This window comes from Lactobacillus paragasseri (genome assembly GCF_003584685.1).
Classification (GTDB): domain Bacteria; phylum Bacillota; class Bacilli; order Lactobacillales; family Lactobacillaceae; genus Lactobacillus; species Lactobacillus paragasseri.
Window position 1 is genome coordinate 1 of record NZ_AP018549.1, and the last position, 57671, is coordinate 57671.

Here is a 57671-nt window from a genome sequence, read left to right on the forward strand (position 1 = left end):
ATTTGTTAGTTATTTTTGTTCCTTGTGGAAAACTTTTAAAATTCATGCTAAACTTATTTTGACTTAATCTGTGGATAATACAGTATTTGGAGGAATTTTTTTGTTTGATTTAGATAAATTTTGGCAATTTTTCAATGCTGAGATGAAAAAAAGCTACAGCACTGTTGCCTATAACGCTTGGTTTAAAAATACTAAACCTATTTCCTTTAACAAAAAGACAAAAGAAATGATAATTGCTGTTGAATCTCCAGTTGCAAAAGGGTATTGGGAAAAGAACTTGGCTTCTCAACTAATTCAAGAGGCGTATGCTTATGCAGACATGGAAATTCAGCCAAAATTTGAAGTAGCAGGTAAAGAAGGACCCGAACGTCTAGTTACGCCAAAGCCAAGAATTAAAACTAATCAAGAAATATTAGAGGATCGCCGTGACGAATTTGCTCAAGATCTTCAATTAAATAGTAAGTACACTTTTGATACCTTTGTTCAAGGTGAAGGAAATAAGCTGGCAGCTGGAGCTGCTTTAGCAGTTGCCGATAATCCAGGAAGTTTTTATAATCCTTTATTTATCTTTGGTGGTGTCGGTTTAGGTAAGACGCACTTAATGCAAGCTATCGGTCATCAGATGCTAGCTGAAAAGCCCCATGCAAAAGTGGTCTACATTCAAAGTGAAACTTTTGTAAATGACTTTATTAATTCGATAAAAAACAAAACTCAAGCTGAATTTCGCAATAAATATCGAAATTGTGATCTCCTATTAGTAGATGATATTCAATTCTTCTCTAAAAAAGAGGGGATTCAAGAGGAATTTTTCCATACTTTTGAAACTCTTTATAATGATCAAAAACAGATTGTTATGACTAGTGATCGGTTGCCAACTGAAATTCCTGAATTATCAGAGCGACTGGTTTCTCGATTTGCCTGGGGCTTACAAGTTGAGATTACGCCTCCTGATTTAGAAACTAGAATTGCAATCCTACGTAAAAAAGCTGAAACAGATGGCTTGGCGATCGATGACAGTACTCTTGACTACATTGCTTCGCAAGTTGATACCAATATTCGAGAACTCGAAGGTGCTTTAGTTAAAGTTCAAGCACATGCAACAATTGAGCGGGAAGATATTAATGTTGATTTAGCAAAAGAAGCTTTAGCAGACCTAAAACTTGTCCAAAAGAATAGAGGACTTCAAATTTCAAAAATCCAAGAAGTCGTCGCAAATTACTTCCAAACTTCAACTACAGAACTAAAAGGAAAAAAACGGGTAAAACAAATCGTAGTTCCACGTCAAATAGCAATGTATCTATCGCGTGAATTAACCGATTCTAGCTTGCCTAAAATCGGACAGGAATTTGGTGGTAAAGACCATACCACAGTTATGCATGCCTGCGATAAAATTTCTCGTGCCTTAAAAACCGATGCCGAAATTAAAGCAGCTGTATATGATTTAAAAGCAATGCTTGAACACTAAAAGTTAATAACATGTGGATAAGTTTTCACTTTGTCCACATTTATTGAACACACAAAAGTCCGTTTTATTCAGGTATTTGCCTACTTTCCCACAGATTCCACTGGCCCTACTACTACTTCTAAGTATTTAAATATATAATTAAATAAATAAGACAAAGTACATATAACTTCACAGGAGGTAAACGATGCAGTTTACAATTAATCGTAATTTATTCCTCGAAAATTTAAATAATGTAATGCGTGCAATTTCTTCACGTGCAACTATTCCCATTTTAAGTGGTATAAAACTTAACCTTACTGACGAAATGCTAACTTTAACAGGTAGCGATACTGATATTTCAATCGAAATTCAGATTCCTGTAAATGATGACTTAATTGTCCAATCTACAGGTTCAATTGTTTTACCTGCACGTTTCTTTAGTGAGATCGTTAAAAAATTGCCTGGTAAAGATTTTTCATTTGAAGTAAAGGAAAGCTTCCAAACAAAAATCGTTTCTGAAAATACCGAATTTATGATCAATGGATTAGATGCCAATAACTATCCTCATTTACCTGAAATTTCTACTGATGCATCATTTAAGATTTCAGGTAAAACCTTTAGAGAAATTATTAACGAAACTGTTTTTGCTGTTGCTACTCAAGAAAGTCGACCTACTTTAACGGGTGTTAACTTCATTTTTAATAATTCTTCAATTAAGGCAGTTGCTACTGACAGTCATCGCTTATCTCAACGTCAAATTTCTTTAGAAAATGGGCCACAAACTAGTACTGATTTGATCATTCCAGGAAAAAGCTTAGTAGAATTAGCGAGAATTATTGGTGAAAGCGATCCTGAAATTAAAGTAAATCCAGGTGAAAACCAAGTTCTATTTGAAGTTGGAAATATTGCCTTTTATTCCCGCTTACTTGATGGTCAATATCCAGATACTGATCGCTTAATTCCAACTGAATCTACTACTTCTGTTGAATTTGAATTGCCAGTTTTAGCTAGATCTTTAGAACGTGCCAGTCTTCTTACTCATGAAAGTCGAAACAATGTAGTAAAAATGACTCTTGATGTTCAAAATCAATTAGTTAAGCTTCAAGGTGATTCTCCAGAAATAGGTAATGTGGAAGAAGAAATTGGATTTAAGAACCTTGAAGGTGAAGGCTTGACAATTTCATTTAACCCCGACTATTTAAGAGAAGCTTTACGCGCATCAATTACTGATTCCATTATTATGAACTTTACGCAGCCACTGAGACCATTTACAGTTGTGCCTGCAAAGCAAGATGTCAACTTTACTCAATTGATTACACCAGTGAGAACATTTTAAATTACTGAAAAAGAGCTACGGAAGTAGCTCTTTTTTTCTTGTTGTACTTAAAAGCTAAATTTAGCCTGGTTAAACGAATTTTTCTCTAGTTAAGTATAGTCATATTAAATTAGAATAAAATGGCTTAAAAAAGGCTACAATACGTCATAAAATTGAATTTCACATAAAAAAACGGTATAATAACATGGTATGACAAGGTAAATGGGGTGATATTATCCAAAAATTCACAATTAAGGGAGAATATATTACGCTTGCTCAATTTTTAAAAGAAGAGAGCGTGATATCTTCTGGTGGTCAAGCTAAATGGTATCTAAAAGAAAATCCTGTTAAGTTAAATGGCGAGCTTGAAGATCGTCGCGGAAAGAAAATACATGCAGGGGATGTATTGAACTTAGCTGGAGAAGAGTATGAATTTGTTTCAGAGTAGCCAATGTATCTTGCAAACTTTGAATTGAAAGACTTTAGAAATTTTAAAGAATTAAAAACAAATTTTGATCCTCATGTAAATATTTTCATTGGTCCAAATGCCCAAGGAAAAACTAATTTACTTGAGGCAATTTATTTTTTAGCCCTTACTCGATCCCATCGCACTAATAGCGATAAAGAATTAATTCGTTTTGGCAGCAAATTTGCCGGTTTACAAGGTAGGGTTCATAAAAGCCAACTTCAAGTAGAGCTTAAACTACGTTTAACGGCTAATGGAAAAAAGGTCTGGGTAAATCGCTTGGAGCAAAAGAGGCTTTCTGCCTATGTGGGGCAAATGAATGCAATCTTGTTTTCTCCAGAAGATTTAGCTCTAGTTAAGGGAGCACCATCTGTTAGACGGAGATTTATGGATTTAGAATTTGGGCAGATTAATTCAGAATATCTATATTTTTCAAGTCAGTATCGTCAGGTACTGCAGCAGAGAAACAATTATTTAAAGCAATTAAGCATCAAAAAAGCAAATGATCAAGTTTTTTTAGATGTTTTATCCGATCAGCTGGCAGGAATTGCAGCAGAGATAATATCGCGAAGAATAAAATACATTAAAAAACTCAATTCCTACGCTCAAGCTGCTCATCGTGAGATTAGTGGTCAAGCTGAAAAATTGCAGATTTTTTACCGTCCATCAGTTAAGGAAATTATTCCAGAGGATGATGTAGAGACCATTTATCAAAAAGTTATTACTAGTTATAAGAAAAATCGTTCTAATGAAATTCGAAAGGGTACTACTCTCAGTGGCCCTCATCGAGATGACTTGGAGTTTTTAATTAATGATAAAAATGCCCATGATTTTGCATCTCAGGGACAGCAGCGAACGATTTCTTTAAGCGTTAAGTTAGCTGAGATTCAATTAGTGCATGAATTGACGCAAGAATATCCGATTCTGCTGTTAGATGATGTGATGAGTGAGTTAGATCATCGAAGACAGAGTCGTTTATTGAACTATATTCATGGTAAAACGCAAACATTTATAACAACGACAGATTTAGAAGGTATTTCTTGGGAAATTGTGAAGGAACCTAAGGTTTATCACATTTCTGCTGGAACGATCAGTGCAAAGGAGAGTTAAATGGCAGAAGATAAGAGCAAAGCAGCATTAAATAAAGCTAAAGACTTTGAAAAACGTGCTGATACTTACAATGCAAGTCAAATTCAAGTTTTAGGTGGACTTGAAGCAGTTAGAAAACGCCCAGGTATGTACATTGGCTCAACTAGTAGCCAGGGTTTACACCACCTTGTTTGGGAAATTATCGATAATAGTATTGATGAACGATTAGCAGGTTTTGCTACTAAAATTGAAATTACTGTCAATGAAGATGGTAGTGTAACCGTTCAAGACGATGGACGTGGTATTCCTGTTGACATTCAAGCTAAAACCGGTCGTCCAGCTTTAGAAACTGTATTTACTGTTTTGCATGCTGGTGGTAAATTCGGCGGTGGCGGATACAAAGTATCTGGTGGTCTTCACGGTGTTGGTGCTTCTGTAGTAAATGCTCTTTCAACTAAGCTTGATGTTACAGTTATGAGAGATGGTAAGAAATATGCGATTTCCTTTGATCATGGCCGTGTAGTAGGAGAAATGAAGCAGATTGGAACAGTTCCTCTTGAAGAACATGGAACAATTGTGCATTTTTATCCTGATCCAGATATTTTTACTGAAACTACAACTTTTGACGACAAAATTTTAAAGAACAGAATTCGTGAACTTGCTTTCTTAAACAAAGGCTTAAAGTTAACCTTTACTGATAAGCGTAAAGAAAGCGCTGAAACCGATGTTTACCACTTTGAGGGTGGTATCAAGGAATATGTTGCCTTTTTAAATAAGGGACAAGAAGTCTTATTTGATGAACCAATTTACGTTGAAGATAATTACGAAGGAATTGATGTTGAAGTTGCCTTGCAATATACCAATGGTTATAAGACAACTTTAATGACTTTTGCTAACAACATTCACACCTATGAAGGCGGAATGCATGAAGCTGGATTTAAGACAGCTTTAACTCGTGTAGTTAATGATTATGCTCATAAGGCTAAGATCCTGAAAGACAAGGACGATAACCTATCTGGTGAGGATATTCGTGAAGGAATCACAGCTGTTGTTTCTGTTAAGCACCCTAACCCTCAATTCGAAGGTCAGACGAAGACAAAACTAGGAAATTCAGATGCAAGAACTGCAGTGGATCGAGCATTTTCAGAAACATTTAGTCGCTTCTTAATGGAAAATCCTTCTGTCGGTCGTAAGATTGTTGAAAAAGGTCAACTTGCTGAAAGAGCAAGAACTGCTGCCAAACGTGCTCGTGAAGTTACACGTAAGAAATCTGGTCTTGAAATTGCGAACTTGCCAGGAAAATTAGCCGACAATACTAGTAATGATCCAAGTATTTCTGAATTATTCATTGTCGAGGGTAACTCAGCTGGTGGATCAGCAAAACAGGGACGTTCACGTTTAACTCAAGCGATTTTGCCAATTAGAGGTAAAATTTTGAACGTTGAAAAAGCTTCAATGGATCGAATTCTTGCCAATCAAGAAATTAGATCGCTCTTTACAGCTTTAGGTACTGGATTTGGTGCTGATTTTGACGTGTCAAAGGCAAGATATCACAAGTTAATTATTATGACGGATGCCGATGTTGACGGTGCCCACATTAGAACTCTTCTTTTGACTCTCTTCTACAATTACATGCGTCCAATGATTGAAAAAGGCTATGTTTATATTGCTCGTCCACCTCTATACCAAGTTCGTCAAGGTAAGATAGAGAAGTATTTAGATACAGATGAAGAGTTACATGATTATCTAGGTACGCTTCAGCCAAGTCCTAAGCCTGTTGTTCAACGTTATAAGGGATTGGGAGAAATGGATCCAGAACAGTTATGGGAAACGACTATGAACCCAGAAAATCGTCGTTTAGACAGAGTAAGTCCAGAATACGCTGAAGACGCTGATAAGATCTTTGATCTTTTGATGGGGAATGAAGTAGGTCCAAGACGAGAATTTATTGAAAAGAACGCTAAATACGTTGAGAATTTAGATGCTTAGGAGGCTTTAGATGGCTAACGAAAATCAACCTCAAGATCACAGAATACGTAATGTTGATTTGACCCATACGATGCGTAGCTCTTTCTTAGATTATGCTATGTCAGTTATTGTGGCACGTGCCTTACCTGACGTTCGGGATGGTCTAAAGCCTGTACAACGTCGTATTCTTTACGGAATGCATGAATTAGGGGTTACACCAGACAAACAGTACAAAAAGAGTGCCAGAATTGTTGGAGAAGTTATGGGTAAGTTTCACCCACATGGTGACTCCTCAATTTATTTAGCTATGGCTCACATGGCTCAAGACTTTTCATATCGTTATATGCTAGTTGATGGACACGGAAACTTCGGTTCTGTCGATGGGGATGAACCAGCCGCAATGCGTTATACCGAGGCAAAAATGAGTAAAATTGCGGTTGAAATGCTTCGTGATATCAATAAAGAAACGATTGACTGGCAACGTAACTATGATGATACGGAAAATGAACCGGTAGTTTTACCTGCCAGAATTCCTAATTTACTTGTAAACGGTGCTAGTGGTATTGCAGTTGGTATGACAACTAATATTCCGCCACATAATTTGGCGGAAGTAATTAGTGGGATTCATATGTTGATGGATAATCCTGATGTTACTACCAAAGACTTGATGAAGGTTATTCCTGGTCCTGATTTTCCAACTGGTGGTATTGTAATGGGCCGTGGCGGTATCTACCGCGCTTATGAAACAGGTAAGGGTAATATCGTCGTTCGTGCTAAGACCAATATTGAAACAGAGAAGAGTGGCCGTGAACGAATCGTAGTTAGTGAATTACCATACTTAGTAAATAAGGCTGAACTAGTTAAGAAAATTGCAGATTTAGCTCGTGAAAAAACAATTGATGGTATTACCGGAGTTCGTGATGAATCAGACCAGACTGGTATGAGAATTACGATTGATATTCGCCGAGATGCAAGTGCGAGTGTGGTTTTGAATAACTTATTTAAAGAAACCCAATTGCAGGCAAACTTCGGAATGAATATGGTTGCAATTGTAAACGGCGCTCCACACTTCTTAACTTTGAAGCAAATGCTTGAATACTATCTTCACCATCAAGAAGATGTTATTACTCGCAGAACTAAGTTTGAATTAAAGAAGGCTGAAGCTAGAGCACATATTTTAGCTGGATTGAGAATTGCACTAGATCACATTGATGAAATCATTAGGATTATTCGTGGCTCCCAAAACAGCGATATTGCTAAGGCACAGTTGATTCAAAACTTTGGATTAGATGATCGTCAATCTCAAGCTATTTTAGATATGCGTCTGGTTCGTTTAACAGGTTTAGAGCGAGACAAGATTGAAGCTGAATATCAAGATTTACAAGCAAAAATTGCAGATTACAAAGATATTCTTGCTAAGCCAGAACGAATCGATGAAATTATCTACAATGAGTTGCTTGATATTCAAAAGCGTTTTGGTGATGATAGACGGACTAAGATTGCAGAAGGCGAAGCAGTTTCAATTGAAGATGAAGATTTAATTGAACAAAAAGATGTACTTTTAACCCTTACCCATAATGGCTACATTAAGCGGATGCCAGCTGATGAATTCAAGGTACAAAACCGTGGTGGACGCGGAATAAAGGGAATGGGAGTTCAAGATGATGACTTTATCAATCACTTGATTTTCTCAAGTACCCATGACTTTTTGCTATTCTTTACTAACTTAGGTAAGGTTTACTCAAAGAAAGCTTATGAAATTCCAGAATTTGGTAGGAACGCCAAAGGACTGCCAATTGTTAACTTGCTAGAACTTGATAAGGGTGAAAAGATTCAAGCGGTTATTAACGTTCCTGAAGGTGCAGATGATAACTACCTCTTCTTTGTTACTAAGATGGGAACAGTCAAGAGAACAAAAGTTAGTGAATTTCAAAATATCCGTCGTAGTGGCTTGATTGCCTTAACCCTTCGCGATGGGGATGAACTGAATAATGTTTTAACTACTGACGGTAAACAAAATATCCTTATTGGAACCCATTTAGGCTATGCAGTTACCTTTAATGAAAATGATGTTCGTTCAATGGGAAGAACCGCAGCAGGTGTACGCGGAATTAATCTAAGAGACAACGATTATGTAGTTGGATCTGATATTTTAGAACCTAATTCAGAAGTGTTAGTAATTTCTGAAAAAGGTTACGGAAAACGGACTGCAGCTTCTGAATATCCAGTTAAAGGACGTGGTGGTAAAGGAATTAAGACTGCTAACATTACTGAAAAGAATGGTCCTTTAGCAGGTGTAACAGTAGTTAATGGTGATGAAGATATCATGTTAATTACTAGTGCTGGCGTTATGATTCGTTTCGACGTTGATGATGTTTCTCAAACTGGTCGAGCTACTTTAGGTGTACGTTTAATCAAGGTTGATGATGGTGCTCAAGTTGCAAGTATTACTGCAGTACCAAAGGCTAATGATGAAGACGAAAAATCAACTGATGAAGAAGAGCCAGTAGAAGAAAATTAATAAATAAAAAAATTACCAAATTTTTGCGTAATAATAATTGAGTAATGTAACTCAGGATCGCGTGAAAAATATTTGGTAATTTTTTTGTTTCTGTGATAAAATCAAACATTGTGAGTAATATTATTCATTACTCCTTGTTCTTGATTTTAACAAGAACCATTTAGTCCAAGAGGAGGTGCAATTATTATGGCAAAAACTAAGTACGAAGTTACTTACATCATCAAGCCTGATATTGACGAAGATTCAAAGAAAGCATTGATCGATCGCTTCGATAAAGTTGTTACTGACAACGGTGCTGAAGAACTTGAATCTAAAGATTGGGGTAAGAGACGTTTCGCATACGAAATTGAAAAATACCGTGAAGGTACTTATCACATTATGACTTTCGTTGCAGAAAACTCTGAACCAGTTGATGAATTTGGTCGTCTTTCTCGTATTGATAACCAAGTTTTACGTTCAATGACTGTAAAATTAGATAAATAATTTGTTTTCGTGAATTAGGAAGGGGACAAAAGTATGATTAATAATGTTGTACTTGTTGGCCGTTTAACACGTGATCCTGATTTACGTACAACCGGGAGTGGAATCTCAGTTGCTACGTTTACTCTAGCTGTTGACCGTCAATACACCAATAGTCAAGGTGAACGTGGTGCTGATTTCGTCAGCTGTGTAATTTGGCGTAAAGCCGCAGAGAATTTTGCTAACTTTACTTCAAAGGGTTCACTAGTTGGTATTCAAGGTCGGATTCAAACTAGAACGTATGATGATAAAGATGGTAAGAGAGTCTACGTGACTGAAGTCATCGTTGATAATTTCTCTTTATTAGAATCACGTCGTGACCGTGAGAATCGTCAGACTAATGGTGGTAATTTTGCTCCGCAAGGAGGAAATGCTCCAAGTACCAATAACTTTGGTGGATCAAGTGCACCAAGCACTAATAATGCTCCTGCTGGTGGAGAAAGCAATAAACCGCAGGATCCATTTGCAGATTCAGGTAGCACTATTGATATTTCGGATGATGATCTCCCATTTTAAATTTAATTAGAAAGGATCTTTGATATGGCTCAACAAAGAAGAGGTGGCCGTCGTCGTCGTAAGGTTGACTTCATTGCAGCTAACCACATTGACTACATCGACTACAAGGATGTTGATTTGTTGAAACGTTTTATCTCTGAAAGAGGTAAGATCTTACCACGTCGTGTCACTGGCACTAGCGCAAAGAATCAACGTAAGTTGACTGTTGCTATTAAGAGAGCTCGGGTTATGGGCTTATTGCCATTTGTCGCAGAAGACTAATAAAACAGATCAAAAATAATAAAAGAGTAGCATATGCTACTCTTTTTATTTTATTTTTTGCGGTATCATAAAAGAAGTAAATGGAGGGATTGTCATGATTATTAAGCAAAAACTAGCCGGAAATATTGATTTTGACTATAAATGGTACGATATCTATAACTGTGATGATCATGATATAAGATTATTAAAGGATGACTTTGATTTAACTTCAGAAATTATTTCTTATATCACCGACCTTCACGAACGTCCCCACTTTGATCATGACTACATTACTAATAGTGATTTGTTAGTTTATGATGTGCCAGTTTGGCCAACAGCAGATGCAGACCATTTCACTACTTTACCAATTAAATTTTTGATGGTTGGGCATACTCTTTTTACAGTTCACTCTCCTGACACAACTTATATGATTGAAGAATTTAGGCAGAAGCCAGATGAACATATTCATAGTGAAAAAGAACTGATTTTTGCAATTTTATTCGCAGTTACTAAGTATTTTCAAAGAGCCTTGAGTCAGCTGAACAGTCAAAGACTAGTGTTAGATAATCACTTGAGTGAAAGAATTCATAATAAAGACCTGCAAGAGCTATCACAAGTTGAAAAAAGTTTGGTTTATTTGTCTAGCTCAATTAGGACTAATCTAATGATGCTTGAAAGCTTAAAAAATAAAAAATCAGGTCTTCATATGAATGCATCTGAAGAAGAAATGTGTGATGACATTATCATTGAAGTTCAGCAGTCCTTGCAAATGATCAAGATTTATAGCGAAGTTACTGAAGAAATATCTAAAACGTCTAATAACATTTTGAATAATAACTTGAACAACACGATGCAGTTTTTGACTGTCTGGTCACTTCTTTTAACAATTCCAACGATCGTAACAGGATTTTTTGGGATGAATGTGGACTTACCTATTTTTCATAATCCATTTGATTGGGTAATAATTACTGTTGGTTCAGTTATCGTAATGGCAATTTTACTTTGGTATTTGCGTCGACACAACATGCTATAATGCTTGCTTAGCTTAGATGATGAGCAAGCATTTTTTGATGTATAATATAAAATGATGTAGTATATATTTTTTATGATATTAATGCTATAACAGGAAGGAATTTCAATGAAAGGCTTTTTACGCAAATTAGAATTGCCTGAATTTGTTAAAGATACGCGTTTAACAGCATCATTGGTTATTGTCCTAGTTTTATCCTTATTGGGAGCTATTATTGGGATGTTAATTAGTCCGTTGTTTGGATTAGCAATGGTGCTACTGTTTATCTTGACGGTTATTTTTGCAGTCTATGGCATTTATGTTCTAGCTGGTAATACAAACAACTATGCTGCTAATCTTTCATATCGCATCAAGCGTGGTGAACAAGAGGCAATGATCAAAATGCCACTTGGAATTATGCTTTATGATAAGGACCGACAGATTCAATGGATTAATCCATATCTACAGATGTATCTGCATGATAAAGATATTATTGGCTCTTCGATCTCTTCAGTTGATAAAGAGTTAGCTAAATATATTGATGATGCTATTAAGTCTAATAGTAAGCAAAATAAAATTATTAAATGGGGCGATCGCAAGTTTGAGATGGTGGTCCAGGATGATCTGGGTGTGGTTTACTTACTTGATATTACGCGTTACGCAAATATTGAAGAGAAGTATAAACAAGAAAGATTGGCAATTGGCTTAATATTTATTGATAACTATGACGAATTAAGCCAAGCAATGGGCGATCAAAACTTAACAAATATGAGTTCATATGTTCAAACTACTCTGAGCAAGTATGCTGGTCAATTTAACTCATATCTTAAGCGTATAGATGAAGATCACTTTATTTTGTTAACGCATATGCACGATTTAGCCAAAATGGAAGATAATAAGTTTTCTATTTTGGACAAGGTTAGAACTGAATCAAGTAGAAAGAATATGCCGCTGACCCTATCGATTGGGATTGCGTTTGGATCTGAAAGTTTAAATGAGATTGCCGACCAAGCACAATCTAATCTAGATCTAGCCTTAGGACGTGGAGGCGACCAAGTTGTTGTAAAACAATCAGGCCATGAAGCCCGCTTTTACGGTGGAAAATCTAATCCAATGGAAAAACGTACGCGAGTGAGAGCTCGAATGGTTTCTCAAGCTTTGGTAGAATTATTTAAAGGCGTTGATCACGTCTTTGTTCAAGGACATCGAAATCCAGACTTAGATGCTATCGGTTCAGCGATTGGAATTGTTAAGATTGCTAGAATTCATGGCGTGAAAGCTAGCGTCGTACTAGATGTTGACCACGTTAATTATGATGTAGGACGGTTAATTGCTAAAATGCAAGCTGCTGGAATTGATAAGGATGTATTTATTTCACCTAAAGATGCTCTTGAAGCAGCAACGGATGAGTCGCTTTTAGTTTTAACAGATCACTCTAAGTATAGTATTACTTATGATCCAGAACTTTATAAGCGCTTGAAGAATCGTTTAATCATTATTGACCATCACCGTCGAGGGGAAGAATTCCCAGAAAACCCAATGCTCGTATATATTGAACCATATGCATCTTCGACGTGTGAATTAGTAACAGAAATGATTGAATATCAACCGCAAGGCGGCGAGGGAGTCTTAACTGATTTAGAAGCTTCAGCAATGCTAGCTGGTATTACAGTTGACTCTAAAGAATTCTCCTTGAGAACTGGGACTAGAACTTTTGATGCTGCAAGCTACTTGCGATCAATTGGAGCAGATACTCAAGTCGTATCTGAGCTTTTGAAGGAAAATATTGATAATTACTTGCAAAGAAGTCATTTAGTTTCTACTATTGACATGATTGAACCAAATATGGCTCTCTTAATGGGAGAAGATAATAAGATCTATGATCCAATTATTACTGCCCAAGCTGCAGATACGGCTTTATCTCTTGAGCATGTAGATGCTAGTTTTGCATTAACTAGACGTAGTAAAGATGTAATTGGAATTTCGGCTCGCTCAATGGGAAATGTTAACGTTCAAGTAATTATGGAGAAATTAGGTGGCGGTGGTCACTTATCTAATGCAGCAACTCAAATTAAGGGCGTAACAGTTGAAGAAGCTAAAGATAAGTTGCTCGCTGCAATCAATGAATATCTTAAGGAAAATGAATAGGAGTGAAATTCATGAAGGTTATTTTTATTAAAGACATGAAGGGTAAAGGTAAGCGCGGAGAAGTTAAGAACGTACCAGATGGTTATGCTCAAAACTTCTTGATTAAGAATGGTTATGCAAAAGAAGCTACTAGCTCCAACTTAAATACCTTAAAGCGGGTTCAAAAAGCGGAAAAAGATGCTTATGAAGCAGAAAAAGCAGCAGCTGAAGACATTAAGCAGAAGCTTGAAGATGACAAGACAATTGTGAACTTCAAGTCAAAGGCCGGTACTGATTCTCGTTTATTTGGTTCTATTTCAGGTAAAAAGATCGTTGAAGGTCTTGAAAAGCAATACGGTATTAAGGTTGATAAGCGTAAATTAGAGCTCCCAGAGCCAATTAAATCTTTAGGATACACAAACGTACCTGTTAAACTATTTAAAGGCGTAGAAGCTGTAATTCGCGTTCACATTATGGAGCAAGACTAATAATGGATAATGTTGTTTCTCAACAAATTCCCCATGATAGTGAAGCAGAAAAGGCGGTCCTAGGGGCCGTCTTTTTAGATCCAGAAGCCATTATTGATGCTTCAGATATATTGCAACCTGATGATTTCTATGAGCATGCAAATAGAATTGTCTTTCAGGCAATGCTTAATATTTCTGATCGTGAGGAAGTAATTGACCCAGTAACTCTGCAAGATGAGTTAAAGAAAAATAATCAGGTAGATGATATTGGTGGGATTGCATATGTAACGGAGTTGTCAATGGCAACGCCAACGGCAGCCCATGTTACTTATTACGCTAAGATTGTAAAACGTAAGGCAATTCTCAGAAATTTAATTTCTACTAGTCAAAGAATTATTCAAAATGCCATTGAGGGTTCAGATGATGTAACTGATATCTTAGATGACGCTGAAAGCCAAATAATGGGTGTCTCACAGGATAATGCTAGTGGCGGGTTTAAGTCTATCCATGATGTCTTAAACACAACCATGGAGGAAATTAACTCTATTCCTGATGATGGAAATACAGTTACGGGTTTGCCATCAGGATTTTCTGAATTAGATAAGATGACGACTGGTTTTCACGATGATGAGTTGATTATATTGGCTGCTCGTCCTGGTGTTGGTAAGACTGCCTTTGCTTTGAATGTAGCGCAATTTGTTGGTTTAAAAACTGATAAAACTGTTGCTATGTTTTCACTAGAAATGGGAGCTGAGCAACTAGTTCAAAGAATGCTGGCTTCAGAAGGATTGATTGATTCACAGCACCTTAGAACTGGTCAATTAACTGATGAAGAATGGCGTAAATTAGTTGTTGCGGCAGGCTCTTTAGACAATACGAGTATCTATATAGATGACACGCCTGGAATTAAAATGAGCGAGATTCGCGCTAAAGCACGTAGGTTAGCTAAAGAAAAGGGAAACTTAGGATTAATTGTAATCGACTACTTGCAGTTAATTGAAGGACCACGTAGTGAATCACGTCAGCAAGAAGTTTCTGCAATTTCACGGCAATTAAAGAAATTAGCCAAAGAGCTACATATTCCAGTTATCGCTCTATCGCAGCTCTCTCGTTCGGTTGAACAACGTCAAGATAAGCGACCAGTCTTATCTGATATTCGTGAATCTGGTTCGATTGAACAGGATGCTGATATTGTTGCCTTTCTTTATCGTGATGATTATTATCGCGATGAACGGGATGAAGATGATGAAGGTGAAGTTGAGGCGGAAGAAGATAATGGTGAAGTAGAAGTAATTATTGAAAAGAACCGTTCTGGTACGCGCGGAACAGTTAAATTGATGTTCTCCAAGCCATATAACCGTTTTTCAAACCTTGACTATACTCATAATGAGGCTTAAGAAAATAATTTGTAAGCGTTTCATTAATTAGCTATACTTGAAGAGTTAAAAGTCTATTTTTTTAAATAATTGAATGAGAAGGTGTAAGTTGAATGGTAGAAAATAAATATGTAGGTAGTATCGAAGCTGGTGGTACTAAGTTTATCTTGGCAGTTCAAGATACAGAAAGCGGCGAAGTGGTAGCAAAGAAGAGAATTCCGACAACTGATGCAAAAGAAACTTTAGCAAAGAGCATTGAGTTCTTTAAAGAACATCCAGTATCTGCTTTGGGAATCGGAACTTTTGGCCCAATTGATATCAATCCAAATTCAAGAACATTTGGTTACATCTTAGATACGCCTAAGCGTGGCTGGTCTGGAACAAATGTTAAAGGTACTTTTGAAAAAGAATTGGACATTCCAGTTGTAATGACTACTGATGTTAATGCATCTTGTTACGGTGAATATATTGCGCGTGGTCGAGATAATTCTAAGACTTACTTTTATGTAACAATTGGAACGGGAATTGGTGCTGGTGCAGTTCAAGCTGGGAAGTTTATTGGCCTAAATAATCACCCAGAAATGGGACATATGTTAGTAACTCCTTATCCAGGTGATAATTACACCGGAAAATGTCCATTCCACGGTAATAAGTGTGTTGAAGGAATGGCAGCTGGACCTTCACTAGAAGGCAGAACCGGTATTCCTGGTGAAAAATTACCTCGAGACCATAAAGTATTTACTTACGTGTCTTACTATGTAGCACAATTATTGTTTAATGCTTATATGACTATGCGTCCTGATGTAATGGTTGTTGGTGGATCAGTTTTAAATGATCAAGATTTGGTACAAGTGCGTGGTTTCTTTAAAGAATTCAACAATAACTATGTTGCAACTCCAGACGTGGATGAATTAATTGTTCGTCCAGCTGTTGCAGATAATGGTTCTGCAACTTTAGGTGATTTTGAATTAGCTAAAGAAGCTTTAAAGAATAAATAAGTAATTTATATTAATGTTTATACTAAAAAAGCAACTTCAGTTTTGAAGTTGCTTTTTGTTTCACATGAAACATATGATTAACTACCATCGTAAGAGTCATCAACAATTGGACCTTTGCTTGAGTCATTGCCTAGTGGTTCTAAGTGTTCATTATGGCTAAGAAAAGGAAGATTGATGTACTGACGAGCGGTTGCCGTAATGTCAGAGATAATCTCATTAGCAATTAAACGTGCGTCAGGATCAAGAGCAAGATAGGCATGGCTAAATTGAATTGCACCACGAATTTTATTAGTTGTTAGTTGACTAGCTTCAGTAATTTTTTGTGACTCTAAAGCAGTAAAGAAGGCTAACCAGAAAGCTTCACGTTTTTCACGTGGAATCTTGGTATTCCAAGAGATAAAAGTACTTCTAATAATTCTGCTTGCATTGCTTAAACCTGGCGCCATTACAAAACTATTTCGTGCTACTTCCCAATGTAAAGGATTATGTTGCTTCATTAAATGTTTCATTCTACTTTTAACTACGATAACGCGTTCTGGATGGTCAAGCATCATTCCAAAAATTGATCCTTCAGGAACATAAGTCATCATTTTTGGAATTACGCGTTGAAATTCAATCTGGTTATACATTTCTTTCATGAAACCAGGACCATCGAAGCTATAAGCCTTAATTACTCTGTCTTGAAGGCTAGGAGAAGCTGCATAAAGTGCATAAGCGGCAAAATTTCCACCTTTTGAATGGCCTACTGTGTAGATTTTCTTATCAGGATAGGCTTGGGCCATTTTATCTAGATAATCTGCTGCTACGCTTTGACCAAAGATTTCTGGTTGATAACTCATATCGACGTCTTCATTTAGACCTACCATCGAACCATCAGTTCCGCGGTAAGCCACTAGAATAGTTTCTGAATCTAGCTCAATTGTCATTGCAGTGAACTGGACGGGTGGCTTTTTCTGAGAAAGGTGTGACCAATCGAGAAAACGCATATTTTTATAGCGGTCACTTAAGTTTACTAGTTCTGCCTCTAATTTATCTGAGTGAATTAAGGTTTTCTTTTGTATTAAGCGTTTTGTAGCTGCCTCAAGCGTATGACCTTTAACACTGGAATCAAAAGGAAGATAAGCAAAAGCAGCAAAAAGACCTGCATCTAAACTATTAAATGGTTCCCGATCTAATGTTAGATCACCCCGCCAGCGAACATAATCAAGTATTTTACCCAAGATAAAAGTCCTTTCGTTAACGGATATAGTACTTTCATTTTAATGCTTTTTTGATTAAAGACAAAAGAGGACGCTTAGTGCTAATTAGAAGCAACAAAAAAGAAGAGCTAAGTTGCTCTTCTTAGTGATTAAAATATTAATTGGATAGTTTCAAGAGGAGATAAAGGAGCCTTAATTGAAGCGACATTATCTGTTACCTCAATTTTTACTGCTTCTTTTTCAACACTATTATCGCGTCGTCGAATTAAAGTAGCTGTATTAGAAGGTAGAGGTTTACTTAAATGCCAGTTGATCTCTTGGTAACCATCTAAGTTGAAATTGGCTAGCCAGACAATTTTACCGTTTTCTTGAATGTTTAATTTGACGTGAGGCATATTGATTAAATAGTCAATTGGTTCAACGCTAGCCATAATTTGTTGCATTAATCCTTGTTTATAAGATGAAAATTGTGATTCCCAACCGTGTTTTGGATCTTGATCCATTGGTAATACAATTATGTGATCATCAATAACAGCCATGAAGTTTCCGAGCTTTTGGTCGATCGAATTATAGGCTGAACTCCAAATCTTAACATTGCTATCTGTTTGATAGTCTAACTGTAGATAGTTGCCTGTATGTTGCAGCATCGTAATACGAGGGTTCTTAACGCCTTGAACAGTTGTGCCATCAGCTTGTTCAAATGATTGATAGCCACTCTTGCATGGATGCCATTTAGCACTTTGAATATGAAGTAGATTACCTAGCTTTCTGTCTAGTAAAACCTGGATACTTTCACCGTCAAGTAGAACTGTATTTTTAGTGATTAGATTAGTGATTTGTTCATTTGAAAGGTTGCGTAATAATTGACCAGCAATTGCAATAGTTTGATTTTCAATTGCAAGGTCATTTTGAACGGGAAGAATAGTTGTCGCAAAACCGAAACTTGCTAATAAGCTAGCCCAATTCTTTTCATGTGGAAGTAGCTCTTCTGGTTCTTTTCCAAAAGTTGTGTGAGCAGTATAAGCAGAGTCTTGATCTACTAAAACTTTAATACCACGTAATTTTTGCATATTAAGGCGATGGCTAGCTAGGGCAGAGGCAAAAGGCTTAATGTCAGCTAACATTTTGTCATAGCCCCAATCTTCATTTACGCCATTGCCCATCATGTCAAAGATATTAAGCATAATGCCTTTGGCTCCGAGGAGTGCTGTGGTAATAATTTGAAATGCGATAAAGGTATTAGATTTTACTTGCGGGGTCCACATTGAATTTTCCAATTCTGGGTAAAGCTCAGCCCGAGGTCCTAAGAAGGCAGCCGTAGTTCGACTATATTCTTCAAATTTACGACCATAAATTAAAGGAGCAACTTCGTTATAGGACGGTAAGTGTGGACGTGCTACGCGAGGATGTCCAGGACCTGCTTGGGCGTCAAATAAACTAGGCCAGTCTCTACCTTCAATAGCATGCCAATCAGGAAACGAAGTCATTTGTCCTAAATCAGTATTAGGGCTCACTTTGTGAACTGCTTGTTCAATTAAGTGTTCGTTTTCGATCATTTCCTTACGTGCTTGATCAAGATAAATTTTTCGTTCAATAGTAGGTTCGCCAGGCTTAAGCATATTTTTAACAAATCCTGCACGGCTTTCTGTTTTACCCAATTTTTCTTGATATAGCTTCATATGGTAGTCACAAAAACACATTAACTTTAATGGAGTATGGTTATAGTGCCGAAAGTCATCTTCCATCCATAAACGACGTGGATGAATCGAAGCATATTGAGCATACCTATCAGCTAAATACTTACGCCAAGTTGGATCTGCGGGACAAGCCATATCTTTAGCTTGATTGCCATTAATATCGACAAAAGTATTAAAGCCAATCTCAGGATTAACGCTAAATCCGCGATCGGAGTGCATAATAGTTGTCCATGGATTTAGACTCGTAGTAACATCAAGCTTAGCTAATTGCTTTTGTAGGGGGATAATCGCATCAAGCCAGACTTGTGTTTCTTCCTTAGTTAGATGACTGTGGTTTAATTCTTCGCCATTAATAATAAAAGCCACGTCATCAATTTTGGCTTTTTGTACAAAATCTAAAAGTTTTCTATCTTTTTCAGGCGTATTAGTACGTGGATCGAAAACATAACGTAAAGTATAAATGTAGCTCATAATAAATCCTCAATATTCTATACAATTAATATTCAAAAAAGTGTGTAACTTAGTATATTAAGTCACACACATATCTTAGCATATTTTGAAAACGGTTTCTATAATTTTATTTTGCGCCGTGAGTAGAATTAATTCGGCGAATATTTTGGTCTTTTTCAAGAGCTAGAATAATATCATTTTCGTCTTTTCTATTTCTAATTACTCCGTCGACATTAACAACAATATGTTCAGAAGTTACGTCAATAATTTTGATAGAAATTTGTTCAACTTCGTTTAAGGATAGTTCTTTTTTCAATTCATTAAGAATATCTGGATGATTATTAGCTTCAATTTGAACATTGAAACGAACATGAAGAATAATAAAGTTAATGAATGTATCATCGTGAAAAATAATTTGGATAATGAATAAAAAGACTGTGCTGACAATTCCGATGACATACATTCCAGCACCAACTGCCATACCGATTGCAGCAGTTGCCCAAACACCAGCTGCAGTAGTTAAACCAGAAATTTGTTCTCGTCTAACTAGGATTGTACCGGCACCAATAAAGGAAATCCCAGTTACAATTTGAGCCGCAATTCTTGATGGATCAAGCGAAATATCATGTAACGATAATAGGTCAAAGAAACCATATTTAGAAACCAGCATAAATAGAGCAGAGGCGACAGCAACAACCATATGAGTTCTGATACCTGCACTTTTTCTTTGAGTGGCACGTTCATAGCCGATTGCTGTTCCACAAAGAGCGGCAACTAAAATTCGTAGTAACCAATCTAATTCAGTTGAAAGTGATGTTAAACTTACCATAATTAATCCCTTCTATATAACAGATACGTCTTTATTGTAGCCCAGATTTAGTTGGATAATCATTTAAGTAAAAAGTAAAAAAATATCTTGTACAGAAACAGATAATATGGTTAAATACATAATTGTCATATAAACAGGCTGACTTAGCTCAGTTGGCAGAGCACGTCACTAGTAATGATGAGGTCGAAGGTTCGAATCCTTTAGTCAGCATTTTTTATGCTCATATTTAATTAAAAGCTATCAAATCATTTCTTAAAATACTGATTTGATAGCTTTTTCTTTGCTTTGAACTAGAATAAAAAGGTTTGGGAGCAAGCGTTAAGCCTGTTTTTTTGTGTTTAGGGTATTTGAAAAGGATTATCTTCAGTATTAGAGATAATCCTTTTTTGTTTGAGCTATTATATTTTTTGACACGTTCAAGATGAGATAAAGTAATTAATTTATTAGCCAATTGTAGTACTAAATAATTATCCTTTAACTATTTCTTCTAAATTAATTGGGTTATTTAATTGATAATCTGCTTCAGGAAGTTCTTCATGTGCTCCCCAATTGGCTAAAGCAAATTTCACTTTAGCAGCGTTAGCAGTTAACATATCATATTTGGTATCACCTACATAAAGCGTTTCAGTACGATCTACACCAAGTTTACTTATTGCGAAATTTAATGGTTCAGGATTAGGTTTATGATTCTTAGTATCACTTGCAGTAACAATTACATCGAAATAATCATCTAGTCCAAAGTGACTGACTTCATTAATATACTCTTGTTTAGTTTTTGAAGTAACAATTCCTAAAGTAATTCCCTCTTGAGATAGAGATTTGATAGTTTCGGGGATATTATTAAATAATGTATCTTCATTAACTCGGTTACTAGCTTTTTCAGACCAACTTTTAGCCATTTTATTGATCAATACTTTATTATTAGTAAAATGCTTAATGGCATCTCTTCCAGGAATTCCCAATGCAAAGGCTAAATCGTTAATATTAACATTTGCATTTAAATATTCTTTAATAACCTCTTTGAATGTGGAAAGAACAACCTTTTGTGTATCAACAATAGTGCCATCTACATCGAATAAAATTGTCTTAATCATAATTTACTCCTTACTTTTAAAGCGGTTACAGCAATTATATCAAAAGCATAATTATCTGAATATGAAAAAACTACTAATTTCCTTAATAGCAATAGCGTTTATAATTGGCATCATTTTTAATTAATACACTAGAGAACTGAAATAAGTTTACGTAATACGCCTTGTTTTAGTTTTTTATTGCTGTGGTTCAATACGTAATTGGATGGTCAATGATTTAACTAATGGAGTATCAGAATAAAGCTTAGTATTTATAGATCTACCTGTTTGTTAACAAAATATGTCATATATAATTGACAATTTGAAAATAAATATTATACTTAAAGTATAAAAAGTCACATATATATGACTTATAAGAATGATAGGGAGAATTGCCATGAATAGAGTTAAAGAATATCGAAAGCAAAAAGGCTTATCACAGATGGCATTAGCTAAAAGGATAGATGTTGCTAGGCAAACAATAAATTTAATTGAAAATGATAAATATAATCCTTCATTAGATTTATGTTTGAAGTTAGCGCATGAGTTAGATACAGATTTAAATACATTATTCTGGGATGGAGATGTTTAAAAATGAAAGCTAAAGAAACTAGATTCGAAAAATATATGAAATTTTGGTACGGAATTTCTGGTCCACTTGATGAGCAGAAACGTCAAGTTATGAATCAAATTGGAAATAGGGCATTTTTTATTTTCTTTTTAGGGATGGATGTAGCATTTTTAATTTCTCTGGTTTTGTTTTCGATGTATAAAGCTGATGTGGCATATCTTTTCCTTTCTGGTAGCTTTTTTGTAATGCTAATGGCAGTTAACTTATACATAATGCAGCAATCTAGAAAGGCGAGATTGACAGATAATGAAGTAGAGAAAGACGAATTACCTGAGGCTAAAAAAGCTGCATGGACAAAAGGAATGATATCGGGAGCAATCTTTGGCATATTGATGTTAATCTTAGAATTCTTAACTAGTTATAGCGATGGTTCGTGGACCTGGATAATGATTCCTACATGTTTGATTTCAGGTGTTTTCTTCGGTATCTTTATGTCGCTAATTGCAGTTCATAGAATCAAAGTAGTAAAAGACGAAGATTAAAGAATTAGCCATTTTTAATGTTACATTGTTGCATTAAAAATGGCTTTTTTTGTTGAAAAAACTTCACGTAGCTTATAAATATTTGTATCATTTAAATGTAATCGTTTGCATAAAAATAGAAAAGATAAAGAAAATGAAAACAACAAAATTAGGAAAAACAAGTTTAGATATTCCAGCTATTGCTTTAGGCGTTATGCGGATGGGGACTAGAACTCCAGAAGAAGGAGCTGCTGCAATTAACGCAGCTTATAAAGCTGGTGTAAATTTTATTGATTCTGCGGATATTTATGGACGCGGAAATTCAGAAAAGGTTTTTGGTAAGGCGTTAAAATTAGCCGATGTTAACCGTGAAGATTTATTTATTCAATCAAAGACTGGAATTGTTGTAGGATCAAGTGGAAGCCATGGATCATTAGCTTATGGCTCACGCTATGAATTTACTAAAGAACATATTTTGGATGCTGTTGATGGTATTTTGAAGAGAATGGATATTAATTACTTAGACTGCCTAGTCTTACACAGACCAGATATTTTGATGGATCTAGAGGGAATTAAACAAGCCTTTGATATTTTACAAGCTACCGGTAAAGTTAGATTCTTTGGTGTATCTAACTTTAATCCTGCTCAATTTAAGATGCTTCAAAATGCAGTAAGTCAGCCTTTAATGTTTGATCAAGTGCAATTTGGATTAATGCACACAGGAATGGTTGACTTTGGCTTGCATACTAATATGACTGATGATGCTTCTATTAACCACGATGGTAGCTTACTGGAGTTTTTACGGATGAATCATATTACTTTGCAAGCGTGGTCACCATTTCAATATGGAACTTTTGCTGGTACATTTATCAATAATCCAGCCTTTCCTGAATTAAATAAGAAATTGCAGGAAATTGGAGATAAATATAGCGTTGGTAAAAATGCAGTTGCGGCAGCTTGGATTCTTAAATGGCCTGGTCAGGTTCAGGTTATCATGGGAACTATGACTCCGGCTCATATTGTCGATTCTGCTAAGGGTGCAGATATTGAGCTGACTAATCAAGAATGGTATGATTTATATTTTGCTGCGGGACACGATTTACCGTAAAAAAGTTTTGCTTTTTATAAAATCATCTGATATACTAGTAGACGTTGTGAGAAATGCTGACTTAGCTCAGTTGGCAGAGCACGTCATTAGTAATGATGAGGTCGAAGGTTCGAATCCTTTAGTCAGCACATGTGAAAAGTCCTAACCTGTCGGTTAGGACTTTTTTTATTGCCTTTTTTAACTTGATATAATAAGAGGTAGAAATATATTACGAAAGATAAATGCTAGAAAAGGTAAAAGCAGATGAAATTAAGTCAAAATAAAGAAACTTTAGATCAAATAGCACCATTAGTGGAATATGCTTTTTTAAAAAATAATGATATACGTGAGGATCCCAACTTTTTAAGTCGTTATAACCATAGTATGGGTTTTGGTGAATATAAGGATAACCATCTTGCTAGCTATATTATGGTAAATGAATTTAAGAGTAGAATTTTTGCTAAAAAAGTTAAAATGGGCGGAGTTGGTTATGTTGCTTCCTATCCCGAAAACCGTGGTCAGGGCGATATTAATCGCTTGATGAAGGAGATTATTTTAGAATTACACGATCAAAATTACGCAATTTCTGACTTAGCTCCATTTTCAGAAACTTTTTATCGTCGTTATGGCTATGAAAATGCTATTTATGAAAAAATGTATCAAATTCGGCCTGAATATCTGCGTTTCTTTAAGCCTATCAAAGAGGGAAAATTGATGCGCGGAAATTGGAGCGACTCATCCCTAAAAGAAGCAGTAATCAAGTTATATCAAGCTAAACTCAATCAAGGTGAACAAAGAAATACAGTTGACCGTGCAGACTGGTGGTGGGATAGATTAGATACGTATTATCCCGGTAGATCAATTTGTGTTTATTTTGATAAATTCCAACAACCACAGGGGTATATGTTTTACCGAATTGTTGAGCGCAATTTCCGAGCAGAAGAAATGTACTATCAAACTCCGCAAGCAGCTCAGGCCCTGTTAAGCATTATTGCAAGTCATAGCTCAAGCGACTTGAAATACTATGTGAAAATGCCTGAGGAAAGTTTGTTAGGAGAATTCTTCCCGGAACAAGAAGGAATCACTATAAAGACAATACCTTACATGATGACTAGAATCATTGATATGAAACAAGTGTTAGAAGCATTGCCTTTAGTTAATAATAAGAAACTGACTATTGAGGTCACTGACGATGATATTATTGTTGAAAATAATGGTATCTGGTTAGTTAACGATGCTGCTGAAGAAACTAGGGTAAGAAAAGTCGAAACAGATCCAGACTATACAGCTTCTCTAACTAACTGGACCAAAGTTTTATTAGGCCACTTAACTTTAAAACGGGCAGTTCAATTAGGTTTTGTTAAAGAAAATCATCCAGTTAATACTGATTTTGTTAAAGGCGAAGTTTCATTTTACGATTACTTTTAATTAAAAATAGTTTTTTGCTGTTTTACGGCAGTACCTCTTATAAGTTGGTTTCTTTTATTGATTTTAAATTTTTAAAACCAAATATTATCCTACTTTTCTTTTTTCATGCTAAGCTAAGGTAACAGATAAAACACAGAGAGGAGAAATTATAATGAAAGTAGGTATTATTGGAGCTTCAGGCATGGCAGGAAGTGCAATTTATAAGTTGGCTAGTCAAAATAAAGACTTAGAAGTAACAGGTATTGTTAGAGATAAAGATAAAGCTAAAAGAGTCTTAGGTAAGGATGCTAAGCTTTTAATTGGCGACGTCCTAACAATGGATGATAGTTTGCTTCAAGAATTTAATGTGATTGTTGACGCTTTTGGTACCACACCAGAGAGGGCAAGAGATCAAGTAAAACTTGCTACCAAGTTGTGCGGATTAGCTAAGAATAAAGATATTAGAGTAATCTTCATTCTAGGAGCTGGTAGTCTTAGAACTGGAATTGATAACCACTTAGTTGTTGAAGATATTAAGAAATTAACTGGCTCTGAAAACTGGATTAATACACCCAAAGAGCAGTTGAATGAGTTAAACTACTTAAAGCAAGTTGAAGATGTAGATTGGCTTGGAATTTCACCAGCCTTAACCTTTGAAGCAGGTCCAGAAGCAGCAGGTTATATGTTAGGTAACGATACGCTGCTCTACAACGATAAAAATGAATCTAAAGTAACTTCGGGTACAATGGCACGCTTAGTTGTAAATGAAATTGTTCATCCAGAGCACCATAAGGAAAGAATTACTTTAGTTGATGAATAAAAAATAACCGCTACAACGCTCAGGCGCTTGTAGTGACCCCCGAAATTCGGACACGGATTTCGGGGGTTTTACTATGTCTAAATTAACTAAAAAAGATAAATTGAATATTTATAAAGAATGGACTATTGAAAATAAAAGATCGACATATTTAAGTAAAAAGTATGGAATAGGCTCAGTTAGTATTAAGTACTTAGTTTCACTCATTCATAGGCATGGAATGGATATATTAGATAAGCCCCATACTTATTATTCAGCCCAATTTAAGCTAGAAGCTATCAATCGGGTTTTAGTCAATCATGAAGCTGCTTACTCTGTATCTTTAGAATTGGGCTTGAAAAGTCAAGGGATGCTTATTAACTGGATTCGCTCTTATAAAGAAAACGGGTATAATGTCGTTATCAAGAGGAAAGGACGACGAACCCGTGAACAAAGAGCTAGAGAAATTGAAGAAAGAAAACGAAGAATTGCGTCACCAGAATTTAAAGCTTACTGTCGAGAATGCATTTATAAAAAAATTGGATGCCTTGGTTCAAAAGAGAAAAAACCAACCAAAACAGAAATAGCACAAGCTGTTAGAGAATTAAGGCTAGAACTTGGGTTGGGTGTTAAAACTATCTTGTCGATTTTAAGTGATCCGAATAATGCTTTACCTAGCTTATCCAGAAGCAATTATTACAATATTTTAAAGCGCGAAGATCAAGATGAGATAAAGCACCACAGTCTAATTAAACGAATTAAAGAAATATTCTTTGAACTTAAAGATAGATACACTGCTCCAGGTTATCGAACAATAACTGATCACTTACATAGTGAAGGCTTTATAATCAATCGAAAAACAGTCTATCGTTTAATGCGTAAACTTAATTTGATTGGATATCGTATGAAACGTAGAAGACGCTACAACAGCTTTGAGGGTGAAATTGAAGGAAGAATTAAACCTAACTTAATTAAACGCAACTTCTTTGCTATTAGACCAAATATGAAGTGGTACACGGATATTACTGAATTCAACTTAAGAGGACAAAAGCTTTATCTATCGCCTATTATCGATGGCTGTGGGAGAGATATTGTCGCTTATAATATCTCTCGTCGTCCCAACTTGCAGCAGGTACTGACTATGCTTGATGATGCATTTAAAGTTAATGATTCATTGAATGGATTAGTATTTCATTCAGATCGTGGCTGGCAATATCAACATAAGACTTATCAATATGAACTTGCAAGACGTGGCATTGAACAAAGTATGTCTAGGAAAGGCTGTTCTCCAGACGATGGGCTTATGGAAGGCTTCTTTGGCATACTTAAAAGAGAGATGTTTTATGGCAAAGAATCAAACTATGCCAATCTGAATGAATTAGAACAAGCGATTAAAGATTATATTCACTTTTATAATTACGAAAGAACAAAGAGTAAACTAAAAGGACTGACTCCGATTCAATATCGGAATCAATCCTTAGTTGCATAATATTAATAAAGTGTCCAATTTTTGTGGGTCACTACAGCTATAGCGGCTATTTTTATGTAATATTTAATTATTAGCAACTAATGAACGATAAAAGTTAGCTTTAGTTTGACGGTAGTAAGGAGTAATCCAAATGAATCCAATACCGCAAGTGATTAAACCAAGTAGGCCCCAACCAATGAAACTTAAGTCTAAGACGAATAAGTCCATCTTGTGTCCATCCATTAACTTACGACTTTCGGTAATAGCTTCAGTTGCTCCGATATCAGTTTGGTCAGCTGAAAATTTATCTTTCAAAATATATGGAGTCATTGCGTAGGAGTAACCCTTAATGAAGCCAGGAATAATGAATAAAATGGTCCATAAACTAACAAATAAGTTAGTCATAAACAGAGTAAACAAACTGTTTTTAAAGCGACCATTGCTATAAGCGCTAAATATACCAGAATACCAAGGCTCCATCTTGCCTGTTTCAACAAAGTCTAAGATTGTGTAGGCAACTCCCCATAAAATTAAGCCGGTAATCAAGCCTACAATAATTTCTGAAAGGTTATAGGCTGGCTTATATCCTTGAATTAAGTTGTCTTTATTAAAGCGTAGAACAGTATAAGTAAAATCTTTTCCAGTCCAGATCCAGCGGTTAAGATCCATAATAACTGCGTTAACTAACCAAGCAAAGATAGTTAGGCAAATAGCCCAGCCCCAATTGCCACGTAGTTGATCTTTTGCAGCTTGTTTCAATTGTGCACGTGTCATAGTATTACTTCCTCTAACAATATATTAATTTCTGATCATTATAATCTTACCACTAATCTTTAAGTAATTTGAAAAACTAAATTCTGCCGTCTTCTGCTATAATCAAAATTACTAACTTAAATAGAAGAAGGGTTGCTACTTGAAATATAAACAATTAATTTTTGACGTTGATGATACTCTGATCGACTTTGCGGCTACGGAAGATTCATCTTTGCATGCGCTATTTAAATCACATAAGCTGCCTCTTTCTTCTGATTTGCAGAAGCAATATCATACCTATAATCAAGGGCTTTGGCGTAGACTTGAGCTTGGTGAGATTACGTATGATGAGCTAAGTGAGATGACTTTTCATGATTTCATTAAAGAGAATTTTAATTTAGATGTAGATGGTAATGAATGGATGAATGAATACCGTTCTTACTTTGGCGAAGCACACCAGTTATTACCGGGTGTGGAAGACACGCTTAAGTTTGCTAAGAAGCAGGGATACAAGTTAACTGTATTAAGTAACGGTGAAAAGTTTATGCAGCGCCACCGCTTAGAGTTAGCAGGAATTAAGGATTATTTTGATTTGATTGTAACGTCTGAAGAAGCTCATTACTCTAAGCCAAATCCACATGCTTTTGATTATTTCTTCAGTAGAACTGAAATTGGTCCAAATGAAACCTTATTCTTCGGGGATGGTTTACAGTCAGATATTTTAGGTGCTGAAAAGTACGGCTTTGACAGCATTTGGTATAACCATCGTCATAGAAAGGATACAATTGGTCTTCATCCCTTATTTGAAGTCGAAACATATCCTGAATTTGTTAAAATAATGCAGAACGATTTTCAAAAAGCATATTAAAAGGAGTGCCTAGAGCACTCCTTTTGTGTTATACACTATTCTTTTTCAAAGCCAACCATTAAACCGCCATCTTCAGCATAGAAACTGCAGAGGGCACCACATTCGCCGATCGTTACTTTAGCATCTGGGAAGTTATCTAAGATAATCTCTTTCATGCTTAGGGCAGAGCCTTCATTTTGAACGTGATCAATTTGAACACGGCCACCTTTATAGCCGGCTTTGACCATTTCATCTAAGAGTTTTCTTCTAGCTTTCTTAGCACCGCGTGCCTTACCCAAAAGTTCAAATTCACCTTTATTGTTGGCAGTTCCGATAACGAAAAGCTTCAATAAACCAGCAATCTTAGCGACTGCTGGTGGGATACGACCATTATTTCCTAGATTAGTTAAGTCTTGCAAGGCAAACATTAAATCAAGCTGGTGTTGGTACTCTTCAGTGGCCTTGACAATTTCTTCAAATGACTTACCCGCATTTGCTAGACTAGCAATTTTCTCAGCCAGTAATCTCAATTGAGGACCAGCTGAGCGAGAATCAAATACTAAGATCTTAGCTTTTGGATTCTTTTCATGATAAATCTTAGCTGCTTGAGTAGCTGAATTATAACTACCGGAAAGGGCGCTAGTTAAAGTAATTACAAAGATCTCGTCGCTACCTTCAAAAGACTTAAGCCAGTCGTTTACATTGGGACAAGCAGAAGTAGACTTGCTCTTAGTGTGTTTTAGAGTATGAAGAAACTTGTCTAAATCAATATCAGGCGTATCCATCCAAAGCTTGCCATCAACGTGAAGCGATAAAGGAACTGTAATGTGCTCAATTCCGTCAATTTGATCAGCTGTGATATTCGCAGTTGAATCTGTGATAATTTTTATTGGCATATAGATTACCTCGAATTAAATATATTAACCTATTTTCTTTCAGTCTAGAGAAGATAGATAGTAAAGTCAAAGAAAATGCTAGCAAAAAAGACAGCACTGAAGCTGTCTTGATTAACGTGAAAATACTAGGCCAAGGAGACCGCCAAGTGCGATTAATGCTAAAAGCGGTAGTACTAGATAAGAAACGAAGGCAAATAGCAAGCCAACGATGATTAGGAAACCAACGATTTTTAGCATGCCAATTCCTAGTTTCCAGAAAAGCCAAATGATTAATAAGGCTAATAAAATTGAAAACATATTCTAAACCTTCTTATAGAAAATTAAACTATATTTTGATATTAATCATATTACGAAATTGAGAGAAAGTGTAGATAAGTTTTTATTAAGAATAGGAGATAGTAAAATATACTAAATAAACCGCTTTCATATTTTGCAAAAACGTGATATATTAATGGTGTGAAATAGCTCAAGTAGAAGTCACGATTAAGATTGTTAGAAGTTATATTTTTTATTAATTAAGTAGACGATACTCTAGCTATTGCAATTCATAAATATAATTCATAAGTAAAAGGAAGTTCTCTTTTGAACTTCCTTTTTTTGCTGTAATGCTTGCTATAATAATACTAAAAAGTACTATCTATATTTTTTGGAAAATAAACTAATGAAAAAAGTAACAATAGGAATTTTAGCTCACGTTGATGCAGGCAAGACTACTTTGTCAGAAGGCTTGCTTTATCAAAGTGGCACGTTAAGAAAATTAGGTGCAGTTGATAAGGGAACTGCATATTTAGACAATGATAATTTAGAAAAGAAACGTGGAATTACGATCTTTTCTCATATGGCGCGCATTAAAAATGAAAATAGCGAGTTGCTCCTCTTAGATACTCCCGGCCACATTGACTTTGCCCAGGAAATGGAAGAGACGCTTGGCGTATTAGACTATGCAATTTTAGTTGTGTCGGCTAGTGAAGGCGTAACTGCCTATACACAGACGCTTTGGAACTTATTAAAAAGTCACAAGATTCCAACTTTTATTTTTGTTAATAAGATGGACACGTTAAAGGCTAATAAGGGTAAGGTTCTTCAGGATTTAAGTACTCTCGATGACAACTGTGTTGAGTTTGGGGGTGAAGATTCTGAGTTTTATGAAAAAATTGCTACCGCAGATGAGGCAATTTTAGAAGAATATCTAGAATCGGGTCAGATAAAAGACGAAGAAATCAAAGATTTGATCTTTCAAAGAAGAATTTTCCCAGTGTATTTTGGTGCAGCTTTAAAATTAAAAGGCGTAGCTGAATTTTTACAGGGACTAGATAAGTGGACTAAGAAAATAGAGTATCCTGAGAAATTTGCTAGTCGTATTTTTAAGATTTCTCACGATGAGAAAGGCGAACGCTTAACTTGGCTTAAAGTTACTGGTGGTGAATTAAGAGCCAAGACTGAGCTAATGCCTGATGAAAAGGTTAATGAAATTCGTCTCTATAACGGTACTAAATATCAAGTAGTTCCTAGTGCTCAAGCTGGCGAAATTGCTGCTATTAGTGGCCTGAAAACTACCTATCCTGGTCAAGGCTTAGGCTTTGAAAGAGATCAAACGAACTTTACAATGCAGCCAGTTCTAACTTATGCAGTTCAGACTGTACCGGATAAGATGCATGCGACGCTAACAGCTCTAAGACAGCTAGAAGATGAAAATCCGCAATTGCATGTTAAGTGGGACAAGCAAGCAGAAGAGATTAGCATTGATGTGATGGGAAAGATTCAGTTAGAAATTCTCCAGCAGATTTTGCACGATCGCTTTGGCTTAAAAGCTGAATTTGCTCAAGGCAAAATTCTTTATCAAGAAAGCATTAAAGATTCAGTTGAAGGAGTAGGACATTTTGAACCTTTAAGACACTATGCGGAAGTTCACTTATTGTTAAAACCTGGTAAGTTAGGCAGCGGCTTAGTTTTCAAAAATGAGTGTAGTCTAGAAGTGCTGCCTAAGAAGTGGCAAGACCAAGTAATGGATAGTCTAGCAAATAAAGAGCATCTAGGTGTTTTAACCGGTTCTCCTCTAACTGATATGGAAATTACACTAGTTGGCGGTCGCGGTAGCAATGTACACACAGTGGGTGGTGACTTTAGAGAGGCAACCTATCGTGCGCTGCGACAAGGTTTAATGGAATTAAAAGCACAAAATCAAGTATCTTTACTTGAGCCTTGGTATCAATTTACTTTAAGGATCAATCGGGAACAGGTTGGTCGTGCAATTAATGATATCGAGAAAAAAGGCGGGAAATTTGAAATCGGAGAAAGCGATCATGATGTCGTGACGATTACTGGTCAAGCGCCAGTAGCACAGATGCAAGATTATGCAACTGAAGTTAGGAACTACACGCACGGCAGTGGTCAACTTGAGTGCTTATTTGCAGGCTATCGGAAATGTAAAAATAGTGCTGAAGTAATTGAGTCAATTAATTATGATCCTGTTTCTGACATTTACAACACCCCTAATTCTGTTTTTTGCTCTCATGGCGCAGGTCATACTGTTGTTTGGAATGAAGTGCCAGATTATGCTCAATATCCGTATTTACAATCTTAAGATTGCTTACGATCGACTAAAAAGATAGACAAAATTATTTCAAGTAATTCTTTTTTCGCAAAAGCAAAGCTGAAATAATGGCTAAGGCAGCTCCAAATAAGATTACCCATAAAAATCCAAATTCATTATCCTTACCTGGCAATCCGCCAACATTCATCCCCCAGATGCCACTAATTAAAGCCGGAATTGAGATAATTAGAGCAATTGAATCAAGATATTTCATCAAATTGTTTAAATGATTATCCATCATTGCCGAGAAAAGTCCATTAATTGATTCTAAAAGATCGCGGTAAACTTTTATTTTTTTAGTAATCCGGCGCTGAGAAAGTAGTAGATCAATGATAAAAATTGAGTTGGCCGAATGCTGCTTTTTAAGAAAGTCAGTTAGAGCTTCAATAGAAGAAGCTTGGTCATCCATTGTGTGATTAAAATAGACCAAAGTTCTGGTTAAGTCCGTTGCTTCTTTCAAAGACTTAGTTTTGGTAGTAGTTCTTGCTGCATGATCTAACTGATCAAGTTGCTGCTTTATTTTAGTTAATTCTTCATTAAAGCAATGATTTTGATAAAGTAGTTGCTTAATTAAAAGATCTTCAACTGATAGTTTAGCAATTGCCTTTTGATTTTCTAAAATAGGTGCTGGCTTTTTTTGTAAAACTAAGATTAGTTGCTGAGAATTGAAGATCGCAATTGTGGGATAAATCGCATCTTCAACTTGAGTTTGACCAGCGTCAAAATTAAAGGATACGAAAATTCTGGCATTTTCAATTTTACATTTGGGCAAGACGTTAAAATGTGATACTTCAGTAGCGGACGTTTGTTTAGTAAAGACGTGCGCGTCACACCCGATTGTTTTTTCTATATTGGTTAATTCTTCAGAAGTAGGATTAACTAAAATAACAAGTTTAGCTGATAATAGATTGTCTGATGTTATGTAGCCATTTTTATCATAAACAGTAAGCATAAGAAAACCTCCTGACTATTCTTTTTTAGGGTAAATATATCATAGAAGGCACTATAAGTTAGATTTAACGCCTTACAGTTGTTAAAAATGAAAACGATATACGTACAGAAAAATTAATTTATAATTAATGTACATAGCAAGTTATTAAGGAAATATTAAGCTTGTCGTTTTGGAGATGCCATAGTATCTTTATCGACTAGTGCTTGATATGATTAGGTTAATCAGTCATGAGGATTGAAGATAGCTAGCTAAAACAATCTTTTATGTGTTTTAGGAAAGGATACCTAATTATGATGAAAGATAAACATGGAATTAAAGACAAAGTAGCAGGTAAATTTAAAGAAGTAGAAGGAAAAGTCACTGGCGATAAGGCTCGTGAATTAGAAGGAAAAGCTCAACAAGCTAAAGGAAAAGTAAAATCTAAGGCTACTAAAGTAAAAGAAGACTTAGAATAAATTACTACTAAATTAGAAATAGGAGGCGATCCCCATGCTTCACTGGATTTGGGTTTTGATTGTCGGAGGCGTAATCGGGTTAATTGCAGGAGCCATTACTCATAAGGGTGGCTCAATGAACTGGATTGCAAATATTATTGCTGGGCTAGTAGGCTCATCTCTAGGCGAGGCCTTGCTTGGTGCCTGGGGTCCGCAAGTAGCGGGAATGGCAATTGTTCCATCACTCTTAGGTGCTATTATTCTAGTTATCTTGGTATCATGGATTATGACGATGCTATTTGGCCCTAGGGCTAGCGAATAAATCATATTTAACACAATTAAATAATCTCTCTCAAAAGAGCAGTCTTAGCAGGCTGCTCTTTTCTATGGTCGGCGTTTTGAGTTTTCATAGTATAATAGATGTGATATAAAAATCTAGGTAAGAAAAGAGATAATAATGCGTTTAATTTCATGGAATATTGATTCGCTAAATGCTGCTTTAACTAGTGATTCAGCACGTGCCAAGCTTACACGTGGCGTTTTAAATACAATTAAAGAAAAAGATCCTGATATTATTGCCATTCAAGAAACTAAATTACGGTCAACTGGTCCGACTAAGAAGCATCAAGAAATTTTGGCCGAAATGTTTCCTGACTATGATTATGTTTGGCGCTCTTCTGAAGAACCTGCACGAAAAGGTTATGCTGGGACAATGTTTTTATATAAAAATACTTTGACTCCAGAAGTAACTAAGCCAGTAATTGGGGCGCCAGAACCAATGGATCATGAAGGCCGAATTTTAACTTTAGAGTTTGATAACTATTATGTTACCCAAGTTTATACGCCAAATTCTGGAAATGAATTGAAGCGATTAGATGATCGTCAGGTTTGGGATGAAAAGTATACAGAGTATTTACAAAAATTAGATCAAGTAAAGCCGGTAATTGCTAGCGGTGACTATAACGTTGCTCATACACCAATTGATTTGAAGCATCCAGAAAATAATCATCATAACGCTGGTTTTACCGATGAGGAACGGCAAGACTTTGATAAGTTGCTCAAGCTTGGCTTTACTGATACATTTAGAAAAATTCATGGCAATGTCGAAGGAGTTTATTCTTGGTGGGCTCAAAGAGTGAGAACCAGCAAGGCTAATAACTCGGGCTGGAGAATTGACTATTACATCGTGTCTAATAGAATTGCTAATCAGGTAACTAAGTCAGAAATGCTCGATACTGGTGAGCGAAAAGATCATTGTCCAATTATGTTAGAAATTAATCTGTAATTATCCACTTGTGGATAAATCAAGAAGATCCAAATGATCTTCTTTTTTAGTTTAGGAATGGAAGTGAAAGCTGTGGATAACGTTTTAAAAGATGCAATTTTGAATGGCTTGTATAACAAGAATGAAAATAAGGGGAATGAGTTTATCAGTCCTCAGTTAGTAAATAATGATGATCAAAGTAAAATTTGGTTTACTTTGCGGCAAGAATTAATGTCATGTACCTCTTTTACCTGGGCCGTTGCTTTTATTTCAGAGAATATGCTTGTTCCTTTTAAGTTAGTAATGTCTGAACTAGCTAAAAAAGGAGTTAACGGTACCTTAATTACAGGAACTTATCTTGGATTTAATAGTCCTAAAGTTTTTAAAGAGTTAATGAAGATTCCTAATCTAACGGTACGCTTAAGTGAGAAAACTGGTTTTCATGCAAAAGGCTACATTTTTAATCATGAAGATTATCAGACGATTTTAATTGGAAGTGTAAATTTTACTAGAAGTGCCTTATTAAAAAATTGCGAGTGGGGATTAAAAGTAACTTCGCATGAAAATGGGCAATTTTGTCGAAGAAGTTAACGATCAAATTAAAAATAATTTAAGTAATAGCTTGATACTTACTAGTTCTTGGATTAAGGAATACGAGCAAAATTGGCAACCGATCAAAAATAATCCGCATCTTCTATTAAGAAAATCCAAGAAAATATCACCTAATCAAATGCAAAAAGAAGCTTTAGCGAATTTAGATGCTTTAGTAAAAGAACAAGCAAAACGTGCCCTTGTTGTTTCAGCGACAGGAACCGGGAAAACATATTTGGGTGCTTTTGCAGTTAAAGAATATAAGCCAAAAAAGTTTCTTTATTTAGTTCACCGAGAACAAATAGCCAAAAAGGCTTTAGAGAGTTTTTATCAAGTAATTGGTGGCAAGAAAAGAGACTATGGCTTATTAACTGGAAATAAACATGATTTTGATAAAAAATATCTTTTTGGAACGGTTCAAACTGTAAGTCAGGAACAAATACTCGGACAATTAAATCCAGAAGAATTTGACTATATTTTAATTGATGAAGCTCATCGAGTGGCAGCACCAACTTATCAGAAGATTTTGAATCATTTTACACCGAAATTTTTATTGGGAATGACGGCAACACCCGAACGAATGGATAAGCAAAATATTTATGAAATATTTGATTATCACTTAGCTTATGAAATTAGGCTGAAAGATGCCTTAAATGAGCAGATGCTCACGCCTTTTCATTATGTGGGCGTCGAAGATTATACAGTGGGAAACCAGATTATTACTGAAACTAGTAAATTAAAAGACTTAGTTGCTGAAAAACGAGTAGAGTATGTACTTAAACAGCTTAATTACTACGGCTATTGCGGAGAAAAGGCAAAGGGCTTAGTATTTTGCAGTCGGCAAGAAGAAGCAAGAGAGCTGGCAAAATTATTTAGTCAAGCTGGTCATCCGTCTCGTGCGCTTACTAATGAGGATAGTCAAAAAAGGCGTGCTGAAGTAACGCAGCAGTTAGAAAATGGTGAATTAGAGTATATTTTTACCGTTGATCTATTTAATGAAGGAATCGATATTCCGTCGCTCAATCAAATTGTTATGTTACGAAATACTCAATCAAGTATTATTTTTATTCAGCAATTAGGTCGAGGCCTGCGTAAATTTCCGGGAAAAGATTATGTCACAGTTATTGATTTCCTGGGAAATTATAAAAATAATTATCTAATTCCAATTGCTTTAAATGGTGATAAAAGTCGTGACAAAGATCAAGCAATTAGAGAAAGTAAATTACCACAGGTAATTGATGTTTCAACAATTACCTTTACCGAGATTGCTTCTCAGAGAATTTTAGCTTCGCTTGAAAAGATAAAACTAGACAGTATGCATGAACTAAGGCAGTCGTATGAAGATTTGAAAGAAAAGATTGGTAAAGTGCCACTCTTATGCGATTTTTATCAATATGGTACGACTGCGCCAACAGTTTTTGCTAAAAATCATGCTCTAGCACATTATGGTGCTTTTTTAAAGAAGATGGGAGAAGAGGTAAATTTGGATGATTATCAGAATGCAGTTCTATCTTTTGTAACCAAGGAGTTGCTATTCGGAAAGAGACCGCATGAGTTGCTACTCTTAGAAAGCTGCTTAAATAAAAACATCAGTAAAGCTGATTTTATTAAATTACTTAAGAACAAAAATTGTTATGTCAGTAAAGATGTACTTGAGTCGGTTGAGAAAATTCTGTCGCTTGAATTTTTTGATGTTAAGCAGGGAAAAGCTACCAAGAAAGAGCAATATGGAATTTATCCTTTAATTAAAAAAGAAAATGGAGAATATCATTTATCCAATCAATTATTTCAGGCATTAAATGATAATCAGCAATTTAAAATACTATTTAAAGATGTGCTAAAGACAGGTTTAGAACTGTCAAAAGAATATGATTCACAGTCTCAATTTACTCTGTATAAGCAATATGATCGTAAAGATGTCTGCCGTTTATTAAATTGGCCTAAGGATGTTTCGGCTCCAATGTATGGGTATCGTGTGGGAGAAAAAGAGACACCAATTTTTATCACTTATCAAAAAGACTCTAAGAAAAAGCGTAATGCTCGCTATCAAAATACTTTAGAAAATGGTCATAGTTTACGTTGGTATACCCGCACACCGCGTCATTTAGATTCAGATGAAGTGCAGCGCTTGTTATATACTGATGAGATGAAATTACACCTATTTGTGAAGCGAAGTGATGCAGCAGGAAAAGAATTTTATTATTTAGGAACAGCAGATATCCAAAAAGACTCAGTCAAAGAAGAAAAAATTGGACTTAAGCAAAAGAGTGCAGTTGGTATGAACTTAGTTCTCAATCATCCTTTAAAGCAATCAATTTACAATTTGCTTTTTAGTTAGGAAATTAAACATAGTTTAGGATAAATTATAAAAATACATAATAATTATTTGATAAATTTTAAATTGCAAAACTGGAGGAAGAGAGAAAATAAGATTGAAAAATAAACTAGTTTTTGTACTGGCTTTATTAGTGATTGTTTTGACTGGTTGTACTACTCAAGACAAACCAAATCAGGCAGATGCGGCACCTAAGTACTATGTTGAAAAGCGTCAAACACCTAAGACAAACTTGAATGTGATACCAACTCTATTTTTCCATGGTGGCTTAAGCAATTACAAGGGCGAAGAAAACATGGTAAAAGCAGCTCAAAAAGCAGGAGTTACCAATTCAATAATTAGAGCTAATGTAGATGCAAATGGTAAAGTGAAATTAATTGGCACTATTTCTAAGAATGCTATAAACCCAATTGTAGAGGTAAATTATCGCAATAATGTTCAGCTGGATTTTAAAGAGCATGGTCGATATGCTAGAAATGTTGTGCAGACTTTACAAAATGAGTACGGAATAAAAAAGGTAAATATGGTTGGACATTCCCTGGGAAATATTTCGATTATGTATTATTTGTTGCAAACTGCGCATGATCCTGAAATGCCCAAACTAAATAAGCAAGTTTCAATCGGAGGACATTTTGATGGACTTGATTTTAAACAATTACCAATTGCAATTCGCCAGCCATCGAATTTACATGTAGATGCAGAAGGAAAGCCAAATAAGACCAACTCTACTTATCGTGAGATGATGAAGTTAAGAACTCTTTATCCAAACAAGCAGACTAGTGTTTTAAATATTATTGGTAATATTGGAGGTAATTCAGATGGAATTGTGAAGAATGCTTCGTCACTTTCGCTTGAATATTTGGTTGAACCAATGGCTAAAAGTTACCGAGTAGTTAAAATTGTCGGTAAGAACGCAGAGCACGGACAGCTAACTTACAATAAACAAGTTGAAAAAGAAATTATTAAGTTTTTATGGCTCCAGTAATTTTGAATAATCAAAAAAAAGATGCTTTGATGCATCTTCTTTTTTAAATTTTATTTTCATGTTGATTACTTTTATCAAAATTATGGAGCCACATGCCCCAAGCGGCTTGAAATTCAATAATTAATACACTGGCAGAAATAAGTACCATGATAATTAAGGCATAACTAGCCGTTTCACCTAATTCAGATGTATCGAAATTGTAAGTAAAGAGCTTAATTCCTCCATAGATAAGTAGAATAACCCAATATATATTTGCTCCCCACCATAACTTTTTCATTGCAGATACCGCTTTCATTTACTGTATAAAGCTATTATACCATTCTTATGGTTAATTAAAAGTTTGGTGCATAGCTAAAGCGCCCTTAAGAAGTTGTATAATAAAGAGAAAATAGAGAGGTGAAGTGAATTAGATGGGACAAGCTTGGGAAAAATTTAAAAAGAATACAAACGTGCATCGCCTTGCCACGTTATGCTTAATTATTTTGGTATTATATGCGGCACGTTCAATGATGAATACAATTTTATTAACGTTTATTTTCACATATTTAATTGTGCACTTAATTCGTTTTACGCAAAAGAAATTACCAAACTTGCCCTCGCAAGTAATTGTTGTGTTAGCTTATCTATTAGTAATTGCGATCATTTACTTTGCAATTACCATATATGTGCCAATATTAATTAAACAAATTGTTAAAATGAGTCATTCTTTAATGAAGTTTTATCAATCTGATAATATGGACTGGTTAACGCAATATTTGAATCATTACATTAGCGATAGTGAAATTACAACGCAGGCAAAACATGGTGTAACTATCTTAGTTCATGCTTTGACTAATGTGGGTACATTAACGATTGCGTTCTTTATGTCACTAATTATGAGCTTTTTCTATACTATTGAGCTTGATTCTATGAACGAATTTTCTCATACTTTTTTGAATAGTCGCCATTTATCCTGGTTATTTAAAGATATTGCCTACTTTGGCAACAAGTTTGTTAATACTTTTGGTGTGGTTTTAGAAGCTCAATTCTTCATTGCCTTATGCAATACAGCAATGACAATGATTTGCCTAATTATTATGAAAATGCCGCAAATTATTGCTCTTGGATTAATGGTCTTTATTCTAAGTTTGATCCCAGTTGCTGGTGTAATTATTTCCTTGATTCCGTTAAGTTTTGTGGCTTATTCGGTAGGCGGAATTAGGTATGTAATCTATATTCTTATTGTTATTATGATAATTCATGCAATTGAAGCCTACATTTTGAACCCTAAGTTCATGTCAAGTAAAACAGAATTACCAATTTTCTATACCTTTGTAGTTTTGCTTGCAGGTGAGCATTTTCTTGGAACCTGGGGACTAATTGTTGGGGTACCAATCTTCACCTTCTTGTTGGATATCTTAGGAGTAAAATCAGTTAAAACGAAAAAGCCAAAAATCTTGAAAATTGAAAACAAAAAATAAAAGCAGCTGTCAAAGCTGCTTTTTGCGTATTGTAAATAGGATTGTAGGTCCCAAATGAGAATATATGAAAAATACGAGATATGAATGGAGTTTTTAATTTTGCTATTCACAATACAATATTAATTACGCAAAAAAATCAGATTTTTTGTTATTTCTTATAAAAATTTTTAAGCGCTAATAATAGCGGTTTCATAGCTTCCTTTGTTAAACTAAAAATGAAAGAAAGATGTGAGGCAATGTTATGAAAAAATATGATTATATAATTTTAGGAACAGGTCCTGCAGCATATCAATTTATTAAGCTCTTAGCTACGCAACATAAATCAATTTTAGTTATTGAAAGTGGCTTATTTGGTGGAACCTGTCCCAATGTCGGTTGTGAACCAAAAATCTATTTAGATGGTGCTGTTCAAGCTGCACTTCTTAGCAAACGACTAGAAGGACATGGTATTGAACAGGCTGCAGCGATGAATTGGTCACAATTAATGAAAGAGAAAAAGAAACGATTTACTAGTTGGCCGGATGAAACGAAAGAAATCATTGGTAAGACTTGCGATGTAATTAGTGGAAGTGCGCATTTTATTAATCGACAAACAATTGCAGTAAATCAAAAATATTTCCAGGGAAATAAGATTATTATCGCAACTGGGAGAAGACCGCATGAATTATCAATTCCAGGAGCAAAGTTTTTGCATGATAGTTCAGATGTATTATCTTTAAATAAAGTCCCAGAACACGCTACTTTTATTGGAGCGGGTTATGTAGCGATGGAGTTGGCTACGTTTTTAGCTGCGGCAGGCAGTCAGGTAACCATTTTGGTTAGAGGAGAGCAAGTATTAAGACATTTTTATCAAAAGTATAGTTCTGACCTAGTTAATCGAATGATGCAGCGCGGGATTCAATTTAGGTTTGCTACTGAGGCGACTCGCATTACTCAATTAAGTGATAAATACGTTGTTGAGTTAAATCAAGATAGTTCCCTTGTAACTGATTACGTTGTGAATGCTAGTGGTCGAACGCCAAATATTGAAAAACTTGACTTATCTGCTGCACAGATTGACTATTCATCTAAGGGAATTGATGTAGATCGCCACTTACAGACAAATGTTAAGAATATTTATGCAATTGGTGATGTTACAAGTCAGGATGTACCTAACTTAACTACGGTGGCAGAATTTCAGGCACGCTATCTTTTCAATTCTCTTGAAAAAGGTTTAAGTCAGCCAATCGACTATCCTGCAATCGGAACCGGTGTATTCGCCTTTCCGCAATTAGCCCAAGCTGGGGTTAATCCTGATAGCGTTTCTGAAGATAGAGATAATTTTGAAATTGTAGAATATGAACTAAGTCAGAGTAGTTTATATGCTGGGCAAAGAGAACAGGGGCTGCTAACGGTAGTTTATGATAAAGCTAATTATATTGTTGGAGTTAGCGAAATCAGCACAAGTGCAGTAAATGACGTGAATTATTTTGTTCCTATTATTGGATTAAGAATCAGGAAAAACGAATGGCATCGAAATGTCTTGCCAATTTATCCAGCCTTAGCTGATAAGATTGAAGGAATTTTGAGATAGAAAAAATGGCACCATTAAGGTGCCATTTAATTATGAATCTAATTTTTACAAGTCGCTTCCACCGTAGTTAGGAGCTTCTTTAGCCATTTGAACATCATGTGGGTGAGATTCGCGAAGGCCAGCGTTAGTAATTTGAACAAATTGACTGTTTTCAATCAATTCTTCGATTGTACCAGCACCGACGTAGCCCATACCAGCACGTAAACCACCGTCAATTTGGTAGATAATATTTGAAACGTCACCTTTATAAGGAACTAAAGCTTCAACACCTTCAGGAACTAACTTGTTTGCTTCGTTAACTCCGCCTTGGAAGTAGCGGTCAGAAGAGCCATGTTGTTGTGACATTGCTCCTACTGAACCCATACCGCGGTAAGACTTAAATTTTTTACCTTCATTTGTGAAAATTGTACCAGGTGCTTCAGTAGTACCTGAGAACATTGAACCTAGCATTACTGCATTTCCACCAGCAGCTAAAGCTTTAACCACGTCACCAGAGTACTTAATTCCGCCGTCGGCAATGATCTTCTTGCCGTATTTTTGAGCAACATTAGCAGCATCATAAATAGCAGTAATTTGAGGAACACCGACACCAGCAACAATACGAGTAGTACAAATTGAACCAGGTCCAATTCCGACCTTAACAACATCAACGCCAGCGTCAAATAAGGCAGCAGTTCCTTCGCCAGTAGCAACATTTCCTGCAATCAGAGTAGCTTTAGGAAAGTGATCGCGAATTTCCTTGATTTTACGTAGAACACCAGCAGAGTGACCGTGTGCAGTATCAATAACAATTGCGTCAGCACCTGCTTCAAGTAAGGCTTCAGCACGTTCAAAAGTATCACTTGTGACGCCAACAGCTGCGGCAGCTAAAAGGCGACCTTGATCATCAACTGCAGGGTGAGATAAGTTAGGATCAACAGCTTTAGTTTTAGCCTTTTTAACCTCTTCAACCTGGGCTTCGATTGAAAGGTTCTTGTGAATAACCCCTAAACCACCATTTTCAGCCATGGCAATTGCCATATCACCTTCAGTAACAGTGTCCATTCCAGCAGAAATAAGTGGAATGTGAAGTTGAAGATTAGGCGCTAATTTTGTATCAAGTTTAACTTCATTAGGCAGCACATGACTTTCAGCTGGAATTAAAAGTACATCATCAAAAGTTAATCCTTTTTTGGCAAATTTTGTTTCCCACAAACTCATTGTAAAGTCCTTTCTATAGAAGCAACGTTTTAATATTAAATTAGCTAAACTTTACTCGAATCTGAGCCAGAAGTCAATTGGAAATTTGATTTATTTTTTTAACAATTAGATTGGCTAGTAACTTATAACCATTGACGCCGAAGTGAAGACCATCATTCTTTTTTCCGTTGAAAATTTCGGGAAAGTTTATATTTTCTTGCATTTTACTGGCAAGATCAATAACAGAAAATTTATATTCGCTAGCTACTTTTTTAACTATATTGCTGTATTCCATAACTAAGCGGTTGCTTCTTACTCTTTGTTTATTTTCATCAACTGCTGGTGGTGTGATAAAGATAACTTTTTCTGGATAATAAAGCCAAATAATGCTTGAAGCAATTAAATCTAAATTTTTTTCAAATTGACGAAGAGGGACTTGCTTATGCGTTGCTAAGTCATTAGTGCCAACTAAAATAATTAGATAATTACACTTAGGCTGATTAAAGACCAGGCTAGGTAGGGAAAGGGCAAGACCGCCAGAATTAATTCCTGATATTGCAGTGTTATAAATATCACAAGAAAGAATTTTTTGTAGCTGAAAATTGAGTTCTGGAATTGAGTGGTTTTCAGAGCGGGCAATAATGCTGTCCCCAGTTAGAAGTAATTTCATATCAAAATCCTTTGGGTAGAAAAAAGACCTTGAGAAAAATCTCAAGATCTTTTCTAATTATAAATAATTTGATCTTTAGAACTTGTTCTTGTCTAAAGCAACTGGTGAATCAGGCTTTTCACCGTTGATTAACTTCAAGTTGTTGTCAAATGCCTTAACAACCATGTTACGTACTGCGTGAGTAGTGTAGAAAGCAGTATGTGGAGTTACTAAAACATTTGGACGATCAATTAAGTCAGCTAAACGAGCATCTGGGAATTCTTTGCCTTCCCAATCCTTGTTAAATACGCCAACTTCGCCTTCGTAAGTGTCCATTACGAAACCAAAGATCTTACCTGAGTCTAAACCACGGATAACAGCATCAGTGTCAACAAGTGGACCACGTGAGCAGTTTACAATTACAACGCCATCTTTCATTTCAGCGATTGACTTGTCGTTGATCATGTGAACGTTAGCTGGAACATCTGGTACGTGAAGTGAAATTACATCAGCTTGCTTGTATAAGTCATCAAGTGAGTCAACGTAGTAACCCTTCTTTTCAAGTTCTGGGTTCTTGAAGATATCGTAAGCAATAACCTTTGCGCCGAAACCTTCCATAATTCTCATAAATACTTGACCAATGTGACCAGTACCAACAACACCAACAACTTGGTCACGAACTTCACGACCAATAGTAGGTGCCCAGCGTAAGTCGCGCTTAGCCATCTTTTCATCCATACGCTTGTCTTGACGTAGTACACGAGCAGCTTGGATTGCAGCATGTTCAGCAATTGCGTCAGGAGAGTATACAGGAACGTTAGTGATTTCAAAGCCTAATTCCTTAGCTTCGTCCATGTCAATGTTGTCAACACCAACGTTACGTAATGACATCTTAGTTACGCCAGCATCAGCTAAAGCTTGAAGAGTTTCAGGAGTGTAGTCTAATTGTTGGTAAACAACAACACCGTCAGCACCCTTAGCTAACTTAGCAGTTTCAGGAGTCAAAAGCTTGTCAGTGTATTCAACTTCAACATCCTTGTGAGCATCTTTCCATTCGTTTAAGAAAGGTTCTTCATCTTTACGAATAGCGTAAGCAAAAATCTTTGTCATAAATTCAACCTCCGTCAAAATTAATAGTATGACCGTCTTTTATTATACACTTGACTTTGTTAATAAAAACACAAAATCGAATTTTTTTGAAACTTATTTTAAAGATGTTTCATGTGAAACGATAATTGCAGTTAAAAATAGATTTTCTTTTGCGTATCATTATAGGGTGCCTTATGATAATGGTTAGAAAAAAGAATTGGAAGTAAAGCTGCTAAAATATTATTAAAAATCAGTCAAAACAGATGAGGGAATAAGTAATGTCAGTTGTTGTGAAATATATAGATTTAGATAATAATTCAGCTGAATTGGCAAGTTCAGAAGAATTGAATGGAAAAGCAGGAGAAAGAATTAACTATCATACAGCAGAAGAAGTCCAAAAGCTAACAGCTGCTGGTTATGTATTGATTAATAATTCGTTTGATCCAAATAATGAAGTACATTTTTTTGATGAAACTTCTCAAGAATACAAGCTCACTTTTAAACATGGTCAAGAAGAAGTAACTGCTAAGAATCTAAAATATGATTGTCAATTAAATGATGTACAACTTAAAGGAAAGCAAGTAGTTCATTATACAGGCCTTGAAAAAGATATTCCTGACAATGTAGTTGAAGTCACTTTTAATAGGAAAATTATTTACGACAAAGTTACTAAGCAGAAAGTTTCACTTAGTGCCTGGCAACCAGAAAAGTATTATTTGCCTTTAGTTGCTACTCCTGCCGTTTTAGATTACACGCCAGATAAAGCGGTAATTGGCGGAGAAGCTGTTACAGTTCAAAAACCTAAGCATGAGTATGTCGTTACTTATTTGCCTAATAAGAAAAATGCTAGAAGGCAGAAGGCTGAAATCAAGTTTATTGATATTGATGATAGTAATCAAGAATTAGCTAGCTCTGGCAAATTAAAAGGTAAACCCGGCAAAGAAATTTCTTACAGTACGACAGAAATTTTGAAAGAACTGACAGATAAAGGATATGAAGTCGTTACTAATGACTTTGATTCTAATGACCAGAAGCCTGTCTTTGGAAATAGTAGAGATTACATTCAAACCTTTATTATTGCTTTAAGACATAAAAAGCAAGCCGTTAATTCTGATCATCTTTCTTCCGAAATTGACCATCGTCTTTATGAAAAAGAAGTACATCGCCGAATTACCTTTTCAGGTTTAAACGGTCAACAGTTAGATGATATAGTTCAAACTGCTGTCTTAAAACGTAGTCTAACAATGGACATGGTTACTAAAAAAATTATCCCAGGCGAATACACTAGTCAGTGGCAAAGCACAGAAACATATCCTTCAGTGGCCGTTCCCGTTGTTGCAGGATATCATACTAAAACTAAAGAAGTAGTAGCTTGTCCCGTAATAGAAAAAGACATAAGTGAAGAAGTTAAGTATTATGCAAATGGTTATTTGATTCCAGTTGATGCAAATCATAATAAGCTTTCTGAAATAGATAAGAAGCAATTAATTACTAATTCTATTGATCCAACGAAAGCAATTCTCCCTAAATTAGAGCTTGAAAATGTCGTCTTAAAGCCAATTAAAGAGGTAAAAATTGAAGATCCGGGGCGAGATTATGAGGTTCCATACTTATTAGTTCATAAATATATTGCCGTTGATGAGAAGCATCCTAAAAAGGAAGTAAGTCCAGCATATTATAGAAGAATTGTGACAGCTCGCGTTCATTATCAAGGTGCTGGCGCGTTGACTCCTGCTGACGCAGAACAGACAGTTACCTGGACAAGAACAGTAACCTATGACGAAGTAAGTAGAGAAATCATTGATAATGGAATGTACACGACAAAATGGTTAGCTGATAAAGATATCTTTGAAGCAACCCCTACGCCAGTTATTAAGGGCTTTTGCGCTGATATTGGCTTAATTGGCGAACATCCAGTTACAGAAACAGACTTGATGGCGACTGTTACTTATGCGCCAGTTGGAAAAATGATCCCAATTGATGAACATGGAAATGAAATAAAAAATGCCATGCGATCACCATATATTAATGATCCATATGATCCAGTACGGGTACTTTTTACCGAGGAAGTTCCAGAAGTACAAGGATATGCTCCGGTTAACAATACAATTTCGGTTAATGATCCATTTTCCGATACCAAGGTAACTTATACCTTGAAGCCCCGTTATATTCCAGTGAATAGTGAACACCCATATCGCCCGATCAAGCCAACGATGTATAGTGTGCCAGTTAAGGAAACAGTCAAATATCAGGGAGCAGGAGAGCAAACACCAACGGCTCGTTTGCAAGCTGCACGATGGACTAGAACATTAACAGCCGATGAAAATACCAGTGAATTAATAGACAATGGTAAATATACAACAGCTTGGAAAGTTGATAAGAATCACTATGCTGCAGTAAAAACGCCGGTAATTGATGGCTATCATGCTGATAAGAATATTATTGAAGCAAAAGAAGTTAAAAAAGCTGATCTTAATTTTTCTGTAGTTTATCAAGCTAATGGACGTATAGTACCAGTGGATGCAAAAGACAATTCGTTAGTTGGTGTTGAGCAACCATCATATGTAACTGATCCAGAAGATGCAACAAAGGTATTACCAAAACAAGGTGTACCTAGAATTTTGAATTATGTACCAGAACAAGAAGTGATTACGGTAGGAGATGCAGGAGAAGATACACGAGTTAAATATTACACATTTAGCGAATGGAGTGAATTAAAAGCTAAGAAAAAGGCTGAACAAAAACATAAAAATTTAAAAACAAAGAAACCGATTGAAAATAAAGATGAGCAAGAAAAGAAGGAAAAAGTAGAAGAAAAGCCATTAAAATCGGCTGAAGAAGAGAAGAAATCTGAGAAAAAAGATACCGGGTTGAAAGCTATGTTTTCTTGGCTTAAGTAGTTATATAACAAATTTAGTATAGATTTTTTGTTATATAAAAATATAAACAAAAGCGCTATTTCTGTATACATATAGAAATGGCGTTTTTTATTGTGAAAATATAACTACGAGTAAAAATTACTTTATAAAAGATAAAATAACAAATGAACATTTTTTATTACTTTATTATGTAAAAACAACATATAAAATTCGGATATTATTCATAAAATAAACACACTTTTTTGAATAAAAACCAGCTAAATCCTATAAAAACGCTCGTTATAATAGACCATATATTGAATTAAATAACCACTTGACCTATTTTTGGAATAAAAAATATTTGTTATAATAACACTAACATTTAAATAGTATGACCAAAATGTGTGATTATATGATATTAAACGGAGGTAAAGAGGGATGTTATCTAAGAATAACTACCAAGAACGTTTAAGAAAAATGGATGATAAACAAGAACGTTTTTCAATCCGTAAGTTTTCTGTTGGTGCAGCTTCTGTATTGGTTGGTACAGCTATATTGAGCATGCAAAATGTTCAAACTGTACGTGCCGATGCAACAACTGATACTGAAAAAGGCACAACTGATGTAACATCAAAAAATGATGAACAAAATAAGCAAAAAGCTTATAACCAAGTTGTTTCTGAAGATCAAAATAAGTCAAGCAAAACTACTGATACTACGATGGAGGGTCAAGATAGCAAGGTAGCTTCTTTTAGTGCGTCTAAAAATGAAGGTACATTTGCAGAAACCTCTAGTGAAGACAAGACTGCATCAACTGCTGATGCAACTGAGAATAAGACGTCAGATACTACTAAAGCAATTGAAGATAATAAAGTTGATGCAGTAGCAGATAAGAGTACTGAAAACAAGGCTAACACTGATGCAACTCAGGAAAGTAGTGATAGTAAGTCAACTGAAAATAAAACTACTGATGCGCAAAAGGTAGAATCTAAAGTTGCAACTACTAAAGCAACAACTGATACTGCTAACTCAGTTAAGTCAGCATCAACTACTAGTACTGATAAAACTACTTCAGTAAACACTACGACTTTCAATACTAATCAATCTTCAACTGCAGCATTATTTTCAGCCTCAGCATTGAGTGAAAGTAAAGCATTGGCTGCAACTCCACGTGCAAGTTCAGCTACTACTAATACTCAGGCTAAGAACAATAATTACAAACTTGTAACTAGTGCAAGTGCACTTCAACAAGCAATTAATAGTGGAGTAGCTGGTGTTAACATCGATAGAAGTATTGATGCTTCTAACGTTGATTTAGCAATTACCAATACTTTTGCGATTGTTGGTATTAATGATGCTGCTGTCCTTAACTTAGGTCAAAAATCTCTTAATAACTCTGGTAACTTAACTCTTCAAGATATTACTATCAATGGTGCTGTTTCTGGTAATGGTACTGTTAACATTAAGGGTAATGTTACTTCTAATGTCAGTGAAAATAACTCACTTATTAAAGGTGCAACAGTTGATGCAGCTAATGCAGCTTTAAAAGATCAAACAAGTACTGGTACGATTGGAACACAAGGTACAAGTTGGGCAAGTGGTAGCAGTAATCAAAATGGTTGGACAGTTAAAGGTTGGAATTATGCAAACTTTAGTGGTTCTAAGGTTAATGTAGCAGCTGATGCTAACTTGACTATTAATCGTTCAGCAATCGGTGATGGTATTCATTTAGCAAATAATGGTACAGTTAACGTTGCTGACGGCGGTCAGTTGACTATTAATATGAATACTAACAACGATTTAAATACTACTGCTCGTTATCACAATGCAGGTATTTTCGCTGTGGGTAATGGTAACCTCACTACTGGTTATAAGTCAGTTGTTACATTAAATACGAGTATCGGTCAAGGTATTGCCATGACTGGTATGAGACCTTATGTTACTGATACTGATGTTTTTGGCGGCTATAGCGCTCGTGATCGTGGCGATGGATCAGGTCAAATTAATTTAGGTCAGTATTCAACTTTGAACTTCACTGGACGTGATGGTGTTATTTTAGGTAATAACTCTAATTTTAACGTTGGTGATAGTGCAAACGTTCACTTTGAAAACAAGGGCCGTGGTGTTGCCCTTGATTTAGCTGCTAATAGTAATATTAATATTGATGATCACGCTGTAACTTATTTCCATTCTGTTGGAAAGACTACTACTAACGCACTTGGTAATACTGTTGGCGCTTCAGGTAGCTTTAGTGGCTATAACTATATTGGTGTAAACGAAGGCGGTAACATCACTGTTGGTCAATTTGCAACATTTAGAGTTATTCTTGAAGGTCGTGGCAACAATAATTATGATGATGTTGTTTCGTTAGACTCACAAAATTCTAATACCAATGCTGCTTTTACCTCCAAAACTGGTGCAATTGTAGATATCCGTGATGACAACACTAACTTCTATGCTGAATTAATTTCATTCCCATTAGGTACATCTAACACTAGAATTGATATCCATGATCCATTAATGCTTAACTTACAGCGTTACTCAAGTGGTGGTCCAACTACTGGCTGGATGCCAATTGGTGGAGATATGATCAATACAACATCGAACCAATATACTGCTAACTTAATTTATATGAGTGGTAGTAAAGGTGTATTTAGTGTAGATGGTACTGATTACGTTGTTTATCAAAAAATTAAGTCTGATGGTTCTAAGCAAATTTGGTTAAACGTTAATGGCGTTAATATTCCAATGAGCGGATTCCAAACTAAAGATATTTGGAATAATCAGGCAAACCCTGATGTATCAATTAAAGGTACCGACTTAACAAGTGGAATTAGAGCTAACCAAGTTCACAATTATGATGGTACCCCATTAACTGGTAAGGATGCACCATACTACGGTATTTCTACTCAACGTGCTAGTCAACAAATCTGGTTCCCACACAAGACCCAAATGGAAGTGGTTGGCAGCCATACCAATACCATTAAATATGTTTACGAAGACGGTACTCCAGTACTTGATGAAAATGGTAATCAAATTGTTAAAACACAAAACCTTAATTTGACTCGTAAACTTACTCTTGATATCACCGATGACAAGATTGAAGAAATTCAAAAATATGCTTTAACACATAATGCTGATCAAACTTTAGAGTATATTAAGAATGCACAAAGTGTAAGTGAAGACTCTGGTTGGGTTTATGCTGATGCTCAAGGTAATACCGTTACTGATCCATATGCTACAGTTGTTTCTCCAGTTGAGGATGGTTACACTGCTTCTATTAAATCTTCAAATGTTCCTGGAATCACTGAGGGAGCAGATGGAACTTCTGTAACTGCTAAATTGCAGTACAAAGAAGATCTTGTTCAAAATGGTGAGTTATCAAATAACTATAAACAAAACGGACTTAGTGCAATTTTACCTGACAACTACGAAACTGTAGTTGTTTACAAGAAGGCAAAAGAAGTAACAAATACTCTTAAGTTCTACGACGATACAACTAAGTCATACATCACTAATATTGCTGATCAAACTGCAACTGGTAAAGAAAATGATGATGTTAACTTTAAAGATGGAGCAAGTACTGTAAAGTCATTAGAAGATCAAGGATACAAGTTTGTTAATGTAACCGATGGTACTCCTGATGATACTAATGTAACTGTTTTATCTGGTGACACATTTAGTGATGTTGATTTCGGTAAATTTGGTAAAGACGGCAAGACATTTGTAGTCTACTTAACTCATAAAGTAGTTCCAGTAACTCCTGATACTCCAAATGTTCCATCAAACAGTAAAGTTTCTAAAGACGACCTTACTAAGTCAGCAACTCGTACTATTCACTATGTCGAAAATGATCAAAATGGTGCGGAATTAAAAGAATCAACTGTTCAAACTGTAAACTACACTGGTACTGCATATGTTGATGTGGTAACTGGTCAAATGGTAAATGCTAAGGCTGATGGTAAAGATGCTCAGGGCAATACTACTTATGTAGTTGATACTGACAACAAGAAGCAACCATCAATTGCTTGGACTACAGATAACGATGGTAAGTTTGCTCAAGTTACTCCAGATGCAAGCATCAAGAAGGGCGATGATACTTGGACAACTGGTGTAAAATCTGTTGATGAGAAGAATGCTCCGGATGTTTCAACTATCACTGGCAAGACAACTAATGAAGATGTCTATGTACCATATACTTTAAGCCAAAAAACATATACTGGTACCAAGGAAACTACGAGCGTTACACGTGTAATTAACTATCTTGATAATGAAACTAAACAACCAGTTTCAGATGCCGTAAAACAAACAGCTACTTTATCTCGTACACGAATTAAGGACGAAAAAGGTAACGTAATTGGTTACGGTAGTGTTTCTGAAGATGGTCATAGTTACACTTTAAATAATGACTGGACTATTGATAACAATGGATGGGTAGCTCAAGTTTCACCAGATGAAACTGCTAAGGGTTACAAGAAGACTCCTCACTTTGAAGATGGTAAGGACGCTTCAACTGTTGCTGCTGATGCTCCAAGTATAACTGATCCACAAGATGTTACAGTTAATGTCTTCTACGATCACGACACTACTCCAGTAACTCCTGACAAGCCAGGTCATGGTTTAACCCACGATGACTTAAACAAAGATGTTACTAGAACTATCAACTATGTAGATACGACTGGTGCTGCAGTTAACGGTGCTCCAGATGGTAAGAGTACATACACTCAGACTGCTCACTTCACTCGTACTGCTATCGTTGATAAGGTAAACGATAAATTACTTGGTTACGAAATTAACGGTGATGGTTCTGTTGATATTACTCCAGATGCTGGCGACTTTGCCTGGAAGTCAACTGACGCTAATTTACCTGCAGTAACTTCTAAGACTCCTAGTGAAGTTGGATACGATAGCGTTGATACCCCGGTAGTTCAAGCTACAACTGTTGCTTACAATTCTGAACCAATCAATGTAACTGTAACTTACAGCAAGAATGCTCAACAAGGTTCATTCCAAATTCATTACATTGATGAAGATAACAATAATGCAATTCTTCATCAGGATACTGTTTCTGGTAAAATTGGTGATTCTGTAACGTACTCAACTGCTGATCAAATTAAGCTTTGGGAAAGCAAAGGATACGTCCTTGACCACGATGGTTACACTACTCAAACTACAATTAATGAAGATAACAATGGCAAGACTTACATTGTTTCATTTAAGCATGGACGTAAGAATGGTACTACTGAAACTCTTGTACCAACTGAAACTATTCACTTCCAATATGCAGATGGTACTAAAGCAGCTGATGATGTATATGGTAATGCAGGTGACTTTAAGTTCACGCGTACTCCAATTATTGATACTGTAACTGGTCAAGTTGTTGATCCAGGTACTTGGAACAAGGAAAGTTACACTTTTGATGATGGTCAAAAGAACGTTAAGGTAATTAATGGCTACGTTGCAGATAAGGTAACTTATGGCAACAGGACTGCAACTCCAAATGATTTGAATGTTGAAGATACTATAACTTACAGAAAGATCAGCAACATTATCCCAGTTGATGAAAATGGTAACCAAATTCCAGGAACTACTCCGGTTGACTATAAGAATGATCCGAGTGATCCAACTAAGGTGACCCCAGACGAAGAGAGTCCAAAAGTACCAAGTGGCTGGACAATTTCACCTGACCAACCAGAAGGGGTAACTCCAAACACTACTACTAATACTGCTAAGGTAACGCCAGTAGATCCTACTGAGCCAACTAAAGTTGTTTATACTAGGGATGAAGAACCAGAAGATCTACAATATGCAACTGTAAAGGTTATTTATCATGATGATACAACTGGTCAAGATTTAGAGAGTTGGAGTTCAGATACTAACGGCAATAAGAAGGAAGTTGGTACAGATACTGGATACACTCAAGCTGATATTAATAGAGTAGTTCAAGGATATGAAGCTAAGGGCTACTACTACGTAACTACTGATGGCACTCTTCCAACTACTATTCCAGCTGATGGTGCTACTATTGTGGTTCACTTAGCTCACAATCAAATTCCAGTAGGTCCTGATACTCCTGATAAGCACGGTGTTGATCCAGATCAAGTCAAGAAGGTATACACTTCAACACTTTACTACCAAGATAGCGAAGGCAAGACCTTAAGTCCTGACCAACAACAAACTTCAACTTGGACTCGTACAGTTACTGTTGATGCTGTAACTAACCAAATTGTAAATGGTGGTAAATACGACACTAACTGGACTTTACAAGATGCAAATGATCAATACAGCAACTTTACTGTTCCAGTAGTTGAAGGTTATGTTGCTAGAAAGACTACAAATAACGGTGCAACTGTAACTACTGTTGTTGCAGGTCAAACTAAGGTACAACAAAACTTAGAAGATACTGTTGTTTACAACAAAGTTGGTAAGCTTGTACCAGTAGGTCCAGATGGCAAGACTCCAATTCCAGATGCACCAACTCCAAGTTATCCAAATGATCCAACCGATCCAACTAAGGTAATTCCAAACGAACCAGTTCCAGACGTTCCAGGTTATACTCCTGTTGATCCAACTCATATAACACCTGAAGATCCAACTAAGGATACGCCAATTCCTTACACTAAGGATCCAGTAAAGGCTGGTTTAACAGTTCAATATATTGATCAAGATAACAATAATAGCGTAATTAAGTCAGATGCAGTAAACGGTAATATCGGCGGCAAGATCGACTACAGTACTGCAAGTTCAATTACTGACTTTGAAAATAAAGGCTATGTTCTTGTAACTGATGGCTTTACTGGTCAAGCAGGGGATGAATTTACTACTGAAAACAACGGTCAAGTTTACAAAGTTGTCTTCAAACACGGAACTCGTCCAGTAACTCCAGAAAACCCAGCAGATCCAAACAAGCCGGTAGATCCAGACCACCCAGATACACCAACTCCAAGTAATCCAAACTTGAGTAAGGAAGATCTTCAAAAGACAGTAACTCGCGACTTCACTTACAACTTTACTGATGGTTCAGGTCATGATGTTAGCGAAGCACCACAAACAACAACTTTCACAGGTAAAGGTACTATTGACTTAGTAACTGGTAACTTAGTAACTGTTGATAAGGATGGCAACATTGTTAACCAACGTGGTCAAATTACTTGGAACAAGACTTCTGATGAATTTGCAAGTGTTGCAGTTAAGAATGTTGATGGCTATCACGTAGTTTCAACAAAGAACGCTAATACTGATGGTAGTGTAGATGCATTAACTGTAAATCCTAACTCAAATGATGTTCATGTAGTGGTTACTTACGCTCCAGATGTTCAAGCTGATCAAACTGTAGTTGGTAAGCAAGTTGTTCACTATGTTGATGGTGATAACAATAACGTTAAGTTGATGGAAGACAACACTAACAGTACTTTCGTCTTTACTTACGATGGTAAGTCTGATAAATGGAATGCAGATAGTCATAAGTATGACAATGCGACTGCTCCAGTAATTAATGGTTATGTTGCAGAGAAGAAGACTTATGAAGGTCAAACTGGTACGCCAACCGATCCAAAAAAGGAAATTACTATTGTTTACCACAAGGTTGGTAAGATTATTCCAGTAGGTCCAGATGGCAAGACTCCAATTCCAAATGTACCAACTCCAAGTTATCCAAATGATCCAACCGATCCAACTAAGGTAATTCCAAATGAACCAGTTCCAGACGTTCCAGGAATGACCCCATCAACTCCAACAGTAACACCAGAAGATCCAACTAAGGATACTCCAGTTCCTTATACTAAGGATCCAGTAAAGGCTGGTTTGACAGTTCAATATATTGATCAAGATAACAATAATAGCGTAATTAAATCAGATGCAGTAAACGGTAATATCGGCGGCAAGATCGACTACAGTACTGCAAGTTCAATTACTGACTTTGAAAATAAAGGCTATGTTCTTGTAACTGATGGCTTTACTGGTCAAGCAGGGGATGAATTTACTACTGAAAACAACGGTCAAGTTTACAAAGTTGTCTTCAAACACGGAACTCGTCCAGTAACTCCAGAAAACCCAGCAGATCCAAACAAGCCAGTAGATCCAGACCACCCAGATACACCAACTCCAAGTAATCCAAACTTGAGTAAGACAGACTTGCAAAAGACGATTACTCGTACAGTTGAATATAAGTATGCAGATGGTACACAAGCACATGAACCAGTTAAGCAAGAATTAACATTTACTGGTAAAGGTACTATTGACTTAGTAACTGGTAACTTAGTAACTGTTGATAAAGATGGTAACATTACTAGTCAAAACGGTAAGATTACTTGGAACCATGACAGTCAAGAATTTGAAGCAGTTCCAGCAATTGATCACGATGGTTACTACATTTCAAGCATTAACCAAAGTAATTCAACAGCTAGTGTTGATGGTCAAACAGGTGCTGTAGGTACTGAAACAGTAACTCCAAATAATCAAAACGGTAATATTGTAATTACTTTGACTAGGAATCCAGATGTTCCAGTAGCTGCTCAAGGCTCAATTAACTACATCGACGATACTACTGGTCAAACTATTGAAAGTGCAAACTTCTCAGGTAATGTTGGTCAAAAGATTAATTACACTACTGCTGGTAGCATCAAGAACTGGGAAGCTAAGGGATACAATTTAGTATCTAATAACTTTAAAGATGGCGAAGAAGTATTTACTGATGGTAAGAATGCATTTGAAGTGCACTTAGTACACGCTACTACTCCGGTAACACCTGAAAATCCAGGTAAACCAGGTGAACCAGTAAATCCAACTAACCCAGATGACCCACACAAGTACCCAGATAACTATGTACCACAAGAGTTAGCTAAGACTGTAACGCGTGATGTAACTTATGTTTACGCAGATGGTAGCCAAGCAGAAGCTCCGGTACATCAAGAAGTTAAGTTTACAGGTAGTGGTTATCTTGACTTAGTAACTGGTGAATACGTAACTGTTGATAATAACGGCAAGATCACTGGAAAGGGTCAAATTAACTGGACTCCAGAAAGTGCAAACTTTGACGCAACTAAGTCAATTGACACTTCTAAGTACCAAATTGTTGGTATTAAAGAAAATAATACTACTGCAAATGTAGATCAGACTACTGGTGTTGTTGCAGGTGAAACAGTAACTCAAAACAGTAACAACAGTTCAATTGTAATTACTTTAGCTGATAAACCAGCTCCAGTAGTTGAAAAGGGTTCAATTACTGTAAGAGTTCATGACTTGACTGATAATGTTGACTTACCACAATACGGTAAGGAAAGTGGTGAACAAGAAGTTGGTACTAGCTTTACTTATGATAAGAGTGCTGTAATTACTGAACTTATTAACAAGGGCTACAAGTTAGTTGATGGTGGTGAAGATGTTCCATCTGAAGTAGCTAAAGGTGCCAAGACAATTACCATTCTTGTAGAACACGATACTGTTCCAGTAACACCTGAAAATCCAGGTAAACCAGGTGAACCAATCAACCCTAACGATCCAGACGGTCCTAAGTGGCCAGAAGGCACTGATGAAAATAGTGTAAAGAGAACAGGAACTCAGACTATTCATTATGAGGGTGCAGGAGATAAGACACCTAGTGACGATGTACAAACATTCGACTTCACTAAGAAGATGTTGGTTGACAAGGTAACTGGTAAGATCATTGATTCAGGTGAATGGAATGTAACTAGCCACACATTTGGTTACAAGGATACTCCAGTAATTGATGGTTACCACGCAGATAAGCGTAACGCTGGTGGTTCTGTGGTAACGCCAGATGACTTGAACAAGAAGGTAGTAGTAACTTACAAGCCAAACGGCAAGATCATTCCAACTGATCCAAGTGGCAACCCAATTCCGAATGTGCCAACTCCAACTTACCCAACGGATCCAACAGACCCAACTAAGGTAGTGCCAGACGAACCAGTACCTGATATCCCAGGCATGACACCAAGCACACCAACAGTAACTCCAGAAGATCCAGGTAAGGATACCCCAGTAGTTCCAGCTAAGGATCAAGTTGCGCAAGTTATCTATCGTGATGTACAAGATGGAACTAACA

Annotated in this window: 42 protein-coding genes, 2 tRNA genes and 1 pseudogene (1 of these 45 running past the window's edge); 33 read left to right on the forward strand and 12 right to left on the reverse strand. The window is 36.0% G+C overall.

The window, feature by feature from the left end:
- The first annotated feature begins 100 nt into the window (after nt 1-100).
- The 14 genes from dnaA (at nt 101) to LpgJCM5343_RS00070 (ending at nt 16055) form a co-directional block, all read left to right on the forward strand.
- Nucleotides 101-1465 (forward strand): chromosomal replication initiator protein DnaA, encoded by a 1365-nt coding sequence (dnaA, locus tag LpgJCM5343_RS00005; protein ID WP_020807245.1) that lies wholly within the window; start codon nt 101-103, stop codon nt 1463-1465.
- A 184-nt stretch (nt 1466-1649) separates the two neighbouring features.
- The gene (gene dnaN, locus LpgJCM5343_RS00010) at nt 1650-2780 is read left to right on the forward strand and encodes a DNA polymerase III subunit beta (RefSeq protein ID WP_003656892.1); all 1131 of its coding nucleotides are present in this window, start codon (nt 1650-1652) and stop codon (nt 2778-2780) included.
- A gap of 211 nt (nt 2781-2991) precedes the next feature.
- On the forward strand, nt 2992-3207 hold the full coding sequence (gene yaaA / locus LpgJCM5343_RS00015; protein WP_035422981.1) for a S4 domain-containing protein YaaA: 216 nt from the start codon (nt 2992-2994) through the stop codon (nt 3205-3207).
- A gap of 3 nt (nt 3208-3210) precedes the next feature.
- Nucleotides 3211-4335: a DNA replication/repair protein RecF gene (recF, locus tag LpgJCM5343_RS00020; RefSeq protein ID WP_101891010.1), complete on the forward strand. Its 1125-nt coding sequence runs from the start codon at nt 3211-3213 to the stop codon at nt 4333-4335.
- On the forward strand, nt 4336-6303 hold the full coding sequence (gene gyrB / locus LpgJCM5343_RS00025) for a DNA topoisomerase (ATP-hydrolyzing) subunit B (protein ID WP_113576203.1): 1968 nt from the start codon (nt 4336-4338) through the stop codon (nt 6301-6303).
- Nucleotides 6304-6313: 10 nt separating this feature from the next.
- A complete protein-coding gene (gene gyrA, locus LpgJCM5343_RS00030; protein WP_003649729.1) occupies nt 6314-8803 on the forward strand; it encodes a DNA gyrase subunit A in 2490 nt (829 codons plus the stop codon).
- Nucleotides 8804-8989: 186 nt separating this feature from the next.
- On the forward strand, nt 8990-9286 hold the full coding sequence (gene rpsF, locus LpgJCM5343_RS00035) for a 30S ribosomal protein S6 (protein WP_003648136.1): 297 nt from the start codon (nt 8990-8992) through the stop codon (nt 9284-9286).
- Nucleotides 9287-9319: 33 nt separating this feature from the next.
- Nucleotides 9320-9838, forward strand: a complete 519-nt coding sequence (gene ssb / locus LpgJCM5343_RS00040; protein WP_003648134.1) for a single-stranded DNA-binding protein — start codon at nt 9320-9322, stop codon at nt 9836-9838.
- 24 nt (nt 9839-9862) lie between these two features.
- A complete protein-coding gene (rpsR, locus tag LpgJCM5343_RS00045) occupies nt 9863-10099 on the forward strand; it encodes a 30S ribosomal protein S18 (RefSeq protein ID WP_003649728.1) in 237 nt (78 codons plus the stop codon).
- A gap of 94 nt (nt 10100-10193) precedes the next feature.
- Nucleotides 10194-11111, forward strand: coding sequence for a magnesium transporter CorA family protein (locus LpgJCM5343_RS00050; RefSeq protein WP_101891007.1), 918 nt, complete (start codon nt 10194-10196; stop codon nt 11109-11111).
- 105 nt (nt 11112-11216) lie between these two features.
- Entirely contained in the window at nt 11217-13235 is a 2019-nt protein-coding gene (locus LpgJCM5343_RS00055) for a DHH family phosphoesterase (protein ID WP_077959281.1), read from the forward strand.
- Between the two features lie 11 nt (nt 13236-13246).
- A complete protein-coding gene (gene rplI / locus LpgJCM5343_RS00060; RefSeq protein ID WP_077959282.1) occupies nt 13247-13702 on the forward strand; it encodes a 50S ribosomal protein L9 in 456 nt (151 codons plus the stop codon).
- A 2-nt stretch (nt 13703-13704) separates the two neighbouring features.
- Nucleotides 13705-15078: a replicative DNA helicase gene (dnaB, locus tag LpgJCM5343_RS00065; protein WP_003649725.1), complete on the forward strand. Its 1374-nt coding sequence runs from the start codon at nt 13705-13707 to the stop codon at nt 15076-15078.
- A 92-nt stretch (nt 15079-15170) separates the two neighbouring features.
- Entirely contained in the window at nt 15171-16055 is an 885-nt protein-coding gene (locus LpgJCM5343_RS00070) for an ROK family protein (RefSeq protein ID WP_003649724.1), read from the forward strand.
- 77 nt (nt 16056-16132) lie between these two features.
- On the opposite strand, the gene LpgJCM5343_RS00075 is transcribed toward LpgJCM5343_RS00070, so the two are convergent.
- From LpgJCM5343_RS00075 to LpgJCM5343_RS00085, 3 genes are all read right to left on the reverse strand, one after another.
- Nucleotides 16133-17275 carry an Mbeg1-like protein gene (locus LpgJCM5343_RS00075; RefSeq protein ID WP_077959283.1) on the reverse strand — a complete coding sequence of 381 codons (1143 nt, stop codon included), beginning with the start codon at nt 17273-17275 and terminating at the stop codon, nt 16133-16135.
- Between the two features lie 128 nt (nt 17276-17403).
- Nucleotides 17404-19422, reverse strand: a complete 2019-nt coding sequence (locus LpgJCM5343_RS00080; RefSeq protein ID WP_101891006.1) for a hypothetical protein — start codon at nt 19420-19422, stop codon at nt 17404-17406.
- A 106-nt stretch (nt 19423-19528) separates the two neighbouring features.
- Nucleotides 19529-20230 (reverse strand): MgtC/SapB family protein, encoded by a 702-nt coding sequence (locus LpgJCM5343_RS00085; protein ID WP_003656878.1) that lies wholly within the window; start codon nt 20228-20230, stop codon nt 19529-19531.
- 137 nt (nt 20231-20367) lie between these two features.
- Here LpgJCM5343_RS00085 and LpgJCM5343_RS00090 point away from each other — a divergent pair.
- A tRNA-Thr gene (locus LpgJCM5343_RS00090) sits at nt 20368-20440 on the forward strand.
- Between the two features lie 257 nt (nt 20441-20697).
- Here the strand turns inward: LpgJCM5343_RS00090 and LpgJCM5343_RS00095 are convergent.
- Entirely contained in the window at nt 20698-21324 is a 627-nt protein-coding gene (locus tag LpgJCM5343_RS00095; RefSeq protein WP_003656876.1) for an HAD family hydrolase, read from the reverse strand.
- Nucleotides 21325-21697: 373 nt separating this feature from the next.
- Here LpgJCM5343_RS00095 and LpgJCM5343_RS00100 point away from each other — a divergent pair, with 373 nt between their 5' ends.
- The 7 genes from LpgJCM5343_RS00100 (at nt 21698) to LpgJCM5343_RS00130 (ending at nt 27171) form a co-directional block, all read left to right on the forward strand.
- Entirely contained in the window at nt 21698-21892 is a 195-nt protein-coding gene (locus tag LpgJCM5343_RS00100) for a helix-turn-helix transcriptional regulator (RefSeq protein ID WP_003648125.1), read from the forward strand.
- Between the two features lie 2 nt (nt 21893-21894).
- Entirely contained in the window at nt 21895-22413 is a 519-nt protein-coding gene (locus tag LpgJCM5343_RS00105) for a DUF3278 domain-containing protein (protein ID WP_003656874.1), read from the forward strand.
- A gap of 133 nt (nt 22414-22546) precedes the next feature.
- The gene (locus LpgJCM5343_RS00110; protein ID WP_035430127.1) at nt 22547-23500 is read left to right on the forward strand and encodes an aldo/keto reductase; all 954 of its coding nucleotides are present in this window, start codon (nt 22547-22549) and stop codon (nt 23498-23500) included.
- A gap of 55 nt (nt 23501-23555) precedes the next feature.
- Nucleotides 23556-23628, forward strand: a tRNA-Thr gene (locus LpgJCM5343_RS00115).
- 115 nt (nt 23629-23743) lie between these two features.
- Nucleotides 23744-24907, forward strand: a complete 1164-nt coding sequence (locus LpgJCM5343_RS00120) for a GNAT family N-acetyltransferase (RefSeq protein WP_101891004.1) — start codon at nt 23744-23746, stop codon at nt 24905-24907.
- A 151-nt stretch (nt 24908-25058) separates the two neighbouring features.
- Nucleotides 25059-25706, forward strand: coding sequence for an NAD(P)-dependent oxidoreductase (locus LpgJCM5343_RS00125; RefSeq protein WP_003649715.1), 648 nt, complete (start codon nt 25059-25061; stop codon nt 25704-25706).
- Between the two features lie 73 nt (nt 25707-25779).
- The gene (locus tag LpgJCM5343_RS00130) at nt 25780-27171 is read left to right on the forward strand and encodes an IS3 family transposase (protein WP_307857701.1); all 1392 of its coding nucleotides are present in this window, start codon (nt 25780-25782) and stop codon (nt 27169-27171) included.
- A gap of 63 nt (nt 27172-27234) precedes the next feature.
- Here the strand turns inward: LpgJCM5343_RS00130 and LpgJCM5343_RS00135 are convergent, their stop codons facing one another.
- Nucleotides 27235-27924, reverse strand: coding sequence for a DUF975 family protein (locus tag LpgJCM5343_RS00135; protein ID WP_101890879.1), 690 nt, complete (start codon nt 27922-27924; stop codon nt 27235-27237).
- 139 nt (nt 27925-28063) lie between these two features.
- On the opposite strand from LpgJCM5343_RS00135, the gene LpgJCM5343_RS00140 reads away from it, so the two are divergent.
- Entirely contained in the window at nt 28064-28771 is a 708-nt protein-coding gene (locus LpgJCM5343_RS00140) for a YjjG family noncanonical pyrimidine nucleotidase (RefSeq protein WP_003649713.1), read from the forward strand.
- A 35-nt stretch (nt 28772-28806) separates the two neighbouring features.
- Here the strand turns inward: LpgJCM5343_RS00140 and LpgJCM5343_RS00145 are convergent, their stop codons facing one another.
- Both LpgJCM5343_RS00145 and LpgJCM5343_RS00150 read right to left on the reverse strand, forming a co-directional pair.
- A complete protein-coding gene (locus LpgJCM5343_RS00145; protein WP_003649712.1) occupies nt 28807-29646 on the reverse strand; it encodes a DegV family protein in 840 nt (279 codons plus the stop codon).
- Nucleotides 29647-29757: 111 nt separating this feature from the next.
- Entirely contained in the window at nt 29758-29943 is a 186-nt protein-coding gene (locus LpgJCM5343_RS00150; protein WP_003649711.1) for a hypothetical protein, read from the reverse strand.
- Between the two features lie 364 nt (nt 29944-30307).
- On the opposite strand from LpgJCM5343_RS00150, the gene LpgJCM5343_RS00155 reads away from it, so the two are divergent.
- Nucleotides 30308-32230 (forward strand): GTP-binding protein, encoded by a 1923-nt coding sequence (locus LpgJCM5343_RS00155; RefSeq protein ID WP_101890880.1) that lies wholly within the window; start codon nt 30308-30310, stop codon nt 32228-32230.
- A gap of 34 nt (nt 32231-32264) precedes the next feature.
- Here LpgJCM5343_RS00155 and LpgJCM5343_RS00160 read toward each other — a convergent pair whose 3' ends face one another.
- The gene (locus tag LpgJCM5343_RS00160) at nt 32265-33191 is read right to left on the reverse strand and encodes a magnesium transporter CorA family protein (RefSeq protein ID WP_003656855.1); all 927 of its coding nucleotides are present in this window, start codon (nt 33189-33191) and stop codon (nt 32265-32267) included.
- Nucleotides 33192-33484: 293 nt separating this feature from the next.
- On the opposite strand from LpgJCM5343_RS00160, the gene LpgJCM5343_RS00165 reads away from it, so the two are divergent.
- The 5 genes and pseudogenes from LpgJCM5343_RS00165 to LpgJCM5343_RS00185 all read left to right on the forward strand — a co-directional run bounded on the left by LpgJCM5343_RS00165 (nt 33485) and on the right by LpgJCM5343_RS00185 (nt 38800).
- Nucleotides 33485-33646 (forward strand): CsbD family protein, encoded by a 162-nt coding sequence (locus LpgJCM5343_RS00165; RefSeq protein ID WP_172620139.1) that lies wholly within the window; start codon nt 33485-33487, stop codon nt 33644-33646.
- Nucleotides 33647-33680: 34 nt separating this feature from the next.
- Nucleotides 33681-33947 carry a GlsB/YeaQ/YmgE family stress response membrane protein gene (locus LpgJCM5343_RS00170; protein ID WP_003648116.1) on the forward strand — a complete coding sequence of 89 codons (267 nt, stop codon included), beginning with the start codon at nt 33681-33683 and terminating at the stop codon, nt 33945-33947.
- A 135-nt stretch (nt 33948-34082) separates the two neighbouring features.
- Entirely contained in the window at nt 34083-34910 is an 828-nt protein-coding gene (locus LpgJCM5343_RS00175) for an exodeoxyribonuclease III (RefSeq protein WP_077959295.1), read from the forward strand.
- Nucleotides 34911-34967: 57 nt separating this feature from the next.
- Nucleotides 34968-37818, forward strand: a pseudogene (locus tag LpgJCM5343_RS00180) (DUF3427 domain-containing protein).
- 94 nt (nt 37819-37912) lie between these two features.
- Nucleotides 37913-38800: an alpha/beta hydrolase gene (locus LpgJCM5343_RS00185; RefSeq protein ID WP_020807265.1), complete on the forward strand. Its 888-nt coding sequence runs from the start codon at nt 37913-37915 to the stop codon at nt 38798-38800.
- A gap of 43 nt (nt 38801-38843) precedes the next feature.
- Here LpgJCM5343_RS00185 and LpgJCM5343_RS00190 read toward each other — a convergent pair whose 3' ends face one another.
- Nucleotides 38844-39077 carry a DUF3923 family protein gene (locus LpgJCM5343_RS00190; RefSeq protein ID WP_035422968.1) on the reverse strand — a complete coding sequence of 78 codons (234 nt, stop codon included), beginning with the start codon at nt 39075-39077 and terminating at the stop codon, nt 38844-38846.
- Nucleotides 39078-39210: 133 nt separating this feature from the next.
- On the opposite strand from LpgJCM5343_RS00190, the gene LpgJCM5343_RS00195 reads away from it, so the two are divergent.
- Nucleotides 39211-40260: an AI-2E family transporter gene (locus tag LpgJCM5343_RS00195; protein ID WP_101890882.1), complete on the forward strand. Its 1050-nt coding sequence runs from the start codon at nt 39211-39213 to the stop codon at nt 40258-40260.
- Between the two features lie 241 nt (nt 40261-40501).
- Nucleotides 40502-41833: a dihydrolipoyl dehydrogenase family protein gene (locus LpgJCM5343_RS00200; RefSeq protein ID WP_101890883.1), complete on the forward strand. Its 1332-nt coding sequence runs from the start codon at nt 40502-40504 to the stop codon at nt 41831-41833.
- Nucleotides 41834-41878: 45 nt separating this feature from the next.
- On the opposite strand, the gene guaB is transcribed toward LpgJCM5343_RS00200, so the two are convergent.
- From guaB to LpgJCM5343_RS00215, 3 genes are all read right to left on the reverse strand, one after another.
- Nucleotides 41879-43033 (reverse strand): IMP dehydrogenase, encoded by a 1155-nt coding sequence (guaB, locus tag LpgJCM5343_RS00205; RefSeq protein WP_020807269.1) that lies wholly within the window; start codon nt 43031-43033, stop codon nt 41879-41881.
- Nucleotides 43034-43106: 73 nt separating this feature from the next.
- The gene (locus LpgJCM5343_RS00210; RefSeq protein WP_101890884.1) at nt 43107-43682 is read right to left on the reverse strand and encodes an SGNH/GDSL hydrolase family protein; all 576 of its coding nucleotides are present in this window, start codon (nt 43680-43682) and stop codon (nt 43107-43109) included.
- Between the two features lie 75 nt (nt 43683-43757).
- Nucleotides 43758-44771: a D-2-hydroxyacid dehydrogenase gene (locus tag LpgJCM5343_RS00215; protein ID WP_101890885.1), complete on the reverse strand. Its 1014-nt coding sequence runs from the start codon at nt 44769-44771 to the stop codon at nt 43758-43760.
- A gap of 257 nt (nt 44772-45028) precedes the next feature.
- Here LpgJCM5343_RS00215 and LpgJCM5343_RS00220 point away from each other — a divergent pair, with 257 nt between their 5' ends.
- Both LpgJCM5343_RS00220 and LpgJCM5343_RS00225 read left to right on the forward strand, forming a co-directional pair.
- The gene (locus LpgJCM5343_RS00220) at nt 45029-47650 is read left to right on the forward strand and encodes a mucin-binding protein (protein WP_101890886.1); all 2622 of its coding nucleotides are present in this window, start codon (nt 45029-45031) and stop codon (nt 47648-47650) included.
- A gap of 396 nt (nt 47651-48046) precedes the next feature.
- Nucleotides 48047-57671, forward strand: the 5' portion of a protein-coding gene (locus tag LpgJCM5343_RS00225) for a mucin-binding protein (protein WP_113576173.1). It continues 2579 nt past the right edge of the window; the window shows 9625 of its 12204 coding nt (coding positions 1-9625); its start codon is at nt 48047-48049; its stop codon lies beyond the right edge, outside the window.

Excerpts from the sequence above, each read along its gene's own strand:
- dnaN (WP_003656892.1), top strand. The coding sequence starts at position 1,650 with ATGCAGTTTACAATTAATCGTAATTTATTCCTCGAAAATTTAAATAAT.
- recF (WP_101891010.1), top strand. The coding sequence starts at position 3,211 with ATGTATCTTGCAAACTTTGAATTGAAAGACTTTAGAAATTTTAAAGAA.
- gyrB (WP_113576203.1), top strand. The coding sequence starts at position 4,336 with ATGGCAGAAGATAAGAGCAAAGCAGCATTAAATAAAGCTAAAGACTTT.
- gyrA (WP_003649729.1), top strand. The coding sequence starts at position 6,314 with ATGGCTAACGAAAATCAACCTCAAGATCACAGAATACGTAATGTTGAT.
- rpsF (WP_003648136.1), top strand. The coding sequence starts at position 8,990 with ATGGCAAAAACTAAGTACGAAGTTACTTACATCATCAAGCCTGATATT.
- ssb (WP_003648134.1), top strand. The coding sequence starts at position 9,320 with ATGATTAATAATGTTGTACTTGTTGGCCGTTTAACACGTGATCCTGAT.
- rpsR (WP_003649728.1), top strand. The coding sequence starts at position 9,863 with ATGGCTCAACAAAGAAGAGGTGGCCGTCGTCGTCGTAAGGTTGACTTC.
- LpgJCM5343_RS00050 (WP_101891007.1), top strand. The coding sequence starts at position 10,194 with ATGATTATTAAGCAAAAACTAGCCGGAAATATTGATTTTGACTATAAA.
- LpgJCM5343_RS00055 (WP_077959281.1), top strand. The coding sequence starts at position 11,217 with ATGAAAGGCTTTTTACGCAAATTAGAATTGCCTGAATTTGTTAAAGAT.
- rplI (WP_077959282.1), top strand. The coding sequence starts at position 13,247 with ATGAAGGTTATTTTTATTAAAGACATGAAGGGTAAAGGTAAGCGCGGA.
- dnaB (WP_003649725.1), top strand. The coding sequence starts at position 13,705 with ATGGATAATGTTGTTTCTCAACAAATTCCCCATGATAGTGAAGCAGAA.
- LpgJCM5343_RS00070 (WP_003649724.1), top strand. The coding sequence starts at position 15,171 with ATGGTAGAAAATAAATATGTAGGTAGTATCGAAGCTGGTGGTACTAAG.
- LpgJCM5343_RS00080 (WP_101891006.1), bottom strand. The coding sequence starts at position 19,422 with ATGAGCTACATTTATACTTTACGTTATGTTTTCGATCCACGTACTAAT.
- LpgJCM5343_RS00085 (WP_003656878.1), bottom strand. The coding sequence starts at position 20,230 with ATGGTAAGTTTAACATCACTTTCAACTGAATTAGATTGGTTACTACGA.
- LpgJCM5343_RS00095 (WP_003656876.1), bottom strand. The coding sequence starts at position 21,324 with ATGATTAAGACAATTTTATTCGATGTAGATGGCACTATTGTTGATACA.
- LpgJCM5343_RS00100 (WP_003648125.1), top strand. The coding sequence starts at position 21,698 with ATGAATAGAGTTAAAGAATATCGAAAGCAAAAAGGCTTATCACAGATG.
- LpgJCM5343_RS00105 (WP_003656874.1), top strand. The coding sequence starts at position 21,895 with ATGAAAGCTAAAGAAACTAGATTCGAAAAATATATGAAATTTTGGTAC.
- LpgJCM5343_RS00110 (WP_035430127.1), top strand. The coding sequence starts at position 22,547 with ATGAAAACAACAAAATTAGGAAAAACAAGTTTAGATATTCCAGCTATT.
- LpgJCM5343_RS00120 (WP_101891004.1), top strand. The coding sequence starts at position 23,744 with ATGAAATTAAGTCAAAATAAAGAAACTTTAGATCAAATAGCACCATTA.
- LpgJCM5343_RS00125 (WP_003649715.1), top strand. The coding sequence starts at position 25,059 with ATGAAAGTAGGTATTATTGGAGCTTCAGGCATGGCAGGAAGTGCAATT.
- LpgJCM5343_RS00130 (WP_307857701.1), top strand. The coding sequence starts at position 25,780 with ATGTCTAAATTAACTAAAAAAGATAAATTGAATATTTATAAAGAATGG.
- LpgJCM5343_RS00135 (WP_101890879.1), bottom strand. The coding sequence starts at position 27,924 with ATGACACGTGCACAATTGAAACAAGCTGCAAAAGATCAACTACGTGGC.
- LpgJCM5343_RS00145 (WP_003649712.1), bottom strand. The coding sequence starts at position 29,646 with ATGCCAATAAAAATTATCACAGATTCAACTGCGAATATCACAGCTGAT.
- LpgJCM5343_RS00150 (WP_003649711.1), bottom strand. The coding sequence starts at position 29,943 with ATGTTTTCAATTTTATTAGCCTTATTAATCATTTGGCTTTTCTGGAAA.
- LpgJCM5343_RS00155 (WP_101890880.1), top strand. The coding sequence starts at position 30,308 with ATGAAAAAAGTAACAATAGGAATTTTAGCTCACGTTGATGCAGGCAAG.
- LpgJCM5343_RS00160 (WP_003656855.1), bottom strand. The coding sequence starts at position 33,191 with ATGCTTACTGTTTATGATAAAAATGGCTACATAACATCAGACAATCTA.
- LpgJCM5343_RS00165 (WP_172620139.1), top strand. The coding sequence starts at position 33,485 with ATGAAAGATAAACATGGAATTAAAGACAAAGTAGCAGGTAAATTTAAA.
- LpgJCM5343_RS00170 (WP_003648116.1), top strand. The coding sequence starts at position 33,681 with ATGCTTCACTGGATTTGGGTTTTGATTGTCGGAGGCGTAATCGGGTTA.
- LpgJCM5343_RS00175 (WP_077959295.1), top strand. The coding sequence starts at position 34,083 with ATGCGTTTAATTTCATGGAATATTGATTCGCTAAATGCTGCTTTAACT.
- LpgJCM5343_RS00190 (WP_035422968.1), bottom strand. The coding sequence starts at position 39,077 with ATGAAAAAGTTATGGTGGGGAGCAAATATATATTGGGTTATTCTACTT.
- LpgJCM5343_RS00195 (WP_101890882.1), top strand. The coding sequence starts at position 39,211 with ATGGGACAAGCTTGGGAAAAATTTAAAAAGAATACAAACGTGCATCGC.
- LpgJCM5343_RS00200 (WP_101890883.1), top strand. The coding sequence starts at position 40,502 with ATGAAAAAATATGATTATATAATTTTAGGAACAGGTCCTGCAGCATAT.
- guaB (WP_020807269.1), bottom strand. The coding sequence starts at position 43,033 with ATGAGTTTGTGGGAAACAAAATTTGCCAAAAAAGGATTAACTTTTGAT.
- LpgJCM5343_RS00210 (WP_101890884.1), bottom strand. The coding sequence starts at position 43,682 with ATGAAATTACTTCTAACTGGGGACAGCATTATTGCCCGCTCTGAAAAC.
- LpgJCM5343_RS00215 (WP_101890885.1), bottom strand. The coding sequence starts at position 44,771 with ATGACAAAGATTTTTGCTTACGCTATTCGTAAAGATGAAGAACCTTTC.
- LpgJCM5343_RS00220 (WP_101890886.1), top strand. The coding sequence starts at position 45,029 with ATGTCAGTTGTTGTGAAATATATAGATTTAGATAATAATTCAGCTGAA.